The sequence below is a fragment of the Pseudomonas fragi genome, assembly GCF_002269505.1.
Classification (GTDB): domain Bacteria; phylum Pseudomonadota; class Gammaproteobacteria; order Pseudomonadales; family Pseudomonadaceae; genus Aquipseudomonas; species Aquipseudomonas fragi_D.
On sequence record NZ_NQKQ01000011.1, the window covers coordinates 114,751 to 163,814 of the forward strand.

Here is a 49,064-nt window from a genome sequence, read left to right on the forward strand (position 1 = left end):
CGCTACCGTGGTATTCGAGAAAGACGCCAGCGGCAAGGTGCTGTGGCGGCATTTGCACGAGACATTCAGCGCGGATTAAACCTGTGGGAGCGAGCCTGCTCGCGAAGGCATCACGGCTGTGTACCGAACAGCAGCGCTGGCAGGCCAGTTCCCACAAGAATTGAGTTGAATCGGGTTACTCGGCCTTGCCCTGATCCACGATCACCGTACAGGTCGTACCCGCTGCCAGCAGGAAGCCATCGGGGATTTCGTCGATGTGAATGCGCACCGGCACCCGCTGGGCCAGACGCACCCAGTTGAACGTCGGGTTAACGTCGGCCACCAGCTCACGGCTTTCGGGGTTATCGCGGTCGTAGATACCCCGCGAGATGCTTTCCACATGGCCCTTTAATACTTCACCGCTCATCATTTGCAGGTCGGCTTTGTCGCCCACACGAATATGCGGCAGTTTGGTTTCCTCAAAGAAGCCATAAACCCAGAACGAATCCTGATCGATCACGGCCATTTTCGGATCGCCCACCCGCGCATAGTCGCCGCGATGCACATTGAGGTTGGTTACGTAGCCATCGACCGTGGCCAGTACCTTGGTGCGTTTGAGGTTGAGCTGCGCCGCGTCCAGTTGCGCCAGCGCGTGCTGGTAGTCGGCCAGAGCCGAATCGGCGATGTTGCTGGCGTCGTCACGGTTCTCGCGGGAGATCACCAGGCTGTCCATGTCAGCCCGACGATGGGCGTTGACCTTGCGCATTTCCCAGGTCGCCTTGCGGGAAGCCACCAGCGACTGGGCTTGCTTGACCATGATTTCGTAATGTTCAGGGTCGATTTCCAGCAGCACATCGCCCTTTTTCACCAACTGGTTATCCTTGACCGGCACGCCGACCACATAGCCGTTGACGTCGGCCGCCACGTTGATGATATCGGCCCGCACCCGTCCATCACGGGTCCACGGGGTGTTCATGTAATGTTCCCACAGGGTTCGGCCGATCCATATCGCAAGGGCCAAAACCAGCAAGGTGGCAAGCAGGCTGAAGAACTTTTTCATCGGATCGGTCTCAACGGTAAACAGTGAGCGCCATGGCGCCAAAAAGACAAGCAAACAGGCTCAGGCGCAGCAGCGCCGGGTGCCAGAAGAAGCGGTACAGGTCGTAGCCGGAAAACAGTCGGTCAAAGCCCCATGCCAACCCCGCCGCAATAAAAAACATCAGGGTCATGGTGGGCATGTAGACGCCGTGGAAGGCGATTTCACGAGGCATGTTCAAGTCCTTGCGGCTGGGCATAAGTGGCCAGCGGCGATTGCGGGTCAAGCAGTGATGTACGGATAAAATGCAGGTAGCTTTGCACCCGGACCAGCGCCGAGGTGTCGAAGTTGCGGGCAAAGGGTTCGTCGGTGGACTGCACGCGGCTGATGGCGTGGTCGACGGCGATCAACGCACGTTCCAGGTTGCTTTCGCTGGGGGCGATAAACAGCCGCACCAGCGCCCGGCCCATGACCCGGATGGCCTGACGCCACGGCTGGGCCTCGGCATACGCCGGGTGAACCGGCAAAATGGCCTGTTCCTTGCGCAGTTCGATAATGGCGTGACCGACTTCCAGCACCACAAACATCCAGCGCAGCAATTGGCGTTGAACCTGCGGCTTGCCAGCGGCCAGGCCATAAGCCTGATGCATCAGGTCGCGGGTACGGCTTTCCAGGCTGGAGCTCAGGCCGCGCAATTTGCCACTGATGGCATACACCACTTGCTCACGCAGATCCTGCTCCAGACGGCTCCACAACCAGCGGCTGTTGGGCGGCAGGATTATCGCACCGGCAGCAGCACACACCAGCATGCCCATGACCATCGCAATGTAGTCATTGATGAACTGGTACGGGTTGTAGATCGTCAGGTTGTCGGGGACCGAGCCGGTGCTGAAAAAGATCAGCAAGCCCAGGCCGACACCGGCGTAGTTGGCCCGCGAAGTAAGGAACGAACCGAGCACGATCACCGGCGCCAGCACCAGGCACAACAGCGGGAAACCGTCGATATGCGGCAGCACAAAGAACATTTCGACAAAGCCGATCAACGCCCCCAGGAAGGTCCCGCAGGCCATCTGAAAGGCCATGCGTTTGGGGTTGGGCGTGGCGGCCGACAAGCCCACCGTGGCGGCGGCGATCAGGGTCATCATGGCGCCGCTGGGCCAGGCGGTCATCACCCAGTAGGTGCCAAGCACGGCCAGGATAAACGCTGCCCGAATCCCGGAAGCGGCCGCCGACCACCAGTTGGTCTGCGAAATAAACGGTTGGTCCCAACGCTCCCGTTCGTGAGTGTGATCGGCCAGCGAGGCGTGGGTCAGCGCGTAGCTGTGCAGGTCGTCGACAAAACGGAACAGCAGCTCGTAGGCGGTGTTGAAGTCGAGGAAGTCAGACGGGCTGGGCTCGCTTTCCAGAAACTTGACCCGCAACGCACGGACATGCCCTGGCAGGCTCGCCTTGAAGGCATCCAGTTGCTCGGCGAGCAAGGCCGCGTCTTTATCGGTCAACGAGCGACCGGCATAAGTGTCGAGTAACTGCGCCAGGATCTCCAGTTCCGGTTCAATGGCCGAAACCACATCAACCACGCCACGGCTGCGCAAACGTGCGAGCAACTGGTGCAAGGCATTGAAGCGCGTGGTGATGGCCATAAATTCGCTGTTCAAACGACTCAGGCGGCCACTGCGACGACGCATGTGCGGGTCTTCGAAGACGGTCACGCTGCGCATGCCTTCCAGGCCTACGCTTTCACCGATAAAGCGCACGTTGCTGGCCTCATAGGCCTCCTGTGAGGACTGGCCGCGCAGGCCTTCGGCAACAAAACCGGCAAATACGCCAAAGCGTTTGTACAGCGCGTCATGCATGGCCGCGCCTGCGGTTTTCGGCAGGATGGCTGCGCTGACTACGGTGGAGCAGAGAATGCCCAGCGAGATTTCCAGCACCCGCCACACTGCGGCCATAAAGGCGCCATCGGGGTGGGCCAGGGCAGGCAAGCCGACCATTGCAGCGGTGTAACCGGCCAGCACAAAGCCATAAGCACGGAAGTTGCGGCAGCGGGCAGCACCGGCCGAGCAGATACCTACCCAGATCGCCATCGCACCGAGAAACAACACGGTGTTTTGTGCAAACAAGGCGATCAGCGCGACCATCACCGCCGAGCCGGTCAGGGTGCCCAAAAACCGGTAAAAGCTTTTGGCGAACACCTGACCGCTTTGCGGCTGCATCACGATAAACACGGTGATCATCGCCGTGCGCGGTTGCGGAAGCTCAAGACGCATGGCCAGCCACAGGGTCAAAAAAGCGGCGACCAGCACTTTGAAAATATGTACCCAGGTCACGCCATCGCTGCGTGCCCAGTCAAAAAAGCCACGGCGCCATTCCAGGGAATACAGCCAGCGTACCGGGGCGGGCAAGTGGTTCATCTACAGGCTCTCAAAATTAGCCATCGGGGGGGGTGTGATCAGGTTCAGTGGTTGAACAGCGCCATCACGGCCGGCGGCTTGTCGGGCACATAACGGTCGTCTTTGGGCACATCATTGCCAGCGCCAAGGCCGCCACCCAACGCTGTCACCAACTCGGCATGAGCACTCAGGCGGGCCGCCTGGACCTGTTGCTGGATCTGCTGCTGCTTGAACAAGAGGGTCTGGGCATTAAGCACGTTGAGGTAGTCGGTCAATCCGCGCTGGAACGCGACCACGGCGATGTCGTAGGTTTTTTGCGCGGCCTGCACCGATTCGGCAGCGAAGACCTGCTGTTTTTCCATCGACTCGCGTTTGATCAACTGGTCGGAAATGCCCTTTAGCGCAATCACCAACGTCTGGTTGTACTTGGCCACGGCCATGTCATAACCGCCAGAAGCCACACCCAGCTCCGAGCGCAGTCGACCACCGTCAAATATCGGCAGCGAGATTGCCGGGCCAACGTTGTAATTGAGCTTTTTGCCGGTCAGAAAACCCAGCGCGCTGCCACCGGTGGCCATAAAGCCGATGCTGCCCACCAGGTCTACGTTGGGGTAGAAACCGGCGTGCGCCACATCGATGCCGCGGGCCTGTGCTGCCACTTCCCAGCGGCTGGCAACCACGTCCGGGCGTTGCCCCAACAATTGCGCAGGCAAGGTCGATGGCAACTTGAGGGCCGTGTTCAAGGCAAGGGTCGGACGCTTCAGCCGTGCGCCATCGCCCGGGCCTTTGCCTGCCAACGCCGCAAGCTGGTTGCGGGTCAGGGCGATTTCTTCTTCCTGGGCATCAATCTGACGATGGATCTCGGGCAGCGGCGCTTGCGCCTGGCTGACCTCAAAATGGGTACCGATGCCACCGTCCAGACGCTTTTGCGCCAGGTCGAGAATTTGCTCTTGCTGATGCAAGGTCGATTCGACGATATCGAGCTGGGCGTAATGCAGCGACAGCTGGATGTAGGCGCGAATCACGTTGTTCTGCAGTTCGAGCTGGGCCTGACGACCTTCGGCAACACTCATGTGCGCCATGTCCACGGCCTGTTCGCTGGCATTGCTTTCGCGGCCCCACAGGTCCAGGGCAAAACTGAAGCCCAGCGCAGCGTTGTTGTCCCAGGTTGTGGAGTTGTCCAGCGCGCCCGGGCCATAGAATTGGTCCGACGGCCAGTTGTGCCGTTTGAGCGTCGACTCACCGTTTATTTGCAGCGACTCGGCCGACTCGGCAACACCGGCCATGGCTCTGGCCTGACGCACACGGGCTGCAGCCATTGCCATCGTTGGGCTACCCTGTACGGCAAGGCTGATCCACTCATCCAGTTGCGGGTCGCCATAAGCGTGCCACCATTGGGCTTTGGGCCAGTTTGCGTCTTTCGCGGCGCTTTGAATCGCCTCGTCGGTGGCCAAGGCATTGGCGGGAAGCATGCTGCCCTTGGGCGCAATGCCTCCAAAACCGATGCAGCCGTTTAATGCTAACGATAAAGCCAGAACACTGAGGGCTTTGAGCTCTCTGCTGATGCGACGCTGCACTGCTGCAAATTCCTGAAAGGAGGGGGGATGAGGCTTGAGATAGAGAAGTCTATGGCTTGGCGGGCACAACGATAAGCGGGCATAAATGTGAATCTTTATTACCGTTCTTGGGATAATCCGTTGGTCGAATGAAATGCGGCCTGTAAAGCCTGAAACTTCATGTCACAATTTGTTGCTGTGTAATTGGTTGCTGTCCCCTATATCGCCCCTTGAGAGCACTTCATGGACACTTTGCAAAACATGCGCGCCTTCAGTTGTGTGGCCGAAGCCGGAAGTTTCACGGCCGCAGCCGCCATGCTGGACACCACCACGGCCAACGTCTCGCGCGCGGTCTCCAACCTTGAGGCCCACCTGCAAACACGCCTGCTTAACCGCACCACCCGGCGCATCGCCCTGACTGAGGCCGGTAAACGCTACTTACAGCGTTGCGAGCAAATCCTGGCCTATGTCGAAGAAGCCGAAGCCGAGGCCAGCGACGCCCACTCGCGCCCCGCCGGGCAACTGAAAGTGCACACCATGACCGGCATCGGCCAGCACTTCGTGATCGACGCCATTGCCCGCTACCGCAAGGCCCACCCGGATGTGACCTTCGACCTGACCCTGGCCAACCGCGTGCCGGATCTGCTCAACGAGGGCTATGACGTGTCCATCGTGCTGGCCAGTGAACTGCCGGACTCGGGCTTTGTGTCCCAGCGTCTGGGCATTACCTACAGCATCGTCTGTGCATCGCCTGCTTATGTAAAAGCCAACGGTACGGCCAGCAAGCCCAGTGACCTGCTCAACCACTCCTGCCTGCGCCTGGTCAGCCCGGTGATTGCCCTGGACAAATGGGTGTTCGAAGGCCCGGAAGGCCAGGAAATGGTGCTGATCAATTCTTCGCCGTTTCTGGTCAACTCGGCCGACGCGATGAAAACTGCGATCACCAGCGGCATGGGCGTCGGCGTGCTGCCGGTTTACGCCGCCATCGAAGGCCTGCGCAACGGCACGCTGGTGCGCATGCTGCCCAAGTATCGCTCTCAGGAACTGAACCTGTACGCCATCTACCCGTCGCGCCAGTACCTGGATGCCAAGATCAAGACCTGGGTCGAATACCTGAAAAGCTCGTTGCCGGAAATTCTGGCGGCGCATCAGACTGAACTGGCCACCTATAGCTGATTGCGACTTTGTGGGAGCGGGCCAAGGATTGGCAGCGGACGGGCGAGAATGTTAGCGTGCTTACATTCCCGACAGCCGATGAGTCTTGTTCAGATGAGCCTTTCCAGCACCAAGAAAACCGTTCTTGCCTTCAGCCGCGTCACCCCCGAGATGATCGAGCGCCTGCAACAGGATTTCAACGTCATCGCGCCCAACCCCAAGCTGGGCGATATCAATGCCCAGTTCGAAGAGGCACTGCCCCACGCCCACGGTCTGATCGGCGTCGGCCGCAAACTCGGGCGCAAGCAGCTGGAAAATGCCCGGCAGCTGGAGGTCGTCTCCAGCGTCTCGGTGGGTTACGACAACTACGATGTCGATTACTTCAACGAACGCGGCATCATGCTCACCAATACCCCGGATGTGCTGACCGAAAGCACCGCCGACCTGGGTTTTACCCTGATCATGAGCAGCGCCCGTCGGGTCGCCGAGCTGGACGCCTGGACCAAGGCCGGCCAGTGGCAAGCCAGCGTGCCGCCGGCCCTGTTTGGCAGCGATGTGTACGGCAAGACCTTGGGCATTGTCGGCATGGGTAATATCGGCGCAGCCGTTGCCCGTCGCGGCCGCCTGGGTTTCAACATGCCAATCCTGTACAGCGGCAACAGCCGCAAGGCCGCACTTGAACAAGAATTGGGCGCACAATTTCGCAGCCTCGACCAGTTGCTGGCCGAAGCTGATTTCGTCTGTCTGGTCGTGCCCCTGAGCGAAAAGACCCGGCACCTGATCAGCCAGCGCGAACTCAAGCTGATGAAGCCAAGCGCCATTCTGGTGAATATCTCCCGTGGCCCGGTGGTCGACGAACCGGCACTGATCGAAGCCCTGCAAAACGGCACCATTCGCGGCGCCGGCCTGGACGTTTACGAGAAAGAACCGCTAAGCGAGTCACCGCTGTTCGCGTTGAAAAACGCCGTGACCCTGCCCCATATCGGCTCGGCCACCCACGAAACCCGTGAGGCGATGGCCAACCGCGCCCTGACCAACCTGCGCAGCGCCCTGCTGGGCGAACGCCCGCAAGATCTGGTCAACCCGCAGGTGTTCAAGGGCTGACGCAAGGTCTGTTGTGGGAGCGGGCTTGCTCGCGATTGGATCGCCGAGGTGTGATTGATACACCGCGTCGCTGCCATCGCGAGCAAGCCCGCTCCCACAAGATGGGGGCCGTCCTCACGCCAGCTTTGCCTGCAGGGCCACCGGCTTGGGTTTACGAAACACCAGCACATTGCCCAGCATCACCAGCACCAACCCGGCCAACGCCGGGGGGGTCCACTGGTAGCCTTCGGCAAAGGCCGACACATTCAGCGCCACCAGCGGGAACAATACCGTGCAGTAAGCAGCGCGCTCCGGGCCCATGCGCCCGACCAGTGTCAGGTACGCGGTAAAGCCGATCACCGAACCCGGTATCACCAGGTACAACAGCGAACCGATATAGCGCGTGTTCCATTCCATATCGAACGGGATACCCCTTAGCGCGCAGTACACCGCCAGCATGCTGGCACCATAAAGCATGCCCCAGGCGTTGGTGGTCAGCGGCTTGAGTCCGGCTTTCTGTTGCAGGCTCGACAGCATATTGCCCGCCGAAAAACACAGGGTACCAATCAACGCCAGCCCGAGCCCGAGGGCAATGTGCGGCGTCGCGGCATGCCCGCTCAACTCCGGCCAGAACAGCAAGCCCAACCCGAACATCCCCAATGCACCGCCAGCAATCACGTTGCGGGCGATTTTCTGCTTGAAGAAAATCCGCGCATTCAGCGCGTTCCACAGCGTGGCGGTAGAAAACACCACCGCGATCAGCCCCGTGGTCACCCACTGGCTGGCGGTCAAAAAGCACATAAAGTTGACGCAAAACAGGCACAGCCCCTGGGCCAGGCAAATCATGTGCCCGCGCCGGTTCATCACCTGCAACTTGCGGCTGAGTAACAGCACGGCAAACAGCACCAGCGCAGCCAGGCCAAAGCGGTAAACGATGGACACCGGTATCGCCACCACCCCCAATTGCAACTTGAGGGCGATCCAGGTGGTGCCCCAGATCAAGACAGTCATCACATACAAGAACAGGTTCATGGCGCACTCCAGACAATGGCCTTCAGTCTGGGCCTGCTGCGGTGCGCGCACTTGCAGATTCTTGCGCTTTTGTTGGCCCGGGGCTGGCAGCCGCAGCGCGACGGAGTAGGATGCGAACATGCCCGCATTCGATACCCTGCAAGTCTTCCAGTCCATGAACAGCTCGCCCAATGCCCGTCTGGAGCACAGTGCCGAACTGGGTGAAGGCATGGCTGCCGCTTTGTGGACCAACCACCACGATGCCCGTGAATATGAAGCACCGACGCACCACACCTTGTCGTGCTACATCTCCGGCGGCACCGGCACTTTCAGGCGCGAACAACCGGGCGCCAAGGGCTCACCGGGCAAGCTCTGCGTGCTGCCCGCCGATCATCAATCGGCGTGGGTGATCAATGGCGCAATACGCCTGGCCCATGTGTATGTCAGCCAGGAGCAATTTGCCCTGGGCTGCATCGCCCTGCTCGACCGCGAACCGCGGGAGATGCAACTGCGGGAACTGACCTTTCAGGATGACGAGCAGCAAACCCGCCGCTTTCATCAACTGATCCAGACCAACTGGGACGAACCCGGCGAACGCCTGCTCACCAGCAGCCTGGCCAGCGCCCTGCTCGACCATGCCGTACTGAGCCAGGTGGGCCTGCGCGAAGGGTTGCAACTCAAGGGCGGGCTTGCGGCCTTTCAGCGGCGCCAGCTAATCGAGTACATCGAACACCAATTGGCCGAGCCGTTGAGCATCGGCCACCTGGCAGCGCAGTGCGCGCTATCGCCATACCACTTTGCGCGCATGTTCCGCGAAAGCTTTGGCGTCCCGCCCCATCAATACCTGCTGGCCCGCCGCCTGGCCCGTGCCCGCGACCTGCTGCGCAACAGCACGCTGGCGCTGGGTGACGTGGCACTGGCCTGTGGTTTCGCCAGCGCCAGCCACTTCGCCAACCGCTTCAAGCAAAGCCTGGGCGGCACGCCGGGGGAGTATCGGGCGGTGTTCCGGTAACGCCGGCGGCCTTAGAACTCCAGAGTGCTGGAAAACGTGAGTTGCCGCGCATCGCCGATGGACACGAACGTGCGGCTGGCTGCCGAGGTGTAGTACGTGCGGTCGAAGAGGTTTTTGACGTTGACCTGGAACTTGACCTTTTGCCCTTCAACCTTGGTGTCGTAGGTGGCAAAGGCATCTGCCACGGTGTAGCCCGGCAGGTCGAAGTCGTTCAGGGCATCCCCCGCCCGTTCGCCTACATAGCGCGCACCCGCGCCTATGCGCAGTTTGTCACCGCCCACGATGCTGCCAAAGTCATACACCGCCGACAGCGAACCGCTGTTCTTGGCCACGTTCTGCAGGCGCATGCCCTGGTAGGTGGTGTCTTTGGTCACTTCGGCATCGGTGTAGGCATAGCTGCCGATCAGGCTCCACTGGTCCGTCAACTGACCGCTGACGTCCAGTTCCAGACCCCGCGAACGAACTTCACCCGCGGCCGAATAGGCGGTGACATCGTCCACCGTCGAAGACACCAATACATTGCGCTTTTTGATGTCGTACAAGGCCAGGGTGCCGGTGATGCGGCCCGGGATATCCAGCTTGGCCCCCAGTTCCCAGGATTTCGACTGCTCCGGCGCGATGGAGGAGTCCAGTACCACGCCGCCCGTCAGCGGAGCGATCGAGGAGTTGGGCTTGAACGATTCGGTATAGCTGCCATAGAACGACAGTTCATCGGTGTAGCGGTACACCAGCCCGGCCCGCGGAATCCATTTCACCCCGTTGGTATCGGTGCTGGCCTTGAACGGAATGCTTTTGCCCGCCAGTTGGTCGTATTTCTGAAAGCGTGCGCCCGCCACCAGAATCCATTGGTCGGTGAGATGGATCGAGTCCTGGGCGAACAGCGAATCACTGCGCAGCAGATCAGTCTGGTTGCTGTCGCTGGCGCTCACGGTGGTACCAGCGACTTCATTGCCATACACCGGGTTTTCGTAATTGAAGGTGGACTGGCTGTCCTGGCGGATCAGCTCGGCACGGTAGATTTTGCGGTATTCGTCGTCCACGCCAAACACCAGGTCATGCTGCATGCCAGCAGCCTGAACCTTGCCCTGCAAGCTGAAGGTGCTGAAGCGATCGGTGGTGATCGCGCCTTTGGTGCCGTCCATTTTGCGCGTCAGGGTGCCGTCGGAGTTGACCTTGGTAACCCGAACCTGGCTGGCGTCATAGGTTTCACGGTTCCAGCTGTAACCGAAATGGGCTTTCCAGTCGTCGTTGAGGTCGTGATCGACTTCAAGGCGGTACAGGTCCGAGCGCCCTTCCATGTTGTTGAACGGCTCGTCCAGGCGGCGAGTGGCCGGAATGTCCAGCGGATGATTGGTCGCCGGATTGATGGCCGTGCCACGGTCGAACGGGGTCAGAAATTCGCGATGCTCATACGCCAGCAGTACCTGAGTGTTGTCGCCATACCAGGCCAGCGACGGCGCGATCAGGGTTTCGCGATGCACACCAAAATTGCGCCAGTAATCTTCGTCTTCATGGTCGATGATCATCCGGTAGGCCAGCCCCGAATCACCCAGCGGCCCGGTGCTGTCGAGGCTGCCGCCCCCGCCGTTTTTACCCGCACCGTAGGTTGAGCCGCGCACTGTCACAGCGTTGTACTGCTCCAGCTGCGGCTTTTTGCTGACCACGTTGACGACACCGCCCGGGTCCTGAATCCCGTAGAGCAGCGAGGCCGGGCCCTTGAGCACCTCGACCCGCTCAGTGGCAGCGTTCATGGCCCGGCCCTGCACCAACGGCATGCCGTCGCGCATGATCGAGCCGTCTCGGTTATCGCCAAAGCCGCGCTTCATCACCGAGTCCTGGGTGCTGCCCAGCGTGTTGCCCTGGGTGATGCCGCTGACATTGTTCAGGGCATCATCCAGATTGCGCGGTGCCTGGTCGCGAATCACCTGGGCGGCAACCACGTTGATGGTTTGCGGCACTTCCATGGACGAGCCCGTACCGCGCATCACCGAAGTGGTGGCTGGCGGCTGGTAGCTGGTGTCGGTTGAGGCCAGCGAGGTAATGCTGGTGGCCCCCAGGTTCAGGGCCCCTGCCGTGGGTTGGGGTTCGAGGGCAAAGGTGTTGGCGTCAGTGCGGCGCACGTTGAAGCCCGACTGCGCGAGCAACTGCTGCAAGGCCTGGTCGGCACTCATGCGCCCCTTGACCGCCGGCGCTTGCAGGCCAAAGGGAGCTTCGTCGGTGTAAACCACGCTCAGGCCGGTTAGCCGGGAAAAGTCATTGAGCGCCTGGGGCAGCGGTTTGGCTGGCTGGTTGAAATCAAACAATGCACCAGCCTGCTGTTGCGGCGACTCGGCAGCCATTGCCGTGTAAAGCGGGTTGAGCGCCAGCCCGGCCATCACGAATGCAGAAGCTCCCAACCACTGTTTCACCGAACTTGCCCTGGACTTCATGCTCATGACCTGTATGTCGACCTGATACGGAATACGAATTCTTCGCATTTTCAAGCACTACACGGATGGAGCCGGGAGTTACCTCACCCTGCAATGAAAAAAAATGTGTATTCCGTCTTTTCCCCTCACCCCAACCCTCTCCCCAGGGAGAGGGAGCTGACCACATGCACATTCAGGAACACCACTAATCAGCCGTTGGGGTGAGGGCAAGCCATCAACGCAACACAATCAGCCCGAGCACGTTGTGCTGTTCAAACCCGAGCACGCCCTGCAATGAATTGAGCACCGCTTGCGGGTCCTGGCTGGGGAAACTGCCGCTGATCTTCCTGGCACCCAACTCAGTGTTGAGCAGTACAATCTGGCCCGGGTAATAACGCTTGAGATCGGCCACAACATCAACCAGCGGGGTTTTGTAATAGCTCAGCCAGCCCGAGCGCCAGCCCAGGCGTGCCTGGCTGTCGACGCGATGCACTGCATCGGTAACCCCGGCGTCGTAGGCTATTTGCTGATCGGCAGTAAGGATCTGCTGCGCTGCATTCTTGCCCGCCTTGACCCCTACCCGCCCGGACAACACGGTGACTTGCGCACCACCCGGTTGCAGGCGTACTTCAAACTCGGTGCCCAGTACCCGTGCTTCACCACCGTCGGCATCCACTACAAATGGCTCGCCGGTGTGGGTCACGTGAAAAAAGGCCACGCCGCGGCGCAACTGCACATGGCGCTCACCGCCACTGAAGTTCACCGCAATGGCGCTGTCGGCATCCAGCGTGACCTGCGATTGATCGGCCAGCACCACAGTGCGAACTTGCCCCGGCGCACTCACATAGTCCGCGCCCAGATCGTCCACCCAGCGCGCCGGCTGCCAACCGGCAAACACACCGACCATCAGCAGCAGGCACGCCGCAATGGCCAACCCGCCAGACCAGTGCCGCAAGCGGCTGCGCCGGGACTTATCCATTGCCGACAGGTAACGCTGCATGACCAGCGACTCTTCGTCGGCCAGAGTGGCACCTGCGACTTCGCTTAATTCCCACACCACCTGGGCCTGGGCATAGGCCTCGGCATGGGCCGGGTCAGCCAGCAGCCAGCGACTGAAAGTGGCCTGATCGCCGCTGTCCGGTTGATCATGCAACACACTGAGCCATGCCAGCGCGGCGCGCTCTTGCTCGGCAGTAACGGCAACTCTTGTACGACTGATCACAACGCTGTCCCTGATGGCGGCTCTCGCAGGCTGGCCTTGCAGGCCTCCAGGGCGCGCATCATATGTTTTTCGACAGCGCTTTGGGACACCCCCATGACCTTGGCGATCTCGGCATAGGTGCGACCGTGAATGCGGTTGAGCAGAAAAATATGCCGCGTGCGCTCGGGCAGGCTGCGCAGGGCCGCCTCGACCTGGCGCAAATCATTGCCGGCCTCCAGGGCTGCCTGAGGCTCACAGCTTTTGGCGTCAGGTTCGGGTTGCCAGTGATGGCTGACGCGCTCACGCGTGCCCTCGCTGCGCAAATGGTCGATGGCGATATTGCCCGCACAGCGCAACAGATAGGTGCTGAGCTCTTCAACCTGCACCAGTGGCCGCCGCCAGAAACGCAGGAACAGGTCCTGCACCAGATCGGCAGCCGTGGCCCGGCAACCCACGCGGCGGCTCACCAGCGCCTCCATTTGCGCACGCTGGGTCAAAAACACCTGCAGAAAATGCGCTCGTCCCTGGCGCGGTTCACTGTTGGGGCCATCCTTGAGTTCGGGTGGGGTCATGGAGATCGATGCGCAGGTCAAAAGGAAAGCGATACTAATGATAAATATTCTCATATGCAAAAGCAGATGACGGGCTGCGTGACAGCCATTGATAAGTGGTGATTGCTCAATGCAATAAGCCACCACTACAATGCGAACAATTCTTGTTCTCTAAAGCGCTATTCAGCGCAGCCGGAGTGGTCGTTGTCGCAGTCAAACACCGTCGAGGTTCTGTATCAGGACCACCACAGCTGGCTCACGGGCTGGCTGCGGCGCAAGCTGGGCTGCCCGCAAAATGCCGCCGACCTGGCCCAGGACACTTTCATGCGCCTGCTGACCGCGCGCGAAACCCCACCCCTGACTGAACCCCGGGCGTTTTTGACCGTGGTCGCCAAGCGCGTGCTGTTCAACCACTACCGTCGCCAGGACCTGGAGCGTGCTTACCTGCAGGCACTGGCCGAGATGCCCGAACAGGTCGCTCCCAGTGAAGAAGAACGCGCGATCATTCTGCAAACCCTGATTGAACTCGATCAGTTGCTCGACGGCCTGCCCTCCCCGGTAAAACGGGCGTTTTTGCTGGCCCAGGTCGATGGTCTGAGCTACGCCGAAATTGGCGCTCAACTGGGCATTTCGATTGCCACGGTCAAACGTCATTTGAGCAAGGCAGCCCTGCGCTGCTACTTCGCCCTGTGAACGGTGCATTCAATGCACCGCCCGACATCGGCACGGCGGTGGCCGAACAAGCAGTCAGCTGGCTGATAGAAATGCAGGGCGGTGCGCTCAGCCCCAGGCGCCAGCAGGCCTGGGAGCAATGGCTACACGCCCATGCTGAACACCAGCGGGCGTGGGAGCATATCCAGCGCATCAACCAGCGCTTGCGCGGTTTATCGTCGCCACTGGCCCATGCGGCCTTGAACGCGCCTAAAAGCAGCAGCCGCCGTCAGGCATTGAAGCTGTTGCTGCTTTTAGGCGCAGGCACGGCATTGACCTGGGGCCTGCGCGAGCAGTTGCCCGTCACCCCGTTGCTGGCAGACTTCAGCAGCCCGGTGGGCCAGCGGCGCAACGTGCAACTGCATGATGGCAGCCAGCTCCAGCTCAACACCGCCAGTGCGGTGGATGTGCAATTTGATGCACAGCAGCGGGTCATCCGCCTGCTCGAAGGCGAAATGCTGCTGACTGCCGCCAGAGATTCGCGGCCTTTGCGGGTGCTCACCGCCCACGGCAGCTTGCAGCCCCAGGGCGCGCGCCTGAATGTACGCCAATTTGACGACCGTACTGAAGTCGCTGTGTTCGATGGTCGGGTTGCGTTGATGCCAACGGCGCATACGGGCAGTGCACTATGGGTTGAGCCGCACCAGCAACTGAGCTTCAACCGCCTGGCCTGGAATGCTCCACGCCCGCTCGATGCCGGGAGCGGTGCATGGACTGACGGCATGCTGGTGGCTGCGCATATGCGCCTGGCGGACTTTCTCGCCGAACTGGGTCGCTATCGCCGTGGCCAGCTCAACTGTGACCCGAGCGTCGCCAACCTGCTGATCTCCGGCACCTACCCGGTGGACGACAGTGAGCGCGTGCTGGACCTGCTGGCGGTCAGCTTGCCGGTGCGGATCAAGCGCTTTACCCGCTATTGGGTAACGGTGGAAGCACGGGTGTAACGTGCATTCTCCCCTTGTGGGAGCGAGCCTGCTCGCGAAGGTCGTTGACGCAGACCATCGCGAGCAGGCTCGTTCCCACACGCATCTGAATTTAAATTAAAAAATGAGCTGATTTCGGATCTGGCGTGACAGAGAAGGTAAGCCACTTCGATTCTCATCCTCACAGGATCCCTTCATGCCCGCTCAGCCCTTCCGCCTTACGTCCCTGGCCCGTTTGCTACTGGGTGCCAGTTTGAGTTTCAGCGTCTTGCCGATGGCGTTTGCCGACACCAAGGCTTACCACATCGCACCTTCTACGCTGGAAAACGCTCTCAACCAGTTCGGACGCGAAGCCGGGGTACTGATTTCGTTCAGCTCCGCCGCCGCCAGCGGTCTTCAAAGCAAGGGCCTGGAAGGCACCTACGACCCTGAACAAGGTCTGCAAGCCCTGCTTGAAGGCACCGGCCTGCAAGCCCGCGCCGAAGGCCAGGGGGCGTTCAGCCTACAGCCGGCAACTGCCTCAACGGCACCGGCAAGCATTGAGCTGGGCGCGTCCAGCGTGGTCGGTGACTGGCTCGGCGACGCCGCGCAGACCGATGTGTTCGAACATCCCGGCGCCCGTGACGTGATCCGCCGTGAAGAGTTCGAACGCCAGGGCGCCACCAGTGCCCGCGAAGTGCTCAACCGCATCCCTGGCGTCAACGCCCCGGAAAACAACGGCACCGGCAGCCATGACATGGCCCTGAACTTCGGTATCCGCGGGCTCAACCCGCGCCTGGCAACCCGGTCGACCGTGTTGATGGACGGCATTCCGGTGCCCTTCGCCCCCTACGGTCAGCCACAGCTGTCGTTTGCTCCCATCAGCATGGGTAATATGGATGCGGTGGACGTGGTGCGTGGCGGCGGTGCCGTGCGTTATGGCCCGCAGAACGTCGGCGGCATCGTCAACTTCGTGACCCGCGCCATTCCTGACGAGCCGACGGTAAAAGTCGGCCTGCAAACCGAAACCAGCCCGTCGTCCACCCAGGACGGCTTCAAGAAAACCGCCAACCTGCTGGCAGGCGGCACGGCCGACAACGGCCTGGGCGGCGCCCTGCTGTACTCCGGCGTGCGTGGCGGCGACTGGCGCCAGCACAGCGACACGCGCATCGACGACTTGATCCTCAAAGGCAACTACCAGATCGACGAAGCCAACAGCCTGCACGCCATGGCCCAGTACTACGATGGCGAAGCCGATATGCCCGGCGGCCTGAGCACTGCTGCCTACAAGGCTGACCCCTATCAATCGACCCGCCCCAACGACAAGTTCTGGGGCCGTCGCACCCTGGTCAACTTCGGCTATCGCTACCAGGAAGATCGACGTGAGTTCACGGTCAATAGCTTCTTCACCAAGACCCTGCGCAGCGGCTATCTCGACCAGGGCAGCTTCCTTTCGCTGTCCCCCCGCGAATACTGGGTGCGCGGTATCGAAACCCGCGTCGCCCAAGGCTTTGATCTGGGCAACAGCAGCCACGAAGTAGGCGCGGGTTATCGCTACATCAACGAAGCCGGCCATGAACTGCGCTACCGCACGCCGATTGCCGCCAACGAACTGCCCACCACCAACAGCCGCAATGACCGCGACACCCGTGGCGCCACCGAGGCCCATGCGTTCTTTATCGATGACAAGATCGACATCGGCAAATGGACCTTCACCCCCGGCATTCGCTACGAAATGATCGAACAGCAGCAAACCAACCTGCTGACCAACGTCAAATACAAGGGCGACTACAACACCCCGCTGCCAGCCCTGAACGTGATGTACCACGTCACCGACAGCTGGAATCTGTACGCCAACACCGAAGGGTCCTTCGGTAGCGTGCAGTACAGCCAGATGCCCAACCGCGTGACCGGCGGCGAAGTCAAACCGGAAAAAGCCCGCACCTGGGAACTTGGCACACGCTACGACAACGGCAACCTGCGCGCGGAGATCGGCGCATTTTTGATCAATTTCAACAATCAATACGATAGCAACCAGACCACCGACACAGTGATCGCACGGGGCAAGACCCGTCATCAGGGTATCGAGGCCAGCGTCAACTACGCACTCGACGGTCTGAGCCCGATACTGGCGGGGTTCGACGTGTACGCGACCTATGCCTATGTTGATGCGACTATCCGCGAAGATGGGCCGAATAAAGGCAATCGCGTGCCGTTCTCCTCGAAAAATAAAGGCAGCATCGGCGTCGGTTATACCGAAGGCCCGTGGAAAGCCAACCTCGACAGCACCTTCCAGAGCAACCAGTTCGCTGACAACGCCAACACCCGCGCCGAAAGCGCCGACGGCAGCACCGGCCTGATCCCTGGTTACATGGTGTTCAACAGCCGAGTGGGCTATGACTTTGGCCACCAACTGTCTGACCTGAACGTGGCGGTCGGGGTGAAAAACATCCTCAACCACGAGTACTACACCCGCTCGTTTGACGACAACAACAAGGGCAAATACGTGGGCGAGCCACGCACGCTCTATGTGCAGACTTCTGTCGCATTTTGATTTAAATCGGCTAAAGCCCGCACACGCGGGCTTTTCCTACAGACAAAGACTGACACCGGTCACGACTTGAAAGACTTCCTGAAAATAGTGCTTGAAATATTTGCTCATCGGCCCAAACACTGTAACTGAGCGATGACGATGAACCTTTGTACACTCAAGGCCGTCAGACCTCACACGAGCACGCTTATATAAGGGAAGAACTATGCTTACTCACGTCTTTTCCGATAAACACATCGACAGTGACAAACGCACCCAAGACTGGGTTACCGCTACTGTTGAAGTCACGCTCGAACGCCATTTGGAAAATCTGACCCGGGTCGAGGTCCATCTCAGTGATGAAAATGGTGGCAAGTCCGGTCCCAAGGACAAACGCTGCAAAATGGAGGCTCGACCTAAAGGACACCAGCCAATTCTTGTTTCCCACGACGCTGATTCGCTGACCCAGGCCGTGGAGGGTGCCGCCCAGAAGCTGGAGCACGCTCTGGAACACCTGTTCGGCAAGCTGCGTGGCAAACGCACAACCACCCTCGCCCCGGAAGGGTTTGAGGCAAAAGAGCCAAAGCAGACCGCTGATGACTTGCTCGAAGAAGAGTTTCTAGAGAAAGAAAAAGAACTCGATAAAATCAGCTGATTCAGCGTCCAGGACGCACAAAAAAAGCGGGCCCACTTCGGTGGGCCCGCCTTTTTCATGCCTGCCAACAACCTAGAGTTCGCCCTTCTCCACTTCCGGATGCTCACCTGAGCCGGCGCCGGTCTTGCGATGGGGGTTCTCGATCTTCACCGACGGGAACTGCGACGAGGCATAGCGCACCACCAGAATGGCAAACGCCAGCAACAGGATCGCCCCGGTCAGGTACACCACGCCCATGTCCGGCGGATTGTGATGGGATACGTTGGAAATCAGCAAACGGGTCAGCGCCGTGATTGCCACATAAATCAGAAAGCGCACGGGCATGTGGTTGGTCTTGAACAATGATACTATTTCTAACATTCACGTTAGAGGTGTGTCATGACGACCCGAACCCCCGCAGGCTATGCTTATATCCGCCATTCGACCAAGCGGCAAGGTGGCGATGACAAGGACTCTGTGACACGTCAGAAGGAGTCTATTCGTGCCCTTGCAGAGCATCATAAGGTAGAGATACCTGACGAAAATTTCTTCTATGAAAATGGCGTGTCTGCATACAGCGGCAAGAACCTCACGCATGGCAAACTCAAGGATCTGATTGACCAGATAGCGAGCCTTCGCATTCGTCCGGGAGATTACGTGTTCGTTGAGTCCATCGACCGCCTGTCACGTCAGAGGCTCCTACAGGCGAAGGAACTGGTGAATGGAATCCTTGAAAAAGGCATCATTCTTGTCACCACTATCGACAATCAGCGCTATGAAAAAGCCTCTGATACGAACGGCATTGATGACCTTTCGCAAGACATTCTTCTGTCTGTAATTGCGAAGCGCGCACACGAAGAATCCAGAACGAAAAGCGTTAGGCGTTTGTCGGCATGGACAAAGGCAAAGAACGCTGCAGTCGAAAATCAGGTTCCATTCAATGCGAAACGCCCTCCTTTCGGCGTGCGCTATAACGAATCAACGAATCGATTTGAGCCACATCCTGAACAGGTGGCCGAGCTAACCAAGATTTTCGAGTCGCTAAAGCTGCAAGGTGTTACAGCCACGATTAAGGAAATCAATAAAGATTCAATGGTTCGTTGGACGAACAATCGAGTCAAAAATATATTTGAAACTAAATACCCCCTTGGGTTTATGTATTCTCAAGTAAAAAAAGAAGGAAAAATGGTTTTCGATAAATACATTGAAAACTATTACCCTCAAATCATTAGTTACGAATTGTTTGAACAAGCCCGCCAATCAATGCAAAGCCGCAGGGTTCATCGTCGTGCGGGACGTGCCAGCCAAGACAATACCAACATTTTTCGCCACACTGCTATGTGCGGAATATGCAATGAATCAATGTTTTTCGCAAACCATTTTGGAAGTACAACCAAGCGTTATTTCTATATGAGTTGCAGAAGTAATTTCGAGCAAGAAGAAAAATGCGGAAATCGTTTTCGCTATGATTATGCCGTTGCGGTATTGCTTCATATGATTGGCTCAACGTTTTTCTGGGATTATCTTTCCAAGAAACCCGCTCTATTTGAGGCTGTAAAAAAATCAGAATTCTCTGTAGGAACAGCGAATGGAACCAAAATTGAAACACCAGAAGAAATGGATAATTATGCAAAAATCGGTAAGCAATTCATGCGTTTTCTTGAAGGCAACAATGAAAGTAAATCTTTAAACAAAGAAAAGATTGAGAAAGAGATTATTTTCTCTCGTAAGAAAATGACATTGGAAAACCTTGAAAAAACCGTAGAGTCAATTACCGATGGAGCAGTACCAGCCGCAATCCTGAAAATGCTTATGAAAGCAGAGACAGAAGTAGCGAAGGCAAAGGAAGAGCTTGAAATTCTGACAGTGAATTCAATTGACACGTCAGCAAAACTGAATGTTAAGAGCGTTGAAGATTTTGTATCACTATTCAAAACTGAGCATGGACGCTTAGAAATCATCAACTTCCTCGCCACGAATGGGCTAACCTTTTATTTCAATTTCGAAAAGAAGACGAAGATGCTTGAAGCGAAAGTTGCGGTTAACAAAGAGGTGATGGCTACCTACAACATAAAAACGGAGATTGACGTTTTAGAACAGTATGGATTTGGGAATCTGGCAGAAGAATTCAAAACAACTATTTAATAAAACGATTTTATCCGCTTTTTAACAAGCGACGGCTCATCACCTCACACGCACTACCCTTCCCGCGCAGCGGAGTGGCTTCTACAAGGCATTGCACCTCACAGAAGCCACACCACCATCAAATCATTCCATTTCGAGCTTGTATGGCTTGGATTTCGCCACAGTCTGAAATTTGTTCGACTTCTCATCGAAGACAACAACCCCATCGCTCTGAACCATGTCAGTGCCTTTATAGTCGAGACTGGACATAAAAATCATGTTGCTCGAAGCCTGATGAGCTTTCCCGCCGCTGACTTTCGGCAGTTCAGTTTTGTCGGTAGGGAACTGCATCGGAGCCTTGTATACCTTGCCGTTATTCACATCGATAAATGCCGTAGATTGGCAGCCAGTGCCACAGCCAAACGAAGTGACGACGAAGTGCCCAGCAAAGTTAGCTTTCTGGCCCACGACACGCTCAACAGCCTCTTTGGACTTCCAGTAACCTGCAAGGTCAGGGTTCGACTTCCAGTCAATCTTACTCACTGCCTTGGTAGACACGGCAGAGGCCGGATAAGCCTCAAATTTGAAGCGTTCATCAGCACCCGCACTCATAGCGCCCATAGCACAGCCAATCAGCACCAAACCGCTCAAAATCCGTTTCATGTGGCTTACTCAATGATTTCAATGAGCCATCAAAATAGCTCTAGCTAGGAAGCCACGCAATCAGTAAATGCTATTATTATAAAAACAACCTTTATTCACATGAAAAATCAGCAGCAAGAAATTCAGCACATCAATAATGCATTACGCGCTTCAATCAATCCAAACGATAGTGATTCGTGCATTTTCCCTCGCTCCTTTATTCAGTCCATGAAGTCAGTCAACGCTGATTCAGTCATCGACGCAATGAAAGCCCCGGCTTTGCAGAAAGAATATTTCTCAGAAGGCTACTCACACTCAATCTTTGAAAAGACAGAAAAAGGTAAAGACCAATATGCACAAGCACACCTAAACGCTTTGCAGATTGCTGTCGCCATCAGAAATGAAGCGCCTCTTTTCTACGATGAAATGAAGAAATTCAGCAGAATCGTTCACGAAGCTAACAAGCAGGCGCAGGCGAATGGCGTTTCGAATGGGTACGACAACAACTATTTAGCATTAGCAGAGCGAGGGCTTTCAAACAAGCTTCTTCAAGCCTACCCATCGATTGATTCTGATGCAAAACCTAAGCGAAAAACTCTCAAACCTTAAACAGGCACCTAATGGTGCTTTTTTATTGACTAAAGATAAAATCCTTTTCTGATATCCAAAAAATCAAAATCAAAAGGTTTTGATATCCCTTCAGTCTAAAAATCACAGATCTATTCTTTTACTAAAGGGCTGAATTAATCCATGATCCGTTTCAGTTCTTACGCACGTCAGACGTAATTAGGACGTGAATAAGACGTAGGTAATAAATATTTCTGATTTATTTTTAACTTTTTTCTCACTAACGTAAGAATTTAGAAAAATAAATGATATAACTTTAAACATAACCAAATTATTAATAGAGAAATCACAATGAATCAATCAGTAAATTTCGAAACAAAACCACTAATACCAGCGTTGCAAGCTGCAAAAATTCTTGCTTGGATTAGCCACAAAAGCATTTGCAAATCCACAGCCATAGCGAATCTCACTCATGCTTTAGTTTTTCAAGGAATGCGCGTTTTAATCGTAGACACAGATGGCGTACCGACAATCCAGATGTTTTTCGAGCAGCACAAAGAAGAAACAGAAAATCGTATCGCTAAAAACAAAGCGAAGGTAAATGCTCTTCAAGAAAAAGGCCGCGCAGTTTCTCAGGCATTGCTAGACCAAATCGAATATGACGAGTTTGCTATCGAAAACCGTCCTGTTGTGATTGCACGCAGTCTTCACGAATTAGACGCTCAGTTCGACGTTATCAAGCGTGAATACGCTAATTTCGACTACATCATTGTTGACGTTCCAGCCAAGGTTCTTGACTCGAAAAATAACCCAATCAAAGAAATCAAGCGCTTAATCAGTTTCAGTAACCTCGTTATCACTCCTTATAAAGGTGATAACCAAAACGCTGTAACTGCTGTAACTGTATCCAGCATCATCGAAGATTTGAAGTACGACGCTGTAAGTCTTGGCGGAAAATTCAACACAAAAGTACGTTCACTTCTAGCGTTCGAACCAGCACGCATCAAGGCAAATGCGAAAGAAGTCAGCGCAAACCTCACGCTCACTGATACATCCACTACGGCTGCAAGGCTCGCACGTAATGCAGAGCGTAAAGCCCTGAAAGAAATCGACCGTAACAGTCAGATGATGGCAGACATAAAGCAATTCGGAGAGGTTTTTGGCGAGCATCAAATGCCGCTAAATGCCCCGTTGGTTTTCCGCTCGGTTTACCCGAATCAGTTCAACAAAGGTCAATCAATCTACAACGCTACAACCGATTCAGCAAAGCTTGCTCAGACTGAATTCAACCTAGTAGTCGATGCAATCCTTTCTGCATTCGACGAAGAACCAGAAGCTGTTGAGGCTTCTGAAAACCAAACAATCACAATCACAAACTAAAACAGGAGAATTATTATGACATTCGATATAAAAGCAGTTAAAGCACGCGCAGAAGCAAAAAGAGCAGAGAACCCACAACCACAAGAAATCCAGCCAGAAGCCGTGGTTGTGAATCTGGCCCCTGCTGTTATCAGAACCAAGGCAGAGGCGGCTCTCATCGACCTCAACGCTGTTAAGCGTGGCAACAAGAACGTGAGGAAGACTCTTTCCTACACAAGCCATGCAGCGCGCTCAGTAGAGCTGATAGCCGATATTTTCGACACTGACCGCTACGAAACCTCACTCTTTGCAGCCCTTGGAGCAGACATTGAAATCCTCAACCGTCTACGTTTGTTGGCTTTGGATAACCCTGACCTCAAAAAGATATTCATCGATTTGGAAGACCGCATGGATTACGAGGACAGGATTTTCAAGAACCTTGCTGACAAGGAATTGGCAAGAACTTAAAGCAACAGATACAAACCCCCAGCCCCTTAAACGGGGCTTTTTATTGCCACCATTTTGAACGTCCTATGCACGTCTGACGTACATAAGACTAACGAAACCCTTGTAAACGTTACGTCTGACGTTCGTCTCACCTACGTCATAATTAACTCTCACTTAAATAAGAAATAAGTCAGAAATAAATTGCTTAACTGCAAATTGGCAGTTTTCATAATGGTATAATTTGTGTATAGGAAGAGAAAATCTTTCTAAATAACCAAAAACCGGAGCTATAAAATGATAAATAATAATTCTAAAATCGCGAACCAATTCTTAAATGACTTAGGCAATTTCAAAAACGACATAAAGCCTTTTAACAATATTTCAGTACAAGACGTAAATGACACAGTGGTCATTTTGAAAAACGAAGTAACAGGCAAGTCTTCAAATTACAGCAAGTACGACCTTGCGGAATCCATCGCATTCAGATTGGATATAGGGATTTTCAACGAGCAAGAAGTAACAAAAGAAAACGCACAAAGCAAATTCTCAGAGTTATGCACCCTTCTCGTTTAAACCCCCGAGAATCAAAGCAGCCCTTGAAGGGCTTTATTTGTGCCTGATGTTTAGGTTTGACAACCTTCACACCTAAATCGCACCTACGTCTGACGAACGTCAAACCCAGTAAATACAGGCATTTCATGTCAATGAGCGCCAATGTCCTACCTCCGTCAGACCTATTTCTTACCTCATCGCACCTATAAATCAGACGCTCTGTGTTGAATTTCAGAGATTTCAACGGGGGATTACTCAGCAGAATTCACCACAGCGCGCCATAAATACCCTCATTTACGTAAGACGTAGGTATTAACTTAATCAGAAACAAGTAAGAAACAAATCAGAATAACGTAATATATTTGAAAATAATTGCCACTAAGAACTTGATTTAATTTTTAATTTGAGATGGATTGGACACCAGCGAAGATGACTCAGTGCGAAGATAGATGCCACAGGATTGGTCAGAAGGACTCTGTGAACGTGGTTAACCTTGTCATTGAGAATTCGATTGATGATTTCTTGACTAGCATTCTTCACAACAAAAGAATCGTTATCAGTAAATTGTTGTATGAAGGTGATGACCAAAATGCTGAATACATTGACTATGACTTGTTCGACCTGTTCAATTATTTTGGATTATCGAAAGCAGCATAATCAAGCCCTACGGGGCTTTTTTGTTGAATACTATAATGTTTGTATAGGTGTGATTAACGTCAGACGTACATAAGACGCACGTAAGAAAAAGATATGACAATATTTCGTTAAGTGGAAATTCAGAGAATGCGGAATGGTATAATTCTCGATATAACCAAATTACTTAATCATGAAAAACGCACAACCGAACCCTGTACCAGTAGTTAAACCAAATCAAAACAAACCACTGATTAATCTTTACCTTGATTTTTTCTGCACTTCTATCTGTCGAGACACGATAAAGAAACTCGCTGAATCCAAACCTCACTAACACCCCTTCCCCCGCTTCAGCGGGATTGGCTTTCTCAAATCGTAGGCAAAAAAAAGCCACTGCTTAAAGTGGCTAGAATTAATGTGCTTGTCGAATGGATTTGTAGTAGAAGGCTTTGTGGATTAAATCAGCATGTACCTTCATAGCGTAATAGCCCACTGCACCAACAACAAAATACGCTGCTGCAAATGAGTACAGAACAGTGAAATAAGCATCTAAATCTCTACCCATGAATGTCCTTCTTGCTGAATTATAAGCATTTATGCTGTACGAGTCGTTAAACCAAAACTTAATCTCTGGTGCAAAACTGTAAATATCCACTCCGAAAAAGTTCATTTTGGCTGTTTGATATGTCGCAATCAAAAACACGAACGCCATCAGGTATTTGAATTTATCCATGTAAGAATGGATTTTCGCTTCTCTGTTTGTTCTCCCAATGTCACCAACGCTCATGCCTTTATCGACATACTTAAAAAATCTGACAAGCATTGAGACAAGAATTGCACACAAGGGAGGGAACAGCATGATTTTTGTCATGTCTGCGTGTATGCCATTTGGTCCGGTCAAAATCCCTTCAAACAGCAGGAATTTCAAGAAGAACAATGCAAGGCACGCTATGCCGTAATACACACCATATATTGTTAAATCTTCAAACCTTCGTGTTGACGCTTTCAATTGGTTATTCATTATTTAATCCTCTTGCAATCCCTTTTAATGCAATTATACCATTTATTAATTCATTTATAACTCTAGAGCGACAAACAAACAAGACCCATTCATCGCCCAGCAAATTAACTGAAAACTTTTCTATTCATATCTCTGAATTTACCTGCCACTTTCTCATATCCTGCAGCGGCTTCTTGAGCTGCATTAATAAATGTTTGAACCTTGAACATCTTCTCTAACGAATCCATCAAACCCATAAGTGTTGTTGCTATTTTTATTTGAACGTAAACACAAACCGATTGAAACACTAACGCCGACAAAATAAGAGCAATCAAAGTCTCTAATGGTGAATTATTTGAGAACATTGGCAATAATATCGCATGAACACAAAACCCTACTATTACTAATACGATACTGTGTATTCCGATAGAAATCACAAAAAGAATAAGAATAACGGACTGTTCAAGAACCTTCCAAACAACCACCAAAATCAAATCTAACAGCGTTACATGTGATTTTTCGTGGTCCAAATTAGACGGAAATGGCGACAGCAATGCCAAAAGCTTGTGTGTAAATATAAGCAGTGTCGCTGTTACAGATGAGATTATTGACGCATACCTCATCAAAAAGACCATTGGAGTCACTACACCGCCTAACACAAGAAGCGCAGCGCACGCAGCAATGGCTAATCCTGTTATGAATGAAAAACCTCCCAATACTCGAGCAATTGCCTTGCTTTTTGCAGAATCTTGACTCTCAAATGATTTTTGGCCAATTTTTGCTAAAAAGAATGTTCCCCAATAAAATTTAAGGGTTTTCATTCCGTTTTGGAAAAGCGCAGCAGATTGATTCAATACAGGTGCAACACAGGTGTTCACTGCCTTTGTACAATCTTCAAATGTATATCCCGATGTGCTGTACAGATTGCCCATGACTTTATTAGCTACGTACTCAACGCCATCTTGTAGCTTTTTCTCACTCAGCAAGCTGTCACTTTGTTGAGTTAACACTCTAATCGTTCTGTCAATGTCAAATATACGAATTACCTTCGTTTCGTCCCAAACCTTGTTGATTTCTGTTTTGTCGAGTTCTTGGGTTAATCCAGCCATTGAGCCAGAAGCGTTCATGAGGGGGCTGCTTTCTACACTGATGCTTGTAGTGAATTCTTTTGAATACCCATCCTCTAAATTCCCAGCTACTTTGCTGACAGTAGCCATGTCGAGTATGAAGCTCATCATATTCGTCAAAGGCTTCTGCGCCAAATTGATTGCTTCCTTGGAATGGTTGTCTACATAGCTCGTAGCAGCACCAATAAAAATCTTCCTCATTTCTTCAATCTGAGCCTGAATGGATGCTTTTGAGACGCCACTATTCGTCGGGTAGAACTCAATCGCACCACCTTCACCCACACCTACACCGCCACTCACCGAACGGTTCAGACACTCGTTGTAAGCCCTTGGATTCCCCGTCGCATTCTCTGACCACTTAGCCCTTCTGTCATCGACGTTTAAGGCTGTGTCACACATGTACTTAATCGTGTCATACGCAACAAAATGGGCCATGTCAGTCATTTGTATCAGTGCTTGTCTTGTGCTCTCGTCTTGCCCTGAATAGCTCACACTGCCCAACGAAAACTCCTTAAATCCAAGACCCTCTTTGAGACATTTCTGAGATTTGCGTGTTTCGCCGCTCAACAGCAGCGTAGCGAGAAAGCGGTTTGGCTCAGCGTCTTGCTCCATACATTTGGAATAAACAGACTCTGTATAAACCCTTTTCCCGTTCACTACCGAACTGAAATTATTTTTGTTAAGCATTTTGCTCTGGAACAAAATATTCGCAGCTTCATTCTGAATCATGACTTGAATTATTGAGTCAACATTATCCCGAGCTAATGCCTCAGCGCGTGTTGTATTGCTTCCTTTATCCACTTCTAAATATGGAACGATATTTATTGTTGCCCACACTATGAACGATGTTGCAAGCAAAACAGAAGCTAGAACAGCCCCAGCCACTAAATCGAATAGCCCACCCAGCCCCAAGAGGTAGTACACGACCACAAACTTAAAGGCTAAATAAACAAAGTCATGCTGCTTTGTACCAAGAAATTCGCCGGTAAATTGTGTTTTGTAGATTGCCATGCAGCAATATGCTGTACCGACAAACAAGAAGAAAAATTGAAGCGCCTTGCCGAAAACATCTCTGTATTTTGTTAGCGTGTTTTCTTTGCCTTCGTCGTAAGTTAAATTGATTACGTCTTTATCATCATTAGAAAGCAATGTATTTGCAATCGCAGAGGCAAAATATGTTGAGTATTTTGTCTTTAAAGCATCGAGCATAGGCCCGATAAAAGGAGCGTCTTGTAGGATTTCGTTTGCGCAAACACTGACCTTTTCTTGTGAGTCAATGCGATAACAATCTGCTTTATCAGCAGCAAAAGCAGTATTTGCGCAAAGGGAAAGGAGAAGAATAAGGATAAAGGGTTGGATGAATTTCATTCGTCATGTTGGTAGTAATGTTACTATTATACCATTTGCCATCGATACTGATTCCTGATAAAAAATTCAACATAAAAAGTTAAATATCAATGCAACCTTTTCGCAAGATTGCATCAATAATTAAATTCAAGCCGTCTAATATATATCCGGCGTAAAAATTATTTTCGCAGAAAACCTAGCTCATAAACGTTCATACGCAATTTTTCGCTCAGCTCTTTATAAGAGTTTTCAAATGACGCAAAGCTAACAGGCACGTTATGACTGCTTTTTGCTCGCTCACGTAAGGCTTTGCGTATTTGATACCAGCCTACGTCGGGTCTGTTCAACTTGTACGCTTCACGAACTGCTCGAATATCCACATAGGAAAAATAACTTTTCCAAATTTCTCGACCACAATCCAAAACTGCAACTGCCTCACTAGATAGTGTTTTTCCATCAAGAAATTGAACCATGAAGTCTGATTCAAAACGGTCTGGGGCACCGACTTCCAGCTCTGTAAATGGAATAAAATGATTTACTAGTGACCACTTAACACCATCCCAATCAATATCGTCAGCTCCGGCGGTTAAATTATATCCATTGAAGAGCATCCAAATTAAACAATCGTACTTAAACTCATCCGTCAAAAATTCGGCTGGTTGCAAAAACTGGTCTCTATCATTTAACCATGTAGGTTTAACTATTCTTCGCATTGCAAACACAATTGCAACCTGCAAAAGATTATTTTCGACAATATACAATCCACCACCATTGCCTCCTGTATATATCGAGGATGTTATGCAGGTTTCAATAGCCGCATGCTGTAAATCATTGTTGCTAGCATATAGATATCCCACCATTTCGTCGCATGAAGTCTTTTTACGTGGGTTTTTTGAAACAGTAACCGCATTTGATAATGGTAACGCAGGATTTTTGTTAGTTTTTGGCTTTTTAATCCATACGTTCAGATGAAGGTTATTAGGGAGATTGTAATATTTCTTCGCGCCTACCTGATTGCCTTTTTTATCAAGAACATCAACATCAAGCTCTACAATTGGCGTTTTCTGAGCTGCATTTTGGTTTGTCTTCCAAACCAAAAAACCAATTGGAAAATCCCCATTGATACCATCAAAGGCTTTACTATGAACAACGAAGCCACCTAAATATTCAGCGTTCCAATTATTCCTGAACTTCTCAAAATTTGGTGCATTGACATACTTCAAAGTACTGAACATTGCCAAAGTAGCATTCGGAAGCTCTTTTGATATCCGAGTAAGAAATTGAACAAATAATTCTTTACTAGCGTACCCTTCAGTAGTCATAGAAGCATTTATTCGTGTTTTTTCAACACCAATTTTGTTTTTGTTTCCCTGCCCAACCCCAGCACCAGTTTCTCCATAGGGAGGATTGATGAGAACTAGCAACTTCTTTCCTTCGCTAATTGCTTTTTGCAATTGAGGTGGAACTTTGCTTGTCAGACTATAATCAATGTCACCTGAATCAGTTATATCGTCATTGAGGTAGTCATACTGAAATTTAATTGCAGCCGCACAGGTCTTAGTGGCTCTCATCACGTCAATATCTGCTTGGTCCAGAGTAGACATGAAAATATTGCGATGGTTACTATGCTTGACTTCCAAATTACCGACGCCGCAGCACATATCCCAAACAACATAATCTTTTTGCCAGTTTTTGCCTAAAGATTCAGACAGTTTGCCATATGCTTTATCTACCACATGAAGCGGCGTATAAAATGCCCCTTTGAAACTCCGCTCATTAATTGGAATGAGACTGTCTCGACGCTCTAGAAGATAATCCCTGTACTCAGATTTTGGAGGCTTGTGATATATCGCCCAAAATTCTCTGTAACCATCCTGATTACCTAAATCGTAATACTTACCAGCAAGGCTAAATATTGGGGCACCATTTTTGTGAAGCAGCTCGGCTGTGAGATTCGCATGTGTAGAAATTGTTCCATCGTGCATTATGTCGGCAAAAAATAGCAGAGCATAATCCTCAGCTTTAACGCCTGACAATTCTTCTCCAATCATCACAACCCATTTATCAAATACCTGTTTTAGGTTATCCGGGGTTATCTGTATTCGAATAATATCGCCAGACTTAATTGCTTCCTTTGCCGTACTTATGAATTCTTCTTCGTGTGTAGATATTTTGAATGCTACGAAATGAGTACCGATATGCGCAGAAATTTCATCTAAGGCTTCTTGTGTATATTGGCTTGCAGATTTCCCCCACTTAACCGTTTTCTTTTTCAAAAAAGGCAATACGTCGCTGAGCTTCATAAGCGCAGCCTTTTCTGTATCTATTACGGCAAGGAATGGAGGGACTGTCTCACCTTTATCAACAGCAACTTGAACATAGTGCAATAGTTGGGTAAACATTGCGTAACACGAATTTTTTCCAGTGTCCTTAGCCTCAAACCACATTTCTTTGGTTTGAATGTCAATCAACCCTTTTGTGTAACTTTTCAACCCCAGCGCCTTAATGTAAGCATCCTTTACATCTTCTTCGGTTCTGGCAGTTTTTAGGTTTGAATAAAGGCTCAAATCAAACATCCTTTTAAGTTTAAAATTTCGCTAAAATATCAATTTATTAAACTGTTTCAGTATACTATTTTGTTTCGAAACTCTAAGCGCCTTCCTAATGCTTGTTGAGGTTCGAGATATTCTCATAATAACCAGTTCGACTGGTTCAAAAACCCCTAAATCTTACAAAGCATTTTCTTCAAATTTCTCAGCTCATTTTCACACGCTTGAGCTGACTCCAATCTGTGCAAAAACTATCTGACAGATAATCCCTTTTCATTGCCCAATGGGCAATGGGTGGCTCTATCGCTAACCTGATGCTTCCTCGACCATACCGGGCATTGATACCGTCCACGACCTTCATCAACACCTCAGAATTCCTCCTAGGCACCGGGGCGAACATGTCGGGTTGGTAGCCTTCACCCGTCACGAACTGGCTCAAAACAATCCCTGCCTTGGAATAGCGATAACCCGGCGCGTAAATCTTACTCAGACCTTCAAGCGCGAGCGCTACAAATTCCCTTGTGTCATTACTGGGAGCGACCAAGCCACAGATAACCGCCCTGCTATAAGGCTTGTCATCGAATCGGCTTGTTTGGATAAAGACTTGAAGGCACGCAGCCAATTGGCCTTCACTTCGCAGCTTTGCACACGCTCTTGTGGCATACGTCGCTACCGCTTCACGAAGCCCATCAATGGACGTAATCCTCTGACCAAACGAACGTGTACTCGCTATGGTTTGCTTTGGCTCAGCGCCTTCAGAAAGCGCGTAACACGACACGCCTTCAAGCTCCATCGAGGTCTTCTCGACGTTTACATTGAATAGTTTTCGAAGCGATTTCTTATCATAACGGGCAAGGTCGATAGCCTTCTTGATACCCATGATTTCCAGTCGCTTTGACAGCTTCCTGCCAATCCCCCAAATCTCATCGACTGGCATCCAATGAAGGAGCTTGTCTCTACGGATTTCATCCATCAGAACTACAACACCGCCCGTTTCCTTGCGCCATTTCTTTGCACTGAAATTCGCTGCCTTTGCGAGGGTTTTTGTAGGTCCAAAGCCAACACCAACCCCAATGCCAGTCTGCTTTTTAACTGCCAGTTGAATCTCACGCCCAAGCACTTCCAAATCCACCTTCATGCCCGAGCAGTCCAACCAACTTTCGTCGATGTAAAGGAAAGATGTCAACCCATGGACATCGATTTTGATGAATATTTGTGAGGGTTTAAATTAGGTATCCGATGTCCATAGACCACACGCATTTTTCACAGAAATGGATCACGTGGTGTCCATGGCAAATACGCGAATTTTGTGGCGACGAAAACTAGCGTGATCAAGATGAGCCCGATCCAACAGTCCGAAGCTCATCCAACCTGGTTGTATAACTGGGGCTGTTAAGCTCTCTCCTCATTCCCCATTCAGGTGATACATGGACGCTGGCAGTCCGCAAAGTACTCGCCCCCCCTTTGGCATTCATCTCATCCAAAACATTCATCACTCGCCCGCTTGCCTCTGGCTGTGATGGGGCGAAAAGGTCGCCGGTGAATCATTTGTAATTTTTTGATGTGAAGGGTGACTCGGGAGAGGTGAAGGCCTGAGTCAGGTGGTGTGATTTCGAGCCGGAATACGCCTCACTGGCATAGGTCTCCCACAAAACAGTGAGGCTAGGCTTTGCTCATATGATGGCAAGGTAGACCATGAGTAAGGCCGCCTAGGGCGGCGGTGAGCACATTCTGTGTAGGGCCAGAGTTGATGCTGTACCCTTCTGAGATTTCAAGTACCTTTTGATATTTAACCACGCGTTTGTACTGCCAGGATGACTAGCATGCAACCCAGGATCCCAGCATGAGAAAAGTCGGTCCGATCCAGAAGGAAAAATGTCTCTCTGGGCTGGCCAACGCACCTAGTTTTAGCAACTGAAAAATTAATCAGGATGACTCAATCACGAAACCCAATGCCATAAGCGAAAGACTAGTTCGGTTCCAGGCCAGCAAGGTCCTCGCAGCGGTAAAAAACACTTGTGCATCGTTCAGGTCAGACATTAAATTATCCTTGCTTAAACGATTGTTGATTTGGTTCCAGCCAAGTAGCAAATCTGCTCAGCGACTGAATTTATTAAGTAAGACACATAGACGGTAGAGGTTTTTTTATTACTTAGGTGCCAGATCTAGTGATCTAATGAAAATTGAACTGCTCTAGTATCCGGTTCAAGGATCGGATGTTGTAGGTTACGCAGAAATGCCACTCACACACAATCGGTATATATACGTTTTTTTGTGATTCTGAGTTAATCATTTGCTGGCACTATGACTCGGCGCAGAGTAAACGCACCGCGCAGCTCTCCTAGAGCAAAGCCGCGGGCTTTATCCTGCGGGTAGCGTCGATCTATTACAGCAGTCAGTTCCGGTTTTATCTCCTTGCCATGGCATCCTAAGCACGCTTCACCTGTGGGGATAGCCTTCATCATACGGAATTCACCCTTTACGATTTCCGAATGCGCTAAACCAGATAATGCTTCACCCGCCGCAGCGCGCTTAACAAATTGCTCAAGCACCTGCTTTTCCCAAGCATCTGGTACGTTACCCGGATTTCGAACCTTTAATGCTGTGCGACCCACAACCCACGGTGTTTGACTGTGCTGATCAGCAATTTGCGGTGCGAGCAACTGGCAAGCCTCAACGGCTTTGACTGGTCCACCTGTCTGCATAGCTGATTTCACGGTGTCCATAAGATGCTGCTGGAAGGGGGGAATAAGAATTGCCCCTTCAGCAGTCATCTTTTCGAGATCGTCAGCATAGGCTCCAACACTCAATGCTCCGCTCAGAAAAATCGTTACCATCCGCATATCAATCTCCTCATACTTTTATCGATCGAACTGTTGGGGTTAACAAACATGGCCTTGGCGGCGGTGTTGGAGCACGATCTGAAACGTGCATCTGCCCTTGTCAGGTGGCGACGGCATTGGTGCATGCCAATTATTTAAGTGAATCAATGAACGACAGCAACTCAGAGAACGTTAAGTGGAATTTTCAGGTAGCAAGTGCCATTGCCTTCAGCTGGAGGCAAATTACCTGCTCGCATGTTCACTTGCACGGATGGCAGGATAAGTGTCGGCATGCACAACGTAGCGTCCCGTGCTTGGCGCATAGCAACGAAATCTGCTTCGCCAGTGCCCTCATGCACATGAACGTTATGGGCTCTTTGCTCGGCAATGGTGGTTTCATTGCGGTAGTCATCTCGACCCGGTGCCTTGTAGTCGTGGCACATAAACAAACGGGTATCGTCGGGCAACTCGAACAACTTTTGAATGGACTGGAAGAGTTTTCGCGCATCGCCGCCGGGAAAATCGCATCGGGCAGTGCCGTAATCAGGCATGAACAGCGTATCGCCGACAAAACCGGCATCACCGATTAGATAGGTCATGCAGGCCGGTGTATGTCCTGGTGTGTGGATGGCGTGCGCTTCGATCCCTCCGACCAAAAAGCGCTCACCGTCTTTCAGCAGCCGGTCGAATTGACGACCATCAGTGGCAAACTCGCTGCCAACGTTGAACAACTTACCAAAAGTATTCTGAACCACGGTGATCTGCTCGCCGATGGCCAGTTGGCCGCCCAACTCGCGCTTTAGATACTGCGCTGCGGAAAGATGATCGGCATGTACATGGGTTTCCAGTAACCACTCCACCGTAAGGGCTTGCTCCCGCACGTAGGCAATTAGACGTTCCGCGCTTTTGCAAGACGTGCGACCCGATGCGGGATCGTAATCCAGCACTGAGTCGATAACGGCGCAGTGACCTGTATTCGGATCACTGACAACATAGCTGTAGGTATAGGTAGCAGGGTCAAAAAAAGCTTCTACATGGGGTTTCATGATGGAATTCTCTTTTCGATATACGAAGTGGAGTGCTGATCTACCAACGGGCTTTGGCAAGGAACCGTGATCAGCAATGCTTATCTAAACCACCACGGGCACCTTCAGGCGCCCGCCAGTGTGCAACGGTGGTCGCTCAGCAACGGTTACAGGTTTTGATGCCAAGCAATGTATAGACAGGGCAGAAACGGAAAATGCCGGTGACCAGCGGCACTAAGCCAATCCAACCCCACACGCCGATCACACCGGATAGACTGAGGCCAATGAGAAGAAGACCGGCGACAATGCGCAGGCTACGGTCAATAGTTCCAATATTCGCTTTCATGGCGATCTCCCGATCAATGGCTGCGCCGGGTCTCCAGCGCAGTAAACAACAACATGCCGGCCAGCATGGCCAACATGAATACGATCACTTGCCAATGTCCCGTCAACAAAATTGCCACTGCGGGGCCAGGACAGATGCCCGCTATTCCCCAGCCGATGCCGAACAATAGGCTCCCGCCAATCAAGCGCGGGTCCAACTCACGTTTGATCGGTAGCTGCATTGGCCTTCCCAGCAGCGAACTGGATTGTTGTCGCGCCCAGGTTAACGGGACAACGGCGATGCCAATGGCCCCGATTATGACCAATGCCAAGGAAGGATCCCAAGCACCAGTTAAATCCAAGAAAGCGAGTACTTTGCTCGGGTTGGCCATGCCCGCCAGAAGCAGACCTAAGCCGAACAGCAGACCAGCAATGAATGCACTCAGTTTGATCATGTCCACCCCCTCAGAAGATGACGCAAGACAAACACTGTGGCGAAACCAGTGGACATAAAGCACACAGTGGCGGCCATTGATCGCGGCGAAAGGCGAGATATGCCGCACACCCCGTGGCCACTGGTGCAACCAGAACCGTATCGTGTGCCGATGCCCACCAATACACCGGCGACGATCAATCCGAACCAGCCACTTTGGAACTCAATCTGCGGCAGCGTGGCGAACAAGCTCCATAGAAGCGGCGCGATTAGTAGGCCCAGGAGAAAAAGTGCTTTCTCACTCCCCCCCTCGTTCCCACGTTGTAAAAGACTGCCGATAAGACCGCTGATGCCTGCGATACGCCCGTTGGCGACGACGAATAGACTGACCGCCAAGCCAATCAATGCACCGCCTGCAAGGGATGACCAGGGAGAGAAGTTGAGCCAGTCGACATTCATTCAGCCTCTCCTGCGCAAAACTGTTGATACAGCGTTTGTATGACTGCCAATGCTACGGGGCTACCGATGCGATAGAATACTTGCTTGCCGTCACGTCTGGTTTCCACTAACCCCTCGCGGCGAAGGACTGCTAGTTGTTGAGAAAGCGTTGGCTGCCTTATCCCCAACAATAACTCCAGATCGCTAACATTGCGCTCGCCTTGGGACAACTGACATAGCAGCAGCAAACGATCCGAATTGGCCAAGGCTTTCAGAAATTGGCTTGCAGCATCAGCATTTTCTCGTAGGTGGGCAATATTTATCTCAAGCATAAAATGTTGATGCACCTCTTCTATTACATTTGTTTTTTCGACGCATTCTCGATCAGTTATTTTTATATCAGAACTTAATAATTAAGAACCTTGATAATTAATTGATTGATCCTTTGAAAAATAATGTTTATTAGGATCAATTGCGTCATAGGCAGCAGGATCTGCCTCCCTTTTTAACTGGGCACGCTCCAAAAAAGTGCAACCCGAGAGAATAGATATTGAAACTAGCAAAGCAAGAAGGACTTTCATGTTGTCATCTCTAGTCAGTTAGTAACTTGCTACGGCCCAGATGCTAAGATTTACCTTATCATAATATGTATTTCTTGCAACTGTTTTTTTAGGTTTCTAACAAGCGCCTGTAACGCCGCCCTCAGCGGCATCGCTACCATTTACAGTTGGATAGGGCATCTTTACTAGCATCGAAGTCTCTTGGAGGCATCAGCGTTCGATTTTGTGCTAAAGAGGTAGTGAAACCGTATGCTTTTGTAAGCTCGAGTTTTTAAATACTTTTTACAAGCAAAGCCAGTGCAACAATCACCGAAACAGCGGCAAATCCTTTTTGTAAATGTGGACCCGCTAACCGGGCAGCGACCAAGCGCCCACAAATCATTCCAACCAATGCTCCAAGCGAGAACGGTAGGGCAATCGCCCACTGCAGGTGCCCTGTTGCAGAGCTTGCAGCAACTCCGGAAATTGAAACTAACGCAATAACGGCAAGAGACGTTGCAAGCACTGACTGCGCTGTCAAATTGGTATATCGCTGGAGCGCCGGTACCATTACAAAACCACCACCCACCCCTAGCAAGCCAGAAAGCGCTCCTGCGACTATGCCGGAAAGTGTTAGTGCCCACGCGCAAGGGCCAGTCCAGTTAAGCTTTCCTCGGTTGACGTCCAATAGACAAGGTGGTGGTTTAGATGTGACGTTGCCCTTTAACTCCGTGGAGGGGGCGAGCGATCGTTGATAGACCCGAAACGCAACGTACATCAGCACGAAGGCAAACATGATCGTCAACGGGCGATTAGGTGTGCGCTGCGCCAGCCAAAGGCCAAGGGGAGAACAGACGATCCCAGCGCCTGCAATTAACAGCGCGGCTTTATAGCGAACGGTGCCGTTTTTGAGTCCCATCGCGGCACCCAAGGTCGCGGCTAAACCGACAGCCAGTAAACCAATCGGCCCTGCCTCGGCCATGCTCAATCCAACTCCAAACACCAGTAATGGAACAGCCAGTATTCCTCCTCCGGCGCCGGTCAGAGCCAGAATGACTCCAACGGTAAGTCCAAGCAGTAAGACAACAATCATCTGATCCTCCTTGCTTTTAGTTCTAATTTCATATGTCAGCCAACTCAGGTTTCGCCATCCATTCATGCCCCTTGAGCATTCCTTTCCAATATAGAGGTGGAAGAATCCGCTCCTTGAGCAGCCATGCCAACCTCGATGGACGGGTACCGTCAATCAGCCAAGATGGAAAGCTGGGGGCGACTTTGCCGCCATAAGTGAACTCAGCCAGTACGATCTTGCCGCGCTCAACCGTCAGCGGGCAGGAGCCATAACCGTTGTAATGGGCGCTGCCTTTTGCTTTACCCATTGAGGCCAAAACATTATGAGCAACGACTGGCGCCTGCATGCGTGCTGCTGCCGCGGTTTTTGCGTTGCTGGAGTTGGCAGCGTCTCCCAGTGCGTGAATATTTACCCAGGCTTTATGGCGCAAAGTGGCAGGGTCGACATCAATCCAGCCAGCCGAGTCAGCGAGAGGGCTGACCCGAATGAAATCCGGCGCGATCTGCGGAGGCACCACATGAAGCATATCGAAGTCGCGCGTCACAAGATGGGCGCTGCCATCCGGGTTGACGCAGTTGAACGTTGCAGTTCGAGCGGGCCCATTCACGCTAGTGAGTGTGTTGCCGAAATTCAGGTCAATACCATAGGCCTTGATGTATTCCATCAGTGCCGGCACATAGTCGGCAACTCCGAACAGCACCGCGCCGGCGCTGCAAAACTCGATCTCGACCTTGTCCAATACACCGGTACGTTTCCAATGATCGGCAGATAGATACATTGCTTTTTGCGGCGCCCCGGCACATTTGATCGGCATGGGCGGTTGCGTGAAAATCGCCCGGCCACCACGCAATTGCTGCACCATTTCCCACGTATAAGGGGCAAGGTGGTACAGGTAGTTTGAAGTCACGCCGTTGCGGCCCAAGGTGTCAGACAAACCCTCGATGGCATGCCAATTGAGCTTGAGGCCAGGGCACACGATCAGTTGTTCGTATTTGACGACTCTGCATCCATCAAGAATGACGGCATTTCTCTCAGGTTCAAAAGCGGCGACCGCCGACTTGATCCAGTGCACTCCTCGGGGGATGGTCGTGCCCATCGTATGGGCAGTTTGGGGTGCATCGAAGACACCGCAGCCGACCAGTGTCCAGCCTGGCTGATAGTAATGCACATCTGCCGGGTCGATTATGGCAATGTCGAGTCCAGGTTCGCGCGCGAGCAAGCTCGATGCAGTCGCGATCCCCGCCGCACCGCCACCGATGATGACTACGGTATGCTGCGCCTCCGCCACTTCAACCGGCGTGCGTCCCTGATTCGCAATCCGGCGAATGACGCCTTTCATATCGAAGCCGGCTTTTTTTGACGTCTCGACGATCTGTGGCAGGGATTGCTGGCCCGCTTGTGACAGTGCCCACATCGTTGTCGAACGCATGCCTGAACGGCAATACGCCAACACCGGCTTTGGAAGCGTTTCAAGTAGTTTGCCGAATGCAATGACTTGTTCGTCAGTCACTTTGCCTGATTCAGCAGGGAGGTAGTGCGCTTCAATACCGACCGCTTGGGCCTCACGTTTGATTTCGGCAAACAAGGGTTGATCGCCGCCTTCGCCATCGGGACGGTTACAGACAATCGCGCGAAAACCGGCGTCTTTTATTTCTGCCAATTGGTTGGAAAAAATCTGATCTGATACCGACAGTCCAGGTGCAAGGCGGCGAATCTCCATAAGGGTCTCCATTATGGGTATTTTTCTAATGAGTTTTTGGGGAGGGCAGCGTCAGGCTACGTCGAGTGGGATTTTCAGATAGCGCGTCCCGTTCGATTCGGGCTCAGGCAAGTGCCCGGCACGCATGTTGACCTGAACAGATGGAAGGATCAGTGTCGGCATGCCCATCGACGCGTCACGCTTAATTCGCATCGCAACGAACTCCTCCTCACTGATGCCATTGCGCACATGAACGTTGCGCGCGCGTTGGTCTGCAACCGTACTGACGAACTGCACTTCGCGGCCACCAGGCTGGTAGTCGTGACACATATAAAGCAAGGTGTTGACAGGTAGACTCAGCACCTTGTTGATTGACTTGAACAACGTATGCGCATCGCCGCCGGGAAAGTCACAGCGCGCAGTGCCGTAGTCCGGCATAAACAAGGTATCGCCAACGAATGCGCTCGTTTCGGTCCCATCACTTATCACATAAGTCATACAGGCGGGTGTATGACCTGGTGTATGAAGCGCTTGGCATTGCAGTGTGCCAATGGCAAACGGCTCGTCATGAACGAACAGGTGATCGAACTGGCTTCCATCGCGTGCCATATCACCACCTGTATTGAAAAGCGTGCCAAATACCTCTTGCACCGTTGAAATCTGGCTGCCTATCCCTATTTTCCCACCGAGTTTTTCCTTCAGGTATGGCGCTGCCGTCAGGTGGTCTGCATGTACGTGGGTCTCGAGAATCCAGTCGACCCTCGCTTTGAGTTCGTTCACCCTCGCAATCAACTTGTCCGCAGAAGTTGTGGCGGTGTGACCAGACTTCGGGTCGTAATCAAGAACGCTGTCAATCAAAGCGCAGTGGTTGGTCGCTTGATCCAGCACGAGATAGCTGACGGTATTGGTAGCAGAATCGAAGAATCCTTCGACGTGAAGTTTTACGCTCATGACCTGTCTCCTTAGGGGGCTGTACCGAGCCGCTCACACTAGCGACTGAAAAAGCAATAAACCTGCCAAGTATAAAAGCAGCGAGGAAATATACTTAACCAATTGTTTTTATTGGATTTAATTTTTTACTGGCTGCAGTGATTTTCATGCGCAGACCTAAGAGAACTGCCATTGGCAGTGAAAGTTGACAGGAGTGGCAGTGTCATAACAGGATTGATAGATCCTCAGGAGCTATCATGAAGACCATCATCCCCCCCGCTAACAACTCTCTCCCGCACCCGGATCAGGTCCGGTCACTTGTTTCGTTCCTTGAGCACGAACCACAGCCGATGATCGTGCTTGATCCGGACTACAACATCCTGGCTGCCAACACCGCCTATCAGCGGCAGTTTGGTAGCGTTGACAAACCCTTTATCGGTCATAAGTGTTATCAAATCTCACACCATTACGATGTCCCTTGTGATCAGGCAGGAGAGAGTTGTCCGATGAAAAAAGCGCAGGAAATGCGCGGGCCCGATCGTGTTTTACACATTCACCACACACCTCGGGGGCCAGAGCATGTCGATGTTGAATTGCGCCCGATTTTAGATGAACGAGGTGTTATTACCGCCTATGTGGAGCGTCTCACACTGGTCCGCAGCGCGTCAGCGCGACCCAGCAACGAAGGGCTGGTGGGCTGTTCACCCGCTTTTAACCTCGCCCTGTCTGAGTTGCAGCGGGTCGCACCATCAATGCTGCCAGTACTGCTGTTAGGCGAGTCCGGTACGGGCAAAGAGTTGTTCGCTCGCGCGGTACATGAAACCAGCGAGCGGGCCACTGGACCATTTGTAGTCGTGGATTGCTCAGGATTGACCGAAACGTTGTTTGAGAGCGAACTGTTCGGTCATGAAAAAGGAGCATTCACCGGCGCCTCTGCGCGCAAGCCTGGTTTGGTCGAGACGGCCCAAGGCGGCACGTTGTTTCTTGATGAGATTGGAGATGTTCCGCTGGCCATGCAGGTGAAACTGTTGCGCCTGATCGAATCGGGCACCTATCGCCGTGTTGGGAGTGTAGAGACCCTTCACGCTAACTTCAGGTTAATTGCTGCGACCCATAAACCATTGGAAAAAATGATGGAGAAGGGTGAGTTCAGGCAGGACCTGTACTACCGCATCAGCACCTTCCCAATTCAGTTACCTCCCTTGCGCAACCGGGTTGAGGACATTGGTTTGCTTGTGAATTCATTTCTGCAACGTGCCGGTTCAGGCAAGCGCCGACTTACGATAGATGCGGATGCTCTGACACAATTGCAGGGGTTTTCCTGGCCCGGCAATATTCGTGAATTACGCAATGTTCTGGAGAGAGCCAGTCTGTTCGCTGACGATGGTGTGATCCGTTCCATAAATTTGCCCCAGGCATCCGTGGTGGCATCTGCCCAAGCCTCTACTTCAACTCCGCTCGACGGCAGCTCGTTGGTGCAGGCACTGGCTACGTTCAAAGGTACCCGCAGTGAGCTGGCCAAGGACATGGGGATTAGTGAACGTACTTTGTACAGGCGCTTGAAAGAGCAGGGGCTGGTCTAGTAGCCAGCACCCACGCCGAAATTCTGCCAATGACTGCCATCGATGGCAGTCATTGGCAGCGCACTGACCTACCTGCCCCCTCCGCGCACCGCTGGATTATTATCCAACTACTTGTTTTAAATAGATAAAAATAATTTTCTAGCCTTTGGCATGCAATGTGCTAGCTGCATAGACATGACCATTTCCGACAAACGACTGCGACGCCATCTGCTCACGGCAGTAGTGATCAAACTACTTGTGCTGACAGTGCTGTGGTGGCTGTTCATCCGGGATTCGCACGTCAGCGTCGACTCGAACACCATCGGCGCAAGGTTCGGTGTACCCACCTCGACTCAAGGGGCAAGCAAGTGATTTCAGAACAACTGGTGGATTTGTCTCGGCTGCAGTTTGCAGCCACTGCGCTTTACCACTTTCTTTTTGTACCGCTCACGGTTGGCATGGTGTGGCTGCTCGTCATCATGGAAAGCGTCTATGTCATGACCGGCAATGTCATCTGGAAAGACATGACGCGCTTCTGGGGCAAGCTGTTCGGCATCAACTTCGCCCTCGGGGTGACGACGGGTATCACCCTGGAATTTCAGTTCGGTACCAACTGGGCTTATTACTCGCACTACGTCGGCGACATCTTCGGAGCTCCACTGGCCATCGAAGGCTTGATGGCGTTCTTTCTTGAATCGACCATGATCGGCCTGTTTTTCTTTGGTTGGGATCGTCTGAAGAAAGAGCACCACTTGCTGGTCACGCTGCTGATGGCGATTGGGACAAATCTTTCAGCGTTGTGGATCTTGATCGCCAATGGATGGATGCAGAATCCGGTGGGTTCAGAGTTCAGCTACATCACCATGCGCATGGAGATGGTTGATTTCTGGGCGGTGGTTTTCAACCCGGTGGCGCAGGCCAAGTTCGTGCACACCGTCTCCGCCGGTTACGTCACCGGCTCGATGTTTGTGCTGTCGATTTCCAGTTGGTATTTGCTCAAGAATCGTGATGTCGAGTTTGCCAAACGCAGCTTCCGGGTGGCGGCCGCCTTCGGTCTGGCCTCAGTGCTGAGCGTGATCGTGTTGGGTGATGAGTCGGGTTACACGGTGGGTGAAGCGCAGCAAACCAAGCTGGCAGCCATGGAGGCGATGTGGGAAACAAAGCCTGCGCCAGCGGGCCTGACATTGGTAGCCAGCATCAACGAAGCCGATTCCAAAAATAACTGGGAAGTTGAAGTGCCCTGGGTGATGGGCTTGATTGGCACCCGGTCAGTCAGCAAGCAAATTCCAGGCATACATGACATTAAAGAAAAAAACCGCGCTCGCATTCTCCGCGGCATTACCGCCGTCAATGCGCTTGAGGCCCTCAGGGCCAATCGCAGCGATTCGGTGGCTTTCCAGACGTTCGAAGAATACAAAGCCGATCTGGGCTTTGGCCTGCTGCTTAAAAAGTATGTCGAAGATGTTAACCAGGCTACGCCGGCCATTATCGAAAAGGCCGTAAACGATACAGTACCGCGCGTGACACCGATGTTCTGGGCGTTCCGTATCATGGTAGGCCTGGGTTTTGCCATGCTTATGCTCTTCGGGCTTGCCTTCTGGAGCACCTTAAAGTCGACCTGCACGCGAAGCCGCTGGTTACTGCGCTGGGCACTTTGCATGCTGCCTGCGCCATGGATTGCCTGCGAACTGGGCTGGTTCGTCGCTGAATACGGCCGTCAGCCATGGACCATCTACGGTGTCCTGCCGACCCACATGAGTGTTTCCACCCTCAGCGTCAACAACCTCTATGGCTCGCTGGCGGGATTCATCGTTTTCTACACCGTGCTGCTGGTGGTTGAAATGTTCCTGATGGTCAAGTTTGCCCGTCAAGGTCCTGGCAGCCTCGGTACAGGCCGTTATGTCCACGACGCCCATTTGAAGGAACTCCACCATGCTTGATTACTTCACACTGAAAATTATCTGGTGGGCTCTGGTCGGCGTGCTGCTGATCGGCTTCGCCATCATGGATGGTCACGATATGGGGGTTGGCACGCTGCTGCCCTTTGTTGGCCGCAATGACCTGGAGCGGCGCGTCGTTATCAACACCGTTGGTCCGCACTGGGATGGGAATCAGGTTTGGTTCATCACTGCAGGCGGCGCATTGTTCGCGGCGTGGCCTGTGGTATATGCCACCGCATTCAGCGGATTCTATTGGGCGATGATTCTGGTCCTATGGGCGCTGTTCTTCCGTCCGGTGGGTTTTGACTATCGCAGCAAGATTCACAATTCCACTTGGCGCAGTACTTGGGATTGGGGACTTTTTGTGGGTGGGACCGTACCACCCATTGTATTCGGGATCGCGTTCGGTAACCTGTTGCAAGGTGTACCGTTCCACTTCAACGACCTTCTGGTATCGACGTACACTGGCAGTTTCTGGCAACTGCTGAATCCCTTTGCGCTTCTGACCGGTGTGGTGAGTAGTGCAATGATCACCTTGCAAGGCGGTACCTATCTGGCACATCGCACTGAAGGTGTTATCCAGGCGAGGGCAATCAAAGGCGCAGTTGGTGCGGCGATTGTGCTGGTGTGCTCATTCATCGTTGCCGGTATCTGGTTGCAATCCATAGACGGTTATCGCATCACGTCAGTCGTTGATACCGCCGGACTGCCCGATATTCTCAACAAGTCTGTGGTGCGCGAAGCGGGCGCCTGGATGGCCAACTATGGTCATTATCCTTTGTTGTGGCTGTTGCCCGTACTGGGATTGGTTGGCGCAGCAGGTGCCGCCATGTTGCTGATGATGCGTCGCACACTTTCGGCGTTTGTTGCCTCATCGCTTGCGGTGATCGCCGTCATCAGCACGGCAGGTGTGTCGATGTTTCCATTCATCATGCCGTCATCAACAGTGCCTGCCGCAAGCCTTACTGTGTGGGACAGCGTCTCCAGTCATTTAAGCCTGGCCATCATGTTCTGGGCCACGTTGATCTTCATGCCACTGATCGTGATTTACACCTCGTGGGCATATCGCGTTATGCGGGGCAAAGTCACCGTCGCACAGATCAAAGCCAACGAACATTCAGCCTACTAGTGCCGGCAAAGGAGTAATAAACATGTGGTATTTCGCCTGGATGCTGGGAGTCGGTTTTGCATTACTACTGGCTATATTGAATGCGATGTGGGGCGAGAATGAAGCTGGCCGAGCCTTGAGTGACAATGACGAGGCACAGTCATGATGCCAAATATCGCTAGCACCCAATCTTCCTCACGAATTCATCCGCTGAGTTTGGTTATCGCCGTAACGATCATGCTTGCCTGCACGCTTTATCCTCCCATGATGGCAGCCGCCGATGGGAAAGTTGACCATGTGCTGGCTGCGGCATTGTTTGCTGCTATGAGCGTAGGCTTTGTGAAGGGTGTGGGTTTTGTCCCGCGGACGCTCGCTTGGCGGTGGCTTTTCTCAGGCTGGACATGCTTTGCAGCACTTGCGCTTGCTGGGTGGGTAAAGTTTCTAAATTGAGGGGTGATGAGATGACTGAACTCTTGAGTTCGCAGCATAGGGACAGCGCCAGTACCTATCTCCAGTTAGGTGGTGAGGCAGGCATTCGTAAACTCGTCGACCGCTTTTACGAGCTGATGGAGACGCTATCTGAAGCGCGAGTAGTACGCCGGATGCACCCACCGGCTCTTGCTGAAAGCGCTGACAGTCTATTCAAGTTCCTCAGCGGCTGGTTCGGCGGCCCGCCGTTATTCCAATTGGAGCGCGGCCACCCGCGTCTGCGCATGCGACATGCGCCCTATGCAGTCAGTATCGTTGAACGCGACGAATGGATGTTGTGCATGCGTCAGGCGATTGATGAGCAGGTGAATGACACAGCGCTAAACAGCAAGCTGCAACTTATGTTCTCAGAAATGGCCGATCATATGATTAATACTGATGGGAGCAGCCCAGGTATTGGGAGGCCAGCCTGAACGCTTTACAGGCTTTAAGCTTCAGAAATATTTGACATGCATTTAACTGGTTTACCCGTTCCCTTATGGGGACAACTCAACTGATGATTTTTAGTGTTGCTAAAGCCAGCTTGGCGAGCTCAGTCCCAAAAGTGCACCTGGACTGATGGAAGCGAAACTTCCTGAGCGCTTTGATGCCCGACGCGATGCCTAATTTTCTAAGCGATGACATCTCAACGTTTATGGCCGAAGACTGATCACTGTTGCGACGTCCGAAGGGGTTTCCGAACCGTGTCAAGAACACTAGATCTTGATGCTCGCCAGCAGCAGATGCCTCGCGAGTTAACCTGCGAAGACTCTTGGTGTACTCAAGGACTTCCGAACACAAAGCTTCGGGAATCCATATCTGGCCAGTTACTCCAAATTTGGTATGCACGGGTGGGGACGCACCTGGCCCTACGGATATCAGAAGCAGACCTTTAGCAGACGGATCATGTAAGGCTCGCTCCAACGTATCAATACGAAGGTCACAGATCGTTCCCAGTCTCATACCCGTAAAAAAACCTAGAGCCAACATCAGATAAAGCTCCGGTGAGGCGTTCTGTTTTGCGAAATCAAGAATAGCGTCTCGATCAGCCGCAGACACAGGAAGTAGCCCACCTTCCAATGTGACCCCAATACGTTTTCGGTTTGGAATACCCAGATCGGTGGTGGTGCCAGCTAGCGTTCGCTCGAAGCCCACCTGGTCAAAGAATTTGATGAAATAGCGCTTGTCCTTCCACAGCGGCAATAGCGGGTTTAGAAGGCCGCGCCTCCTAACCCACCTGTAGAAACTGATGCAATTACGCATGTACTCGGAAGCTGTGGCAGGACTGATATGACCAGCATCACGAGCCTTGATAAGCGCACCACGGTACTGAACAAGACATCGATCAGCTTTTCGAGACGGAAACTCAAACCACTGAAGACTGCGACTCTCCAAAAACTTCGCGTAGTTCAACAGCCCGTTCAGGTTGCTGGAAACGGTCTTAAGGAGTGCCTCACCATTGGTGACTCTCTCCATAGCCCAGAGATTGGCTTCTCTCCAAGGCAAGCCGTCTGCCCAGAATATTTGTGGTAGTCCTTCGATCACTACACGGGAGCTATTCAACGAGTAGGTAATCAGGCGGTTTTTGACAGAAAGGTCATGCGGATTGAAGTGAATGTGTTCGACGGTAGGCAAGTGAAATCTCTGTAAGAACAAGCGTCAATGTCCATGGGGACGCCATCTAACTTTGGACGTCCACAGTATGCAACTTATTCTTATCAATCGAATACACTTCAATTTTGGGCGCAAACGTCTCTAAAACGCGCATTACGCGGTTAGACACCTCTTGGTATAGGGCATAGTTAGAACTGACCACACGCAAGCCATGACTCTTCATCAGGTGCTTAATTTCGAAGAACGGCGCGCCCATTTTTATAGCCAAACCACCACCAGCAATGTCTTTGCTTTTTGCTATCGGACACCGAGAAACGACACAGCCGTCTGAATTGCTTAAAGCGACAACAGGAACACCTATCAGCGTAGGGTCAAACAGGCGTTCAGCGCTGACATAAAAGCAGTCACAATCCACGAGACAGAAGACTGCCATTACCTTGAAACCTTGTGCAGGTTCCACAGTACGACACCCCACAAATCAATCTCTTCCCAGTCACCAACCTCAACATCTGAATTCATCGGATTGTGCGCAATCAGAAGTGGTGACTGACCATGACGCTCCCTGAACTCTTTGCAGCAAAAATCAGAACCAATGACTACAACAACAATGTCACCGTTGAGCGGTTCAAGAGCTTTGTCCACAACCAAAACGTCACCATCGTAAATACCAATATCCCTTAGTGAATCTCCATCTGCACGGAGCAGCCAACGCGATGGTTCACGCAGGGAAACCAGCTCATCTATTGATAGAGGAGGCTCATAATATTCGAGCGCGGGCGAAGGGAAACCACAGCTCACACGGCCTACAACGGGCTTCTTGACTGGATTGGACTGGCTTGAAATGGGGCCGAGTATTGAAAACATGGTGATTGCTCATAATACTGTATATGCACACAGTATCAGTGAGGCATGAAGGTCGAGCAAGAAAATGCCGACAAGAAGCGTCTGATTTTAATCCCCTCTACGTCAGACGTAGATCTGACGTGCGTAGGATATTTCTCAGATGATTAGGCGACTAAGCCTTTTTAGCAGGGGTACTGACGAGCACGACGAGGCGATTCAGCTCTTCACTGTCAGCATTGCAGATGGCGTTAAACAGGTAAGCACGCTTGTCAGCGTCATCATCAAAATCGACGAAGAAATCACGCACAGTGCATTCCAGCTCGATAGCCAGCTTGTACAGAGCGTCAACAGAAGGCGTGACAGTGCCTAGCTCGAATCGAGAGATCGTGTTGGGGTCAAAACCAGCACGTAGCCCCAACTCGCTTTGGCTCAATCCAGCAGCAGCACGCAGACGTTTGATTGTCTGCCCCAGTTGTAAATTTTTCATCTGCAAATTTCAGTATAAGAAACAAGCAGTTAACTCCATTTTTCGTTCGCCCGTAACAACGCCTAACGTAGACTCCGCTTGAGTAATTCTACGCTACACGTAGAATTAAAATCTAAGCCGCCCGTCTGGCATCCAAAACGTTGTACACACGCGAGAAAATGGACATGAAACGTGCAATCAGCTTTGTAGCAATCACCCTTTCCCTGAGCCTTTCAGGCTGCGCAGATATGCAGAAACAAGCTTCTGCCTACATGCCGGGAGCAAGCACACAGCCCGCAGCAAGCACAGTGGCAATGGAAGGCGGTCAGAAGGTTCAGTACATTCCGGGCACTGGTCAAAATAGCGTTGCTACTACGAATTCTGGAACGAACCAAAACACAGAAGAATCGAGCTTCTTGGGTGACATGGTGAAAAGTGCGACTGACTCTGTGAAATCAGAAGCAACCAGCAGCGTTCGCTCTGCAGTCCGAGGCATGTTCAGTCGGTAAGGCAAAACCACCCCAAAGGTCACTCCAAGCCTCAGCAATGGGGCTTTTTTGCGTCTACGAAACGGACTCTCACGACGATGAAACGAATACTTGCTACCGCCCTCCTCGCCCTAATTTCAGTTCAAGCGAATGCTAAATGCGCAGACCGCTACTACTATTACGAAGCAAAACCTACGGTCCTGCCGATTAAGAAATGGAACATCTATCAAGATTTGACTTTGCAGAATTCGAAAGAAATTCAAGACATTATAATGCTGAACAACATTTGTACGAATACAAAAAACTATCGTCACAATTCAGCCGTTTACATAAACTATATTGTTGATGCTAATGCATGGTCAAAAATCAAAAATCCACTTTATAAGAATTTAACTATCAAATTCCCGAGCGGTATTTTTGGCGATGGCACAATGCGACAAGTAGACATAAACGAAATGCATCAAAAGAACCGCATGAATTACTTTCAGTTTCAGACAGAATACAAATCAGGTTCGAGCATCAGCAGCATCACTGTTTACATCGTCCGAAAAGGTGTTGATGAAATGTACACACCGAAGCTACACTTCTCAAAATACAAAGAACTTCAACGCGATGGATACTTTTTTACAGAGTTTAAGAATTGAAAAAAGTCAAAGACGTTAAATCAAATGCTCAATCAGTTTTTCAAGAAGATGGAAAATGGAAGGATAGGCGGTCTCAAGGAACAAGTGCAACACCTGATGTAAGGTGTTGCCATGTCTACCCAATACAAACACTTGAGTACCGA

52 protein-coding genes (1 of these 52 running past the window's edge) are annotated in these 49,064 nt (G+C 52.0%); 22 read left to right on the forward strand and 30 right to left on the reverse strand.

Annotation, left to right across the window (positions count from 1 at the left end; genetic code table 11):
• On the forward strand, positions 1-79 hold the 3' end of the coding sequence (locus CJU81_RS12190; RefSeq protein ID WP_095036814.1) for a DUF4440 domain-containing protein. The gene continues 317 nt to the left of window position 1, outside the view; the window shows 79 of its 396 coding nt (coding positions 318-396); its start codon lies beyond the left edge, outside the window; it ends in the stop codon at positions 77-79.
• 96 nt (positions 80-175) lie between these two features.
• Here the strand turns inward: CJU81_RS12190 and CJU81_RS12195 are convergent, their stop codons facing one another.
• From CJU81_RS12195 to CJU81_RS12210, 4 genes are read right to left on the reverse strand one after another with little or no spacing between them, the layout of a single operon-like run.
• Positions 176-1,039, reverse strand: a complete 864-nt coding sequence (locus tag CJU81_RS12195; RefSeq protein WP_016781860.1) for an efflux RND transporter periplasmic adaptor subunit — start codon at positions 1,037-1,039, stop codon at positions 176-178.
• A gap of 10 nt (positions 1,040-1,049) precedes the next feature.
• Positions 1,050-1,250 (reverse strand): DUF1656 domain-containing protein, encoded by a 201-nt coding sequence (locus CJU81_RS12200; RefSeq protein ID WP_016781859.1) that lies wholly within the window; start codon positions 1,248-1,250, stop codon positions 1,050-1,052.
• Entirely contained in the window at positions 1,240-3,426 is a 2,187-nt protein-coding gene (locus tag CJU81_RS12205; protein ID WP_095036815.1) for an FUSC family protein, read from the reverse strand. The genes CJU81_RS12200 and CJU81_RS12205 overlap by 11 nt, the downstream gene beginning before the upstream one ends.
• A gap of 44 nt (positions 3,427-3,470) precedes the next feature.
• Positions 3,471-4,982, reverse strand: coding sequence for an efflux transporter outer membrane subunit (locus CJU81_RS12210; protein ID WP_095036816.1), 1,512 nt, complete (start codon positions 4,980-4,982; stop codon positions 3,471-3,473).
• A 222-nt stretch (positions 4,983-5,204) separates the two neighbouring features.
• Between CJU81_RS12210 and CJU81_RS12215 the strand changes: the two genes are divergently transcribed.
• Both CJU81_RS12215 and CJU81_RS12220 read left to right on the forward strand, forming a co-directional pair.
• Complete coding sequence (locus tag CJU81_RS12215; protein WP_095036817.1) at positions 5,205-6,137, forward strand: LysR family transcriptional regulator; 933 nt, start codon at positions 5,205-5,207, stop codon at positions 6,135-6,137.
• A gap of 93 nt (positions 6,138-6,230) precedes the next feature.
• Complete coding sequence (locus CJU81_RS12220; RefSeq protein WP_095028950.1) at positions 6,231-7,220, forward strand: 2-hydroxyacid dehydrogenase; 990 nt, start codon at positions 6,231-6,233, stop codon at positions 7,218-7,220.
• Between the two features lie 114 nt (positions 7,221-7,334).
• Here CJU81_RS12220 and CJU81_RS12225 read toward each other — a convergent pair whose 3' ends face one another.
• Positions 7,335-8,231, reverse strand: coding sequence for a DMT family transporter (locus CJU81_RS12225; RefSeq protein WP_095036860.1), 897 nt, complete (start codon positions 8,229-8,231; stop codon positions 7,335-7,337).
• 118 nt (positions 8,232-8,349) lie between these two features.
• Between CJU81_RS12225 and CJU81_RS12230 the strand changes: the two genes are divergently transcribed.
• Positions 8,350-9,222: a helix-turn-helix domain-containing protein gene (locus CJU81_RS12230; protein ID WP_095036818.1), complete on the forward strand. Its 873-nt coding sequence runs from the start codon at positions 8,350-8,352 to the stop codon at positions 9,220-9,222.
• Positions 9,223-9,233: 11 nt separating this feature from the next.
• Here CJU81_RS12230 and CJU81_RS12235 read toward each other — a convergent pair whose 3' ends face one another.
• The 3 genes from CJU81_RS12235 to CJU81_RS12245 all read right to left on the reverse strand — a co-directional run bounded on the left by CJU81_RS12235 (position 9,234) and on the right by CJU81_RS12245 (position 13,403).
• On the reverse strand, positions 9,234-11,651 hold the full coding sequence (locus CJU81_RS12235; RefSeq protein WP_095036819.1) for a TonB-dependent siderophore receptor: 2,418 nt from the start codon (positions 11,649-11,651) through the stop codon (positions 9,234-9,236).
• Positions 11,652-11,865: 214 nt separating this feature from the next.
• A complete protein-coding gene (locus CJU81_RS12240; RefSeq protein ID WP_095036820.1) occupies positions 11,866-12,852 on the reverse strand; it encodes a FecR family protein in 987 nt (328 codons plus the stop codon).
• A complete protein-coding gene (locus CJU81_RS12245) occupies positions 12,849-13,403 on the reverse strand; it encodes an RNA polymerase sigma factor (protein WP_095036821.1) in 555 nt (184 codons plus the stop codon). Before CJU81_RS12245 ends, CJU81_RS12240 begins: the two co-directional genes overlap by 4 nt.
• 183 nt (positions 13,404-13,586) lie before the next feature.
• On the opposite strand from CJU81_RS12245, the gene CJU81_RS12250 reads away from it, so the two are divergent.
• The 4 genes from CJU81_RS12250 to CJU81_RS12265 all read left to right on the forward strand — a co-directional run bounded on the left by CJU81_RS12250 (position 13,587) and on the right by CJU81_RS12265 (position 18,180).
• Positions 13,587-14,075, forward strand: coding sequence for a sigma-70 family RNA polymerase sigma factor (locus tag CJU81_RS12250; protein ID WP_095036822.1), 489 nt, complete (start codon positions 13,587-13,589; stop codon positions 14,073-14,075).
• A complete protein-coding gene (locus tag CJU81_RS12255) occupies positions 14,072-15,037 on the forward strand; it encodes a FecR domain-containing protein (protein WP_095036823.1) in 966 nt (321 codons plus the stop codon). The genes CJU81_RS12250 and CJU81_RS12255 overlap by 4 nt, the downstream gene beginning before the upstream one ends.
• Before the next feature lie 175 nt (positions 15,038-15,212).
• Entirely contained in the window at positions 15,213-17,549 is a 2,337-nt protein-coding gene (fecA, locus tag CJU81_RS12260; RefSeq protein ID WP_095036824.1) for a TonB-dependent Fe(3+) dicitrate receptor FecA, read from the forward strand.
• 202 nt (positions 17,550-17,751) lie between these two features.
• A complete protein-coding gene (locus CJU81_RS12265) occupies positions 17,752-18,180 on the forward strand; it encodes an HPF/RaiA family ribosome-associated protein (protein WP_095036825.1) in 429 nt (142 codons plus the stop codon).
• A gap of 72 nt (positions 18,181-18,252) precedes the next feature.
• Here the strand turns inward: CJU81_RS12265 and CJU81_RS12270 are convergent, their stop codons facing one another.
• Positions 18,253-18,540, reverse strand: coding sequence for a phosphate-starvation-inducible protein PsiE (locus CJU81_RS12270; RefSeq protein ID WP_095036826.1), 288 nt, complete (start codon positions 18,538-18,540; stop codon positions 18,253-18,255).
• An 18-nt stretch (positions 18,541-18,558) separates the two neighbouring features.
• Here CJU81_RS12270 and CJU81_RS12275 point away from each other — a divergent pair, with 18 nt between their 5' ends.
• Positions 18,559-20,304, forward strand: coding sequence for a recombinase family protein (locus CJU81_RS12275; RefSeq protein WP_095036827.1), 1,746 nt, complete (start codon positions 18,559-18,561; stop codon positions 20,302-20,304).
• Between the two features lie 123 nt (positions 20,305-20,427).
• Here the strand turns inward: CJU81_RS12275 and CJU81_RS12280 are convergent, their stop codons facing one another.
• Positions 20,428-20,946, reverse strand: coding sequence for a hypothetical protein (locus CJU81_RS12280; RefSeq protein ID WP_095036828.1), 519 nt, complete (start codon positions 20,944-20,946; stop codon positions 20,428-20,430).
• A gap of 99 nt (positions 20,947-21,045) precedes the next feature.
• On the opposite strand from CJU81_RS12280, the gene CJU81_RS12285 reads away from it, so the two are divergent.
• From CJU81_RS12285 to CJU81_RS12300, 4 genes are all read left to right on the forward strand, one after another.
• The gene (locus CJU81_RS12285; protein WP_095036829.1) at positions 21,046-21,534 is read left to right on the forward strand and encodes a hypothetical protein; all 489 of its coding nucleotides are present in this window, start codon (positions 21,046-21,048) and stop codon (positions 21,532-21,534) included.
• Between the two features lie 309 nt (positions 21,535-21,843).
• Complete coding sequence (locus CJU81_RS12290; protein ID WP_095036830.1) at positions 21,844-22,872, forward strand: AAA family ATPase; 1,029 nt, start codon at positions 21,844-21,846, stop codon at positions 22,870-22,872.
• Between the two features lie 15 nt (positions 22,873-22,887).
• Complete coding sequence (locus CJU81_RS12295) at positions 22,888-23,319, forward strand: hypothetical protein (protein ID WP_095036831.1); 432 nt, start codon at positions 22,888-22,890, stop codon at positions 23,317-23,319.
• A gap of 273 nt (positions 23,320-23,592) precedes the next feature.
• Positions 23,593-23,871, forward strand: coding sequence for a hypothetical protein (locus tag CJU81_RS12300; RefSeq protein ID WP_095036832.1), 279 nt, complete (start codon positions 23,593-23,595; stop codon positions 23,869-23,871).
• A 1,024-nt stretch (positions 23,872-24,895) separates the two neighbouring features.
• Here the strand turns inward: CJU81_RS12300 and CJU81_RS12310 are convergent.
• The 16 genes from CJU81_RS12310 to CJU81_RS12380 form a co-directional block, all read right to left on the reverse strand.
• Entirely contained in the window at positions 24,896-25,504 is a 609-nt protein-coding gene (locus tag CJU81_RS12310; protein ID WP_095036834.1) for a hypothetical protein, read from the reverse strand.
• Between the two features lie 104 nt (positions 25,505-25,608).
• The gene (locus CJU81_RS12315; RefSeq protein WP_095036835.1) at positions 25,609-27,978 is read right to left on the reverse strand and encodes a hypothetical protein; all 2,370 of its coding nucleotides are present in this window, start codon (positions 27,976-27,978) and stop codon (positions 25,609-25,611) included.
• A 158-nt stretch (positions 27,979-28,136) separates the two neighbouring features.
• Positions 28,137-30,533, reverse strand: a complete 2,397-nt coding sequence (locus CJU81_RS12320) for a hypothetical protein (protein WP_254924869.1) — start codon at positions 30,531-30,533, stop codon at positions 28,137-28,139.
• Positions 30,534-30,711: 178 nt separating this feature from the next.
• Positions 30,712-31,692 (reverse strand): DinB/UmuC family translesion DNA polymerase, encoded by a 981-nt coding sequence (locus tag CJU81_RS12325; protein ID WP_369679445.1) that lies wholly within the window; start codon positions 31,690-31,692, stop codon positions 30,712-30,714.
• A gap of 145 nt (positions 31,693-31,837) precedes the next feature.
• The gene (locus tag CJU81_RS12330; RefSeq protein WP_095036837.1) at positions 31,838-31,999 is read right to left on the reverse strand and encodes a DUF4113 domain-containing protein; all 162 of its coding nucleotides are present in this window, start codon (positions 31,997-31,999) and stop codon (positions 31,838-31,840) included.
• Between the two features lie 433 nt (positions 32,000-32,432).
• A complete protein-coding gene (locus tag CJU81_RS24245) occupies positions 32,433-32,546 on the reverse strand; it encodes a DUF202 domain-containing protein (protein WP_254432815.1) in 114 nt (37 codons plus the stop codon).
• 245 nt (positions 32,547-32,791) lie between these two features.
• Positions 32,792-33,280 carry a Tll0287-like domain-containing protein gene (locus tag CJU81_RS12340; RefSeq protein WP_418948443.1) on the reverse strand — a complete coding sequence of 163 codons (489 nt, stop codon included), beginning with the start codon at positions 33,278-33,280 and terminating at the stop codon, positions 32,792-32,794.
• Between the two features lie 230 nt (positions 33,281-33,510).
• On the reverse strand, positions 33,511-34,374 hold the full coding sequence (locus tag CJU81_RS12345; protein ID WP_095036839.1) for an MBL fold metallo-hydrolase: 864 nt from the start codon (positions 34,372-34,374) through the stop codon (positions 33,511-33,513).
• Positions 34,375-34,510: 136 nt separating this feature from the next.
• Positions 34,511-34,699: a YgaP family membrane protein gene (locus CJU81_RS12350; RefSeq protein ID WP_095036840.1), complete on the reverse strand. Its 189-nt coding sequence runs from the start codon at positions 34,697-34,699 to the stop codon at positions 34,511-34,513.
• A 13-nt stretch (positions 34,700-34,712) separates the two neighbouring features.
• Positions 34,713-35,132 (reverse strand): DUF6691 family protein, encoded by a 420-nt coding sequence (locus CJU81_RS12355; protein WP_095036841.1) that lies wholly within the window; start codon positions 35,130-35,132, stop codon positions 34,713-34,715.
• Positions 35,129-35,569: a YeeE/YedE family protein gene (locus CJU81_RS12360; protein WP_095036842.1), complete on the reverse strand. Its 441-nt coding sequence runs from the start codon at positions 35,567-35,569 to the stop codon at positions 35,129-35,131. Before CJU81_RS12360 ends, CJU81_RS12355 begins: the two co-directional genes overlap by 4 nt.
• Positions 35,566-35,880, reverse strand: a complete 315-nt coding sequence (locus CJU81_RS12365) for an ArsR/SmtB family transcription factor (RefSeq protein WP_095036843.1) — start codon at positions 35,878-35,880, stop codon at positions 35,566-35,568. Before CJU81_RS12365 ends, CJU81_RS12360 begins: the two co-directional genes overlap by 4 nt.
• Before the next feature lie 81 nt (positions 35,881-35,961).
• A complete protein-coding gene (locus CJU81_RS24060; RefSeq protein WP_164747898.1) occupies positions 35,962-36,129 on the reverse strand; it encodes a hypothetical protein in 168 nt (55 codons plus the stop codon).
• Between the two features lie 250 nt (positions 36,130-36,379).
• Positions 36,380-37,180, reverse strand: coding sequence for a sulfite exporter TauE/SafE family protein (locus CJU81_RS12370; protein WP_095036844.1), 801 nt, complete (start codon positions 37,178-37,180; stop codon positions 36,380-36,382).
• A gap of 28 nt (positions 37,181-37,208) precedes the next feature.
• Positions 37,209-38,879, reverse strand: coding sequence for a bifunctional protein tyrosine phosphatase family protein/NAD(P)/FAD-dependent oxidoreductase (locus CJU81_RS12375; RefSeq protein ID WP_095036845.1), 1,671 nt, complete (start codon positions 38,877-38,879; stop codon positions 37,209-37,211).
• Positions 38,880-38,930: 51 nt separating this feature from the next.
• Positions 38,931-39,809, reverse strand: coding sequence for an MBL fold metallo-hydrolase (locus CJU81_RS12380; protein WP_095036846.1), 879 nt, complete (start codon positions 39,807-39,809; stop codon positions 38,931-38,933).
• A gap of 236 nt (positions 39,810-40,045) precedes the next feature.
• Here CJU81_RS12380 and CJU81_RS12385 point away from each other — a divergent pair, with 236 nt between their 5' ends.
• The 7 genes from CJU81_RS12385 to CJU81_RS12410 all read left to right on the forward strand — a co-directional run bounded on the left by CJU81_RS12385 (position 40,046) and on the right by CJU81_RS12410 (position 45,300).
• Positions 40,046-41,371 (forward strand): sigma-54 interaction domain-containing protein, encoded by a 1,326-nt coding sequence (locus tag CJU81_RS12385; RefSeq protein ID WP_095036847.1) that lies wholly within the window; start codon positions 40,046-40,048, stop codon positions 41,369-41,371.
• Positions 41,372-41,545: 174 nt separating this feature from the next.
• A complete protein-coding gene (gene cydP, locus CJU81_RS24065; RefSeq protein ID WP_164747899.1) occupies positions 41,546-41,722 on the forward strand; it encodes a cytochrome oxidase putative small subunit CydP in 177 nt (58 codons plus the stop codon).
• The gene (locus CJU81_RS12390; RefSeq protein WP_095036848.1) at positions 41,719-43,290 is read left to right on the forward strand and encodes a cytochrome ubiquinol oxidase subunit I; all 1,572 of its coding nucleotides are present in this window, start codon (positions 41,719-41,721) and stop codon (positions 43,288-43,290) included. The genes cydP and CJU81_RS12390 overlap by 4 nt, the downstream gene beginning before the upstream one ends.
• Complete coding sequence (cydB, locus tag CJU81_RS12395; protein WP_095036849.1) at positions 43,283-44,419, forward strand: cytochrome d ubiquinol oxidase subunit II; 1,137 nt, start codon at positions 43,283-43,285, stop codon at positions 44,417-44,419. The genes CJU81_RS12390 and cydB overlap by 8 nt, the downstream gene beginning before the upstream one ends.
• 22 nt (positions 44,420-44,441) lie before the next feature.
• Positions 44,442-44,564: a cytochrome bd-I oxidase subunit CydX gene (cydX, locus tag CJU81_RS12400; RefSeq protein ID WP_047574401.1), complete on the forward strand. Its 123-nt coding sequence runs from the start codon at positions 44,442-44,444 to the stop codon at positions 44,562-44,564.
• Positions 44,561-44,848 carry a cyd operon YbgE family protein gene (locus CJU81_RS12405; protein WP_095036850.1) on the forward strand — a complete coding sequence of 96 codons (288 nt, stop codon included), beginning with the start codon at positions 44,561-44,563 and terminating at the stop codon, positions 44,846-44,848. The genes cydX and CJU81_RS12405 overlap by 4 nt, the downstream gene beginning before the upstream one ends.
• An 11-nt stretch (positions 44,849-44,859) precedes the next feature.
• Positions 44,860-45,300, forward strand: coding sequence for a group II truncated hemoglobin (locus CJU81_RS12410; protein WP_095036851.1), 441 nt, complete (start codon positions 44,860-44,862; stop codon positions 45,298-45,300).
• A 76-nt stretch (positions 45,301-45,376) separates the two neighbouring features.
• On the opposite strand, the gene CJU81_RS12415 is transcribed toward CJU81_RS12410, so the two are convergent.
• The 4 genes from CJU81_RS12415 to CJU81_RS12430 form a co-directional block, all read right to left on the reverse strand.
• The gene (locus CJU81_RS12415; protein WP_095036852.1) at positions 45,377-46,522 is read right to left on the reverse strand and encodes a site-specific integrase; all 1,146 of its coding nucleotides are present in this window, start codon (positions 46,520-46,522) and stop codon (positions 45,377-45,379) included.
• 25 nt (positions 46,523-46,547) lie between these two features.
• Positions 46,548-46,913: a Y-family DNA polymerase gene (locus tag CJU81_RS12420; RefSeq protein ID WP_095036853.1), complete on the reverse strand. Its 366-nt coding sequence runs from the start codon at positions 46,911-46,913 to the stop codon at positions 46,548-46,550.
• Positions 46,913-47,344 carry a LexA family protein gene (locus CJU81_RS12425; protein WP_095036854.1) on the reverse strand — a complete coding sequence of 144 codons (432 nt, stop codon included), beginning with the start codon at positions 47,342-47,344 and terminating at the stop codon, positions 46,913-46,915. The genes CJU81_RS12420 and CJU81_RS12425 overlap by 1 nt, the downstream gene beginning before the upstream one ends.
• Before the next feature lie 151 nt (positions 47,345-47,495).
• On the reverse strand, positions 47,496-47,810 hold the full coding sequence (locus CJU81_RS12430; protein WP_095036855.1) for a helix-turn-helix domain-containing protein: 315 nt from the start codon (positions 47,808-47,810) through the stop codon (positions 47,496-47,498).
• A 164-nt stretch (positions 47,811-47,974) separates the two neighbouring features.
• On the opposite strand from CJU81_RS12430, the gene CJU81_RS23780 reads away from it, so the two are divergent.
• Positions 47,975-48,298, forward strand: a complete 324-nt coding sequence (locus CJU81_RS23780) for a hypothetical protein (RefSeq protein ID WP_141232596.1) — start codon at positions 47,975-47,977, stop codon at positions 48,296-48,298.
• Between the two features lie 77 nt (positions 48,299-48,375).
• On the forward strand, positions 48,376-48,921 hold the full coding sequence (locus CJU81_RS12435) for a hypothetical protein (protein ID WP_095036856.1): 546 nt from the start codon (positions 48,376-48,378) through the stop codon (positions 48,919-48,921).
• Positions 48,922-49,064: the final 143 nt, after the last annotated feature.

What these genes read in the sequence shown, in the direction of transcription:
- CJU81_RS12195 (WP_016781860.1), bottom strand. Translation starts at nt 1,039, where the DNA reads ATGAAAAAGTTCTTCAGCCTGCTTGCCACCTTGCTGGTTTTGGCCCTT.
- CJU81_RS12200 (WP_016781859.1), bottom strand. Translation starts at nt 1,250, where the DNA reads ATGCCTCGTGAAATCGCCTTCCACGGCGTCTACATGCCCACCATGACC.
- CJU81_RS12205 (WP_095036815.1), bottom strand. Translation starts at nt 3,426, where the DNA reads ATGAACCACTTGCCCGCCCCGGTACGCTGGCTGTATTCCCTGGAATGG.
- CJU81_RS12215 (WP_095036817.1), top strand. Translation starts at nt 5,205, where the DNA reads ATGGACACTTTGCAAAACATGCGCGCCTTCAGTTGTGTGGCCGAAGCC.
- CJU81_RS12220 (WP_095028950.1), top strand. Translation starts at nt 6,231, where the DNA reads ATGAGCCTTTCCAGCACCAAGAAAACCGTTCTTGCCTTCAGCCGCGTC.
- CJU81_RS12225 (WP_095036860.1), bottom strand. Translation starts at nt 8,231, where the DNA reads ATGAACCTGTTCTTGTATGTGATGACTGTCTTGATCTGGGGCACCACC.
- CJU81_RS12230 (WP_095036818.1), top strand. Translation starts at nt 8,350, where the DNA reads ATGCCCGCATTCGATACCCTGCAAGTCTTCCAGTCCATGAACAGCTCG.
- CJU81_RS12235 (WP_095036819.1), bottom strand. Translation starts at nt 11,651, where the DNA reads ATGAAGTCCAGGGCAAGTTCGGTGAAACAGTGGTTGGGAGCTTCTGCA.
- CJU81_RS12245 (WP_095036821.1), bottom strand. Translation starts at nt 13,403, where the DNA reads ATGACCCCACCCGAACTCAAGGATGGCCCCAACAGTGAACCGCGCCAG.
- fecA (WP_095036824.1), top strand. Translation starts at nt 15,213, where the DNA reads ATGCCCGCTCAGCCCTTCCGCCTTACGTCCCTGGCCCGTTTGCTACTG.
- CJU81_RS12265 (WP_095036825.1), top strand. Translation starts at nt 17,752, where the DNA reads ATGCTTACTCACGTCTTTTCCGATAAACACATCGACAGTGACAAACGC.
- CJU81_RS12270 (WP_095036826.1), bottom strand. Translation starts at nt 18,540, where the DNA reads ATGTTAGAAATAGTATCATTGTTCAAGACCAACCACATGCCCGTGCGC.
- CJU81_RS12275 (WP_095036827.1), top strand. Translation starts at nt 18,559, where the DNA reads ATGACGACCCGAACCCCCGCAGGCTATGCTTATATCCGCCATTCGACC.
- CJU81_RS12280 (WP_095036828.1), bottom strand. Translation starts at nt 20,946, where the DNA reads ATGAAACGGATTTTGAGCGGTTTGGTGCTGATTGGCTGTGCTATGGGC.
- CJU81_RS12285 (WP_095036829.1), top strand. Translation starts at nt 21,046, where the DNA reads ATGAAAAATCAGCAGCAAGAAATTCAGCACATCAATAATGCATTACGC.
- CJU81_RS12290 (WP_095036830.1), top strand. Translation starts at nt 21,844, where the DNA reads ATGAATCAATCAGTAAATTTCGAAACAAAACCACTAATACCAGCGTTG.
- CJU81_RS12295 (WP_095036831.1), top strand. Translation starts at nt 22,888, where the DNA reads ATGACATTCGATATAAAAGCAGTTAAAGCACGCGCAGAAGCAAAAAGA.
- CJU81_RS12300 (WP_095036832.1), top strand. Translation starts at nt 23,593, where the DNA reads ATGATAAATAATAATTCTAAAATCGCGAACCAATTCTTAAATGACTTA.
- CJU81_RS12310 (WP_095036834.1), bottom strand. Translation starts at nt 25,504, where the DNA reads ATGAATAACCAATTGAAAGCGTCAACACGAAGGTTTGAAGATTTAACA.
- CJU81_RS12315 (WP_095036835.1), bottom strand. Translation starts at nt 27,978, where the DNA reads ATGAAATTCATCCAACCCTTTATCCTTATTCTTCTCCTTTCCCTTTGC.
- CJU81_RS12320 (WP_254924869.1), bottom strand. Translation starts at nt 30,533, where the DNA reads ATGTTTGATTTGAGCCTTTATTCAAACCTAAAAACTGCCAGAACCGAA.
- CJU81_RS12330 (WP_095036837.1), bottom strand. Translation starts at nt 31,999, where the DNA reads ATGAATGTTTTGGATGAGATGAATGCCAAAGGGGGGGCGAGTACTTTG.
- CJU81_RS24245 (WP_254432815.1), bottom strand. Translation starts at nt 32,546, where the DNA reads ATGTCTGACCTGAACGATGCACAAGTGTTTTTTACCGCTGCGAGGACC.
- CJU81_RS12340 (WP_418948443.1), bottom strand. Translation starts at nt 33,280, where the DNA reads ATGACTGCTGAAGGGGCAATTCTTATTCCCCCCTTCCAGCAGCATCTT.
- CJU81_RS12345 (WP_095036839.1), bottom strand. Translation starts at nt 34,374, where the DNA reads ATGAAACCCCATGTAGAAGCTTTTTTTGACCCTGCTACCTATACCTAC.
- CJU81_RS12350 (WP_095036840.1), bottom strand. Translation starts at nt 34,699, where the DNA reads ATGAAAGCGAATATTGGAACTATTGACCGTAGCCTGCGCATTGTCGCC.
- CJU81_RS12355 (WP_095036841.1), bottom strand. Translation starts at nt 35,132, where the DNA reads ATGATCAAACTGAGTGCATTCATTGCTGGTCTGCTGTTCGGCTTAGGT.
- CJU81_RS12360 (WP_095036842.1), bottom strand. Translation starts at nt 35,569, where the DNA reads ATGAATGTCGACTGGCTCAACTTCTCTCCCTGGTCATCCCTTGCAGGC.
- CJU81_RS12365 (WP_095036843.1), bottom strand. Translation starts at nt 35,880, where the DNA reads ATGCTTGAGATAAATATTGCCCACCTACGAGAAAATGCTGATGCTGCA.
- CJU81_RS24060 (WP_164747898.1), bottom strand. Translation starts at nt 36,129, where the DNA reads ATGAAAGTCCTTCTTGCTTTGCTAGTTTCAATATCTATTCTCTCGGGT.
- CJU81_RS12370 (WP_095036844.1), bottom strand. Translation starts at nt 37,180, where the DNA reads ATGATTGTTGTCTTACTGCTTGGACTTACCGTTGGAGTCATTCTGGCT.
- CJU81_RS12375 (WP_095036845.1), bottom strand. Translation starts at nt 38,879, where the DNA reads ATGGAGATTCGCCGCCTTGCACCTGGACTGTCGGTATCAGATCAGATT.
- CJU81_RS12380 (WP_095036846.1), bottom strand. Translation starts at nt 39,809, where the DNA reads ATGAGCGTAAAACTTCACGTCGAAGGATTCTTCGATTCTGCTACCAAT.
- CJU81_RS12385 (WP_095036847.1), top strand. Translation starts at nt 40,046, where the DNA reads ATGAAGACCATCATCCCCCCCGCTAACAACTCTCTCCCGCACCCGGAT.
- cydP (WP_164747899.1), top strand. Translation starts at nt 41,546, where the DNA reads ATGACCATTTCCGACAAACGACTGCGACGCCATCTGCTCACGGCAGTA.
- cydB (WP_095036849.1), top strand. Translation starts at nt 43,283, where the DNA reads ATGCTTGATTACTTCACACTGAAAATTATCTGGTGGGCTCTGGTCGGC.
- cydX (WP_047574401.1), top strand. Translation starts at nt 44,442, where the DNA reads ATGTGGTATTTCGCCTGGATGCTGGGAGTCGGTTTTGCATTACTACTG.
- CJU81_RS12405 (WP_095036850.1), top strand. Translation starts at nt 44,561, where the DNA reads ATGATGCCAAATATCGCTAGCACCCAATCTTCCTCACGAATTCATCCG.
- CJU81_RS12410 (WP_095036851.1), top strand. Translation starts at nt 44,860, where the DNA reads ATGACTGAACTCTTGAGTTCGCAGCATAGGGACAGCGCCAGTACCTAT.
- CJU81_RS12420 (WP_095036853.1), bottom strand. Translation starts at nt 46,913, where the DNA reads ATGGCAGTCTTCTGTCTCGTGGATTGTGACTGCTTTTATGTCAGCGCT.
- CJU81_RS12425 (WP_095036854.1), bottom strand. Translation starts at nt 47,344, where the DNA reads ATGTTTTCAATACTCGGCCCCATTTCAAGCCAGTCCAATCCAGTCAAG.
- CJU81_RS12430 (WP_095036855.1), bottom strand. Translation starts at nt 47,810, where the DNA reads ATGAAAAATTTACAACTGGGGCAGACAATCAAACGTCTGCGTGCTGCT.
- CJU81_RS23780 (WP_141232596.1), top strand. Translation starts at nt 47,975, where the DNA reads ATGAAACGTGCAATCAGCTTTGTAGCAATCACCCTTTCCCTGAGCCTT.
- CJU81_RS12435 (WP_095036856.1), top strand. Translation starts at nt 48,376, where the DNA reads ATGAAACGAATACTTGCTACCGCCCTCCTCGCCCTAATTTCAGTTCAA.